The 57,671-nt window shown below is 46.9% G+C and carries 48 protein-coding genes (2 of these 48 cut by a window edge); 27 read left to right on the forward strand and 21 right to left on the reverse strand.

Annotated elements, in window-relative coordinates; genetic code table 11:
* Positions 1-853, reverse strand: partial view of a glycosyltransferase family 4 protein gene (locus NDI35_RS14790; protein WP_445313400.1) — the 5' portion only. Its footprint begins 269 nt before the window's first position; only the first 853 of its 1,122 coding nucleotides appear in the window; the start codon lies at positions 851-853; its stop codon lies beyond the left edge, outside the window.
* A 46-nt stretch (positions 854-899) separates the two neighbouring features.
* On the opposite strand from NDI35_RS14790, the gene NDI35_RS14795 reads away from it, so the two are divergent.
* Positions 900-1,181, forward strand: coding sequence for a transposase (locus NDI35_RS14795; protein ID WP_445313401.1), 282 nt, complete (start codon positions 900-902; stop codon positions 1,179-1,181).
* A gap of 800 nt (positions 1,182-1,981) precedes the next feature.
* On the opposite strand, the gene NDI35_RS14800 is transcribed toward NDI35_RS14795, so the two are convergent.
* The 3 genes from NDI35_RS14800 to NDI35_RS14810 form a co-directional block, all read right to left on the reverse strand.
* The gene (locus NDI35_RS14800) at positions 1,982-3,109 is read right to left on the reverse strand and encodes a type II secretion system F family protein (protein WP_445313402.1); all 1,128 of its coding nucleotides are present in this window, start codon (positions 3,107-3,109) and stop codon (positions 1,982-1,984) included.
* 94 nt (positions 3,110-3,203) lie between these two features.
* Entirely contained in the window at positions 3,204-4,301 is a 1,098-nt protein-coding gene (locus NDI35_RS14805; protein ID WP_333076451.1) for a type IV pilus twitching motility protein PilT, read from the reverse strand.
* Positions 4,302-4,376: 75 nt separating this feature from the next.
* A complete protein-coding gene (locus NDI35_RS14810) occupies positions 4,377-6,383 on the reverse strand; it encodes a GspE/PulE family protein (RefSeq protein ID WP_445313403.1) in 2,007 nt (668 codons plus the stop codon).
* 1,292 nt (positions 6,384-7,675) lie between these two features.
* Here NDI35_RS14810 and grpE point away from each other — a divergent pair.
* From grpE to NDI35_RS14850, 8 genes are all read left to right on the forward strand, one after another.
* On the forward strand, positions 7,676-8,470 hold the full coding sequence (gene grpE, locus NDI35_RS14815; protein ID WP_445313404.1) for a nucleotide exchange factor GrpE: 795 nt from the start codon (positions 7,676-7,678) through the stop codon (positions 8,468-8,470).
* A gap of 293 nt (positions 8,471-8,763) precedes the next feature.
* Entirely contained in the window at positions 8,764-10,929 is a 2,166-nt protein-coding gene (dnaK, locus tag NDI35_RS14820; RefSeq protein ID WP_445313405.1) for a molecular chaperone DnaK, read from the forward strand.
* Positions 10,930-11,061: 132 nt separating this feature from the next.
* Positions 11,062-12,189, forward strand: coding sequence for a molecular chaperone DnaJ (dnaJ, locus tag NDI35_RS14825; RefSeq protein ID WP_333179976.1), 1,128 nt, complete (start codon positions 11,062-11,064; stop codon positions 12,187-12,189).
* 291 nt (positions 12,190-12,480) lie between these two features.
* Entirely contained in the window at positions 12,481-12,771 is a 291-nt protein-coding gene (locus NDI35_RS14830; RefSeq protein WP_333372702.1) for a sulfurtransferase TusA family protein, read from the forward strand.
* Complete coding sequence (rsgA, locus tag NDI35_RS14835) at positions 12,768-14,018, forward strand: ribosome small subunit-dependent GTPase A (protein ID WP_445313406.1); 1,251 nt, start codon at positions 12,768-12,770, stop codon at positions 14,016-14,018. Before NDI35_RS14830 ends, rsgA begins: the two co-directional genes overlap by 4 nt.
* A 241-nt stretch (positions 14,019-14,259) precedes the next feature.
* Positions 14,260-15,045: a MotA/TolQ/ExbB proton channel family protein gene (locus tag NDI35_RS14840; RefSeq protein ID WP_445313407.1), complete on the forward strand. Its 786-nt coding sequence runs from the start codon at positions 14,260-14,262 to the stop codon at positions 15,043-15,045.
* A gap of 15 nt (positions 15,046-15,060) precedes the next feature.
* Positions 15,061-15,783, forward strand: coding sequence for an ExbD/TolR family protein (locus NDI35_RS14845; RefSeq protein WP_445313408.1), 723 nt, complete (start codon positions 15,061-15,063; stop codon positions 15,781-15,783).
* A 507-nt stretch (positions 15,784-16,290) separates the two neighbouring features.
* Positions 16,291-16,488: an NblA/ycf18 family protein gene (locus tag NDI35_RS14850; protein ID WP_006635253.1), complete on the forward strand. Its 198-nt coding sequence runs from the start codon at positions 16,291-16,293 to the stop codon at positions 16,486-16,488.
* Between the two features lie 433 nt (positions 16,489-16,921).
* Here the strand turns inward: NDI35_RS14850 and NDI35_RS14855 are convergent, their stop codons facing one another.
* The 6 genes from NDI35_RS14855 to NDI35_RS14880 all read right to left on the reverse strand — a co-directional run bounded on the left by NDI35_RS14855 (position 16,922) and on the right by NDI35_RS14880 (position 24,181).
* Positions 16,922-17,371 carry a hypothetical protein gene (locus NDI35_RS14855; protein ID WP_242722026.1) on the reverse strand — a complete coding sequence of 150 codons (450 nt, stop codon included), beginning with the start codon at positions 17,369-17,371 and terminating at the stop codon, positions 16,922-16,924.
* Positions 17,372-17,451: 80 nt separating this feature from the next.
* Positions 17,452-18,654, reverse strand: a complete 1,203-nt coding sequence (locus tag NDI35_RS14860; protein WP_445313409.1) for an anhydro-N-acetylmuramic acid kinase — start codon at positions 18,652-18,654, stop codon at positions 17,452-17,454.
* Positions 18,655-18,722: 68 nt separating this feature from the next.
* Positions 18,723-19,454: a PP2C family protein-serine/threonine phosphatase gene (locus tag NDI35_RS14865; protein ID WP_445313410.1), complete on the reverse strand. Its 732-nt coding sequence runs from the start codon at positions 19,452-19,454 to the stop codon at positions 18,723-18,725.
* Positions 19,455-19,868: 414 nt separating this feature from the next.
* Positions 19,869-21,635 carry an ABC1 kinase family protein gene (locus tag NDI35_RS14870; protein WP_333138046.1) on the reverse strand — a complete coding sequence of 589 codons (1,767 nt, stop codon included), beginning with the start codon at positions 21,633-21,635 and terminating at the stop codon, positions 19,869-19,871.
* Positions 21,636-21,746: 111 nt separating this feature from the next.
* Positions 21,747-22,079, reverse strand: coding sequence for a DUF6825 family protein (locus tag NDI35_RS14875; protein ID WP_190660406.1), 333 nt, complete (start codon positions 22,077-22,079; stop codon positions 21,747-21,749).
* A 533-nt stretch (positions 22,080-22,612) separates the two neighbouring features.
* The gene (locus tag NDI35_RS14880) at positions 22,613-24,181 is read right to left on the reverse strand and encodes a serine/threonine protein kinase (protein ID WP_445313411.1); all 1,569 of its coding nucleotides are present in this window, start codon (positions 24,179-24,181) and stop codon (positions 22,613-22,615) included.
* A gap of 513 nt (positions 24,182-24,694) precedes the next feature.
* Between NDI35_RS14880 and NDI35_RS14885 the strand changes: the two genes are divergently transcribed.
* On the forward strand, positions 24,695-25,996 hold the full coding sequence (locus NDI35_RS14885) for an IS1634 family transposase (protein WP_445313412.1): 1,302 nt from the start codon (positions 24,695-24,697) through the stop codon (positions 25,994-25,996).
* Between the two features lie 36 nt (positions 25,997-26,032).
* Entirely contained in the window at positions 26,033-26,428 is a 396-nt protein-coding gene (locus tag NDI35_RS14890) for a hypothetical protein (RefSeq protein ID WP_445313413.1), read from the forward strand.
* 113 nt (positions 26,429-26,541) lie between these two features.
* On the opposite strand, the gene NDI35_RS14895 is transcribed toward NDI35_RS14890, so the two are convergent.
* Positions 26,542-27,141 (reverse strand): S8 family serine peptidase, encoded by a 600-nt coding sequence (locus NDI35_RS14895; protein ID WP_445313414.1) that lies wholly within the window; start codon positions 27,139-27,141, stop codon positions 26,542-26,544.
* 669 nt (positions 27,142-27,810) lie between these two features.
* Here NDI35_RS14895 and NDI35_RS14900 point away from each other — a divergent pair.
* Positions 27,811-30,621: a chloride channel protein gene (locus NDI35_RS14900; protein ID WP_445313415.1), complete on the forward strand. Its 2,811-nt coding sequence runs from the start codon at positions 27,811-27,813 to the stop codon at positions 30,619-30,621.
* Positions 30,622-31,211: 590 nt separating this feature from the next.
* Here the strand turns inward: NDI35_RS14900 and NDI35_RS14905 are convergent.
* The 3 genes from NDI35_RS14905 to NDI35_RS14915 form a co-directional block, all read right to left on the reverse strand.
* Positions 31,212-31,886 (reverse strand): ShlB/FhaC/HecB family hemolysin secretion/activation protein, encoded by a 675-nt coding sequence (locus tag NDI35_RS14905; protein WP_445313416.1) that lies wholly within the window; start codon positions 31,884-31,886, stop codon positions 31,212-31,214.
* A gap of 129 nt (positions 31,887-32,015) precedes the next feature.
* Positions 32,016-32,306 carry a hypothetical protein gene (locus tag NDI35_RS14910; protein ID WP_445313417.1) on the reverse strand — a complete coding sequence of 97 codons (291 nt, stop codon included), beginning with the start codon at positions 32,304-32,306 and terminating at the stop codon, positions 32,016-32,018.
* Between the two features lie 510 nt (positions 32,307-32,816).
* A complete protein-coding gene (locus tag NDI35_RS14915; RefSeq protein ID WP_006635936.1) occupies positions 32,817-33,602 on the reverse strand; it encodes a PspA/IM30 family protein in 786 nt (261 codons plus the stop codon).
* A 70-nt stretch (positions 33,603-33,672) separates the two neighbouring features.
* On the opposite strand from NDI35_RS14915, the gene NDI35_RS14920 reads away from it, so the two are divergent.
* Positions 33,673-33,849, forward strand: a complete 177-nt coding sequence (locus NDI35_RS14920) for a hypothetical protein (protein WP_333069845.1) — start codon at positions 33,673-33,675, stop codon at positions 33,847-33,849.
* A 54-nt stretch (positions 33,850-33,903) separates the two neighbouring features.
* Here NDI35_RS14920 and NDI35_RS14925 read toward each other — a convergent pair whose 3' ends face one another.
* Positions 33,904-34,608 (reverse strand): PspA/IM30 family protein, encoded by a 705-nt coding sequence (locus NDI35_RS14925; RefSeq protein ID WP_333085036.1) that lies wholly within the window; start codon positions 34,606-34,608, stop codon positions 33,904-33,906.
* Between the two features lie 144 nt (positions 34,609-34,752).
* The gene (locus NDI35_RS14930) at positions 34,753-35,973 is read right to left on the reverse strand and encodes an SPOR domain-containing protein (protein WP_445313418.1); all 1,221 of its coding nucleotides are present in this window, start codon (positions 35,971-35,973) and stop codon (positions 34,753-34,755) included.
* A 499-nt stretch (positions 35,974-36,472) separates the two neighbouring features.
* Between NDI35_RS14930 and NDI35_RS14935 the strand changes: the two genes are divergently transcribed.
* Entirely contained in the window at positions 36,473-36,763 is a 291-nt protein-coding gene (locus tag NDI35_RS14935; protein ID WP_445313419.1) for a hypothetical protein, read from the forward strand.
* Between the two features lie 230 nt (positions 36,764-36,993).
* On the opposite strand, the gene menB is transcribed toward NDI35_RS14935, so the two are convergent.
* Complete coding sequence (menB, locus tag NDI35_RS14940; RefSeq protein ID WP_445313420.1) at positions 36,994-37,827, reverse strand: 1,4-dihydroxy-2-naphthoyl-CoA synthase; 834 nt, start codon at positions 37,825-37,827, stop codon at positions 36,994-36,996.
* Positions 37,828-38,134: 307 nt separating this feature from the next.
* Positions 38,135-38,731 carry a TerB family tellurite resistance protein gene (locus tag NDI35_RS14945; RefSeq protein WP_445313421.1) on the reverse strand — a complete coding sequence of 199 codons (597 nt, stop codon included), beginning with the start codon at positions 38,729-38,731 and terminating at the stop codon, positions 38,135-38,137.
* Between the two features lie 75 nt (positions 38,732-38,806).
* On the opposite strand from NDI35_RS14945, the gene tadA reads away from it, so the two are divergent.
* From tadA to NDI35_RS14960, 3 genes are all read left to right on the forward strand, one after another.
* On the forward strand, positions 38,807-39,307 hold the full coding sequence (gene tadA / locus NDI35_RS14950) for a tRNA adenosine(34) deaminase TadA (RefSeq protein ID WP_445313422.1): 501 nt from the start codon (positions 38,807-38,809) through the stop codon (positions 39,305-39,307).
* Between the two features lie 283 nt (positions 39,308-39,590).
* Positions 39,591-40,319 (forward strand): lysophospholipid acyltransferase family protein, encoded by a 729-nt coding sequence (locus tag NDI35_RS14955; protein WP_445313423.1) that lies wholly within the window; start codon positions 39,591-39,593, stop codon positions 40,317-40,319.
* A 187-nt stretch (positions 40,320-40,506) separates the two neighbouring features.
* Positions 40,507-40,875 (forward strand): hypothetical protein, encoded by a 369-nt coding sequence (locus NDI35_RS14960; protein WP_445313424.1) that lies wholly within the window; start codon positions 40,507-40,509, stop codon positions 40,873-40,875.
* A 181-nt stretch (positions 40,876-41,056) separates the two neighbouring features.
* On the opposite strand, the gene NDI35_RS14965 is transcribed toward NDI35_RS14960, so the two are convergent.
* From NDI35_RS14965 to NDI35_RS14975, 3 genes are all read right to left on the reverse strand, one after another.
* Positions 41,057-41,821: an ABC transporter ATP-binding protein gene (locus NDI35_RS14965; protein ID WP_333085043.1), complete on the reverse strand. Its 765-nt coding sequence runs from the start codon at positions 41,819-41,821 to the stop codon at positions 41,057-41,059.
* Positions 41,822-42,145: 324 nt separating this feature from the next.
* Positions 42,146-42,847 (reverse strand): Uma2 family endonuclease, encoded by a 702-nt coding sequence (locus NDI35_RS14970; RefSeq protein ID WP_445313425.1) that lies wholly within the window; start codon positions 42,845-42,847, stop codon positions 42,146-42,148.
* Positions 42,848-42,929: 82 nt separating this feature from the next.
* Complete coding sequence (locus NDI35_RS14975) at positions 42,930-46,118, reverse strand: NACHT domain-containing protein (protein ID WP_445313426.1); 3,189 nt, start codon at positions 46,116-46,118, stop codon at positions 42,930-42,932.
* Between the two features lie 521 nt (positions 46,119-46,639).
* Between NDI35_RS14975 and gor the strand changes: the two genes are divergently transcribed.
* The 10 genes from gor to NDI35_RS15025 all read left to right on the forward strand — a co-directional run.
* Positions 46,640-47,983, forward strand: coding sequence for a glutathione-disulfide reductase (gor, locus tag NDI35_RS14980; RefSeq protein ID WP_445313427.1), 1,344 nt, complete (start codon positions 46,640-46,642; stop codon positions 47,981-47,983).
* A gap of 99 nt (positions 47,984-48,082) precedes the next feature.
* Entirely contained in the window at positions 48,083-48,619 is a 537-nt protein-coding gene (locus NDI35_RS14985) for an opioid growth factor receptor-related protein (RefSeq protein WP_445313428.1), read from the forward strand.
* A gap of 55 nt (positions 48,620-48,674) precedes the next feature.
* Complete coding sequence (locus NDI35_RS14990) at positions 48,675-49,637, forward strand: AAA family ATPase (protein ID WP_445313429.1); 963 nt, start codon at positions 48,675-48,677, stop codon at positions 49,635-49,637.
* A gap of 3 nt (positions 49,638-49,640) precedes the next feature.
* The gene (locus NDI35_RS14995; protein ID WP_445313430.1) at positions 49,641-50,993 is read left to right on the forward strand and encodes a DUF58 domain-containing protein; all 1,353 of its coding nucleotides are present in this window, start codon (positions 49,641-49,643) and stop codon (positions 50,991-50,993) included.
* Positions 50,990-53,041, forward strand: coding sequence for a transglutaminase-like domain-containing protein (locus NDI35_RS15000; RefSeq protein ID WP_445313431.1), 2,052 nt, complete (start codon positions 50,990-50,992; stop codon positions 53,039-53,041). Before NDI35_RS14995 ends, NDI35_RS15000 begins: the two co-directional genes overlap by 4 nt.
* 728 nt (positions 53,042-53,769) lie before the next feature.
* A complete protein-coding gene (locus tag NDI35_RS15005) occupies positions 53,770-54,360 on the forward strand; it encodes a sigma-70 family RNA polymerase sigma factor (protein WP_445313432.1) in 591 nt (196 codons plus the stop codon).
* Positions 54,357-54,803 carry a hypothetical protein gene (locus tag NDI35_RS15010; protein ID WP_445313433.1) on the forward strand — a complete coding sequence of 149 codons (447 nt, stop codon included), beginning with the start codon at positions 54,357-54,359 and terminating at the stop codon, positions 54,801-54,803. Before NDI35_RS15005 ends, NDI35_RS15010 begins: the two co-directional genes overlap by 4 nt.
* A gap of 19 nt (positions 54,804-54,822) precedes the next feature.
* The gene (locus NDI35_RS15015) at positions 54,823-55,308 is read left to right on the forward strand and encodes a Spy/CpxP family protein refolding chaperone (RefSeq protein WP_445313434.1); all 486 of its coding nucleotides are present in this window, start codon (positions 54,823-54,825) and stop codon (positions 55,306-55,308) included.
* Positions 55,309-55,813: 505 nt separating this feature from the next.
* Complete coding sequence (locus tag NDI35_RS15020) at positions 55,814-57,472, forward strand: ABC transporter substrate-binding protein (protein ID WP_445313435.1); 1,659 nt, start codon at positions 55,814-55,816, stop codon at positions 57,470-57,472.
* Positions 57,473-57,537: 65 nt separating this feature from the next.
* On the forward strand, positions 57,538-57,671 hold the 5' portion of the coding sequence (locus NDI35_RS15025; protein ID WP_445313436.1) for an AAA family ATPase. It continues 418 nt past the right edge of the window; only the first 134 of its 552 coding nucleotides appear in the window; it begins with the start codon at positions 57,538-57,540; its stop codon lies off the right edge, out of view.

A 57,671-nucleotide genomic window follows, 5' to 3' on the forward strand; every position in this document is an offset into this window, starting at 1 on the left:
GGCCGCCGTACATAGTCATAGCAACGGGCAAACCTGCAGCAAAGGCATCCAAAATTTTAATCGCAAAACCCTCCCCGCGAAACGGAGCTAAAAAAGCATCGGCTGACAAGTATAAATCAGCTAGTTCTGCTTTATTACAAAATTTAGGGATTATCAGAATTTTGGCTTTTAACTTGCCGAGCTGCTTTTCGATATGGGCGAGATGTTTCACTATAACATCAGGATTTTTTCCTCCATCTTTTATTATTAACTTTACGTTAGAATCATCTTTAAACTCTTCCCAAAAAGCTTGAATTGCCAGATCCGTGCCAAATCTATACATATCAAAAGAATTGGTCATGTGTAGAATATGTTTTACATCTTTTGGTTGTTTTGGGGATCTGGGAAAATAGAGTTGCGAGATTAAAGGATTGAAACCTAGAGGCATGACTGAGACGTTGGCCGCCGGACATCCCGCTTTTATTAAAACGTTTTTAGAGTATTGGCTGACGGCTAGTTTGTGGGATGAAGTGTTAACAGCATCGTAAATCCAGTAATCATAATCATCATGGTTTTGGGCGAATTCGTAATTGATAGCAAAAAGTTCTAAGTTGAGATGTCCGTTGAGTTCTTTTAAAAAATAAGGTTTCCAATAATGAGACCATTTGATCTGAAATAAATCTGAGGGTGCAGTGTTCATCCACTTCGCTAGCAGGTCGTTTTCTTCTGCTGTCAAATTGCGGCTGAGATGAGATGCTATTGTTGAAGGTTCAACCGAAATAGGAATTCCCATTTGGTGTAAAGTTTTCGCCAGGGATAGCGTAATATCAGCGAAGGAGTTAAAGTGTTGAAAACCAACGTTAAAGTGAACCATATTTATTGGTTATTAGTCAGGGTAATCGCATCTAATTTGGTATAAATTGTACTTGACAAATGACAGAAAATGCACCCGCCAGAGGCAGGGCTGCGGCGGAGACGCGATCGGCGACCAACCAGCAGTTAAACAGGGAATGAACAAAGGCAGGTATCCCTCACTCAGGCAGATGGAAAAAGGCTGCCGTGAAATCTACCGGCAACGGAACATTGTTGAACTTGCTATCAACCGACTCAAACAATGGAGTCCGATCGCTATTCGATATGATAAGCTGGCTGCCAATTATACAGCCATGATTACGATCGCCTGCATTCTGTCGTGGTTATAGTTTGAAAACACGCCCTAGGCAAGATCACGTGATGGAGATAAGTCAACTAGGTGGAACCCCAGCGAGCGTGCTTAGCTGGCTATCAGTATCACACTAAATTTTCATTCCTTAGTTTAGGAGCTGCCATTGAATGATGCTGTCAAATATTTGAAAAATTTCCCTTGCCATTATACCTTAATTAATGCGATTACCCTGTAATATCTCTGAGTATTTTTTTATTTTTTCTCTTCTGGGGTCGTTCAAATTGGCACGATATTCTAAAAAACTGGCATTTAATATATTCACCCAAGGCAATGAATCTGTTTGTTTTGTTGGTGATTTAAAGTTTGAGTAAAACCTTTTGCCCTTGATAGCACTCATAAACTACAATAACTACATTGAAATTTATTCGGATTTAACTCTAGCATATTTTGGGTTCAAATTAAGATGCGTTTACCCTGGAGCGTAAGACCAGGATTAGGCAGCAGTTAAATCTGTCTGCCCTACTTGACTTTTGTGACATTTTCGTAAGTTATCAACCATGGGAAGATCCTGGTGATGAAGATTGGGAAGCTCTGCCTCCCAATAGTTTTCTCCTTTTAATCGAGGATGTGCCTCCTCCAAAGGCATTCCCAGGCAGAGCCTGGGAACGATTGGAATAGTCATTGGTCATGCGTTAATTGCTAAGCTGTTGCGGCATTTAAATTGTCTGTCAAAAAACAATCAAACAATGAGTGGGGTGGGCCTCCGCCGGCAGAGAATATGCAATTTAAATGCGTAGCAGCTTACTAACTAATAACTAATAACTAATTACCCCTTTTTTACAGCTTCTCAAACACGGAGAACATCGGCAGATACATCGACAGCAAAATCGAACCTACGATACCACCGACGAAAACAATCATCAGAGGTTCTAGCATACTGGTAAGTCCTTTTACTGCTTCTTCCACTTCCGTTTCGTAGAAAGCGCCCACTTTCATCAGCATCTTGTCAAGTTCCCCTGTCTCCTCGCCAATTGCCATCATTTGAATAGCCAAAGACGGAAAAACAGCTTGTTCTTGCAAAGCAATACTGATCATGCCGCCACTTTGAATTTCCTGCCTGGCATATTCGATCGCATTAGATATCGCCTGATTCCCAGCCACATCTCGCACAATTTCCAAAGAATTGAGAATCGGCACGCCCGATCGCGTCAGCGACCCAAATATCACGCAAAACCGAGCCACCGCCGATTTTTCGATCAAATCTCCAAACACCGGCAATTTCAGCGCAATCTTATCAATTTGTAGGTGACCTACTGGAGTTTTGTAGTACATATCGAAGGCAATTTTGAGCGCTATAATTACCCCAATAACTGTTATCTGTTGGATCGGAGGCCAAGCCGTACAAAATTTACTAATTCCCAACATAATCAGCGTAAAAGTTGGCAAATCTGCACCAATATCCTCAAAGATTTTAGCGAAAACTGGTAGCAAGAATATGGTCATTGCGAAAAAAACCGCGACCGCGATGCCCAACACAGTCTTCGGATAAGACATCGCCGAATTAATTTCGGCTTCCGTCTTGTGATTTTTTTCCATCATCACGGCTAGACGGTCTAGAGTTTCATCTAGCACCCCCCCGACTTCTCCCGCCGCCACCATGCTGATAAACAGTTGGTCAAAAACATCAGGAAACTTAGCCATCGCCTCTGCCAAGTTTATCCCCTCCTGCACGTCAGCATTCATGCTCCTGAGCGCTCGTTTCAGCTTAGCATTAGAACACTGCTCGTGCAGCACGGAAAGGCATCTCACGATCGCCACCCCTGCATTAAACATAGCCGCAAACTGACGAGCAAAAATAGCCATATCCTTAACAGTAAGACTGGTAAGGTTATACTCGATTTGCTCCTGAATCTTACTGAAATCAAAGCCACCTTTCGGTTTTTCGCGGATAACGTTGGTAGCCACAGCTCACCTCTGAAAATTTATTAAAAGTTATGACTCATCAGTCATCAGTCATTAATTCAGCCTGCGAACTCCTGACTAATGACTGCAGACTGAATTAATGAGCTTTTACCGGGGCGCCACCAACAGGTGCCGGGCCGATCAAGCGCTCGAGTTCGTCAGCCTTAGAAGCCTTTGCCATTGCCGATTCCCAAGTGACTTTACCGCTCTTGTAAAGTTCAGCGAGGGCCATTTCCATCGTCCTCATACCCAATTTTGCCCCCATTTGGATTTGGGAGTAAATCATGGGAGTTTTGCCCTCCCGGATCAAGTTAGCCATAGCTGGAGTATTTACCATGATTTCCATAGCGCAGCAGCGGCCGCCCCCAACTTTTATTACCAAATTTTGGCTGCAAATTCCCACCAAAGAGTTAGACACCTGGGCGCGAACTTGGGGTTGTTGAATGGGCGGGAACACGTCCAAAATCCGATCGATCGTTGCAGCCGCCGAATTAGTGTGCAGCGTTCCCATCACCATGTGACCGGTTTCTGCCGCCGAAATTGCCAGACCGATCGTTTCTAAGTCCCGCATTTCCCCCACAAGAATTACATCAGGATCTTCGCGCAAAGCAGCTTTCAGCGCATTAGCAAAGCTCTTAGTATCTTCGCCTTTTTGGCGCTGGTGAAACAAACTCTTGATATTAGGAAACACATATTCGATCGGATCTTCAACTGTTAGAATATGTTCCGCCCGCGTCCGGTTGACCAGATCCAACAACGCCGCCATCGTAGTAGTTTTCCCGGAACCCGTTTGTCCCGTCACCAACAGCATACCCCTGGGTCTTTCCGTCAGATCCCGCAAAATTTGCGGCACGCCTAAAGCATCTGCGTTAGGGATCTTAGAAGCCAGAGCCCGCATACAAGCAGCCCAAGCACCCCGCTCCCGGTAGACATTGACCCGAAACCGAGCCAATCCCCGAACGCCGTAAGCGCAGTCGAGTTCCCACTCCATTTCCAACTGCTTGCGCTGCATATTGTTGAGCATTTGGAAAATTAGGATCTGCACTTCCTCAGCAGACAGAATGTCGCCGTATTGAGTCTGAGGAGTTAGTTTACCGCTGACTCGGAAGAATATAGGCGCGCCCGCTTGGATGTGTATGTCCGAACCCCCTTGCTCTACCAGGGACTCCAGTACGTCTTCAATCATCAGACCCATAGATACCTCTCCTCGATCAAATTGATAGTTATTGACCAATCTAGCTCAGTTAACAGTCAACAGTTAACTGCTGAATCAATCCACAAAGCGTGGCGTCAAGCAGTACGGACAATCCAGCATCTCCGGCTTCAATTCCGCCCGACAACTTTTGCAGGTAAGTCCCTGCTTGCGTTTGGCTTTCAGTTCAGCCTCCAGGCCCGAGTCAGTAAACGTCACCCGCTCGACTTCTTCAAAAGTAGTCGCGCCTTCCCGCACTAACTGCAAGCTGTAAGCCAACAACGTTTTCATCCCTTCTTCTACTGCTGCTTCCTTAATTTGCTCTGTGGGAGCTCCTTGAGTGATCAGAGTTTGAAGCCGCTCAGTATTTTTCAGGAACTCGTAAACCCCTACCCGTCCTTTGTAGCCTAGGCCGGCGCACTTGGTACAAAGTTGCTCGCGTTCTGCCAGTTCCTTCCTTTCCTCCACCGGTACAGTGTTGGCTTTGTAAACAGTTAGATCAATTTCTTGAGAAGCCGACAGACCGTACTTGCCGAGTTCTGCGGCAGTAGGCTGGTAAGGAATGCAGCATTTGTCGCAAACGCGCCGCATCAGACGCTGAGCCAACACGCCCAACAGAGCTGCCGAAACCATGAACGGTTCTACGCCCATTTCGGCCAAACGCGCGACCGCCCCGGCCGCGTCGTTCGTGTGCAGCGTCGTCAGCACCAAGTGTCCCGTCAAAGCAGCTTCCAGAGCGGTTTTTGCCGTTTCCTTGTCCCGCGTTTCCCCCACCAGCATCACGTCAGGGTCTTGCCGCAAAAATGCCCGCAGAATGTTGGAAAAAGTCAAGTCTTTTTCCCGAATTACTTGACATTGGGTAATTCCTGGCAAAGCATATTCGATCGGGTCTTCCGCTGTACTGATATTAACCCCCGGATCGTTCCGTTCCGCCAGAATCGAGTAGAGAGTAGTTGACTTGCCCGAACCCGTCGGCCCCGTCACCAAAATCAGTCCGAAGGGACGGCTAGCACTCTCTCGGACTAAAGCCAGAGTTTCCTGATCGGAGATTAACAAACCCAAGCCCAACTGAGTGCTGGAACTGTCCAAAATCCGCAGCACGATTTTTTCGCCGTACCGCGAAGGTAAGCTGTTCACCCGGAAATCGACCGTGCGTCCCTCAAATACCCGGCGGATGCGGCCGTCTTGAGCTTGTCGGCGTTCGGCAATATCCAGGTTGGCAATAATCTTGAAACGAGCGGTAATCGATGCGACTACCTGCTTGGGAAACCGGAAATACTCTTGCAGCACCCCGTCTTTCCGCATCCGAATCCGCATGAACTCTTCTTGAGGTTCTACGTGGATGTCGGACACCTTTTCCGACAGAGCTTTAGCCAAAATGATATTGACCGCCTTAATTACCGGAGCGGCCTCAGCATCGTCCAAGGTGTTAGCTAGGTCTTCTTGGTCGGCACTCTCCTCTTCTAGCGAGAGTTCGCCAAAATCTCCCTCCCCTAAATCCATCTTTCTCTGCTTTTCGGCTGCTGCCATTTTGGCTGCTACCTTAACTTGGTCCTCTTGATAGGCAGAAGTTATGTCCTGATAGTCGTCTGGCGTAATCACCCGTCGCTGCAAAGCCAAGCCATGAGGCTGTAAAATCCGCCGCAAATCTTCTATAGCGTTGAGGTTGTCGGGATCTACCATTGCCACTAAAACCGCCGCCGGCTCAGTTTCAGTCTTTGCTACGGGTAAAAACCGACCTTGGTGACAAATGTCGAGCGAAATCTTCAACGTCTCGAGCATAAGTCCCAGTTGCTCGTTAGACATTTCGCTCATCTCCGGGTCAAATGCTTCAACCCCGTAGACTATCTTCCGTTCAAACATCTGCTGCTTCTTGTAAAGTCGCAGCAATTCTGGGGGTAACGGCTGCCCGGTAAGTGCTTCTAATACCTCCGTCAAACGCTTGCCCGACTTCTGGCTTTCAATTTGAGCTTGCTTGACTTGCTCGCCGTTGACGTAACCCGACAGAATCATCTTGGTGAGAGCCGGAGGAAATTGGCTCACAGAAACTATGGATGTGGAGCGAAGCGGGGATGTGCTAGTCATAAAAAACACTCAATAGGTGGGAAACTCAGTCACAAAGAGTGCTGAGAGGAAAACCAAGGCGGGGTTTTAACCCCCGTATTCTTTGCTTATGGATCAGCTATCATTTTCTTGCTCAATCCCTATCTCTCAAGTGTAAGCTCGAAGTCCCCTCTAAGCTTCGTCCACAAATTGACGAGATGTTGGAGGGATTTGCCGGTGCTTGCAATCAAATCTTGTTCGTTGAGTGCTAAGTTGCTTACTTACCTGATTAACTTGCGGGATACTCTCGTTATAGCGTCAGGGCAAATCATTTGGGGATTCCCCGTACCGGGAGAGAAAAGCGGGGCGGGGTGTGTCCCCTTCCTAGGCTAATTCTATTTTCCCAAATTGTTTGCTCAAATTACACCGCCCGTGGTGGCGCGGTTAGCTGTACTAAATTAAAGATGACCTATGTTCTGTGATGATAGCTTTTATGAAAGCCTCGATCGCCCTTGTGAAATATATTTTGATTAATTATCTGCGATCGGTCACTGCCCGATCGCCGGTTACATCAGTCCCCAGGGCAAATTTTGAGCTACTCTAGTTTGGGATCATTAAATATTACTTTAATTCTTCTTTGCTGTCTGAGCCTTTGTGACGTAAGCTTAACGGAGCAGAAATGTTGGAAATTAGCAAATTAGATATCAGTCTAATCTACAGATAATTACCTCGAACCGACCAGCTAATCTCTATCATTTTGCTGCCACAAATTCGCCCCTTCAAGCGACTTCGGCGGTGTTGAATCCGAAAAACCACAGCCCAAATTCGCATCAAGATTAACAACCTAGTAGCTGAGTGACACAAGCACACACCTAACTACTTAGTCACTTTACACAAATTCCTTTTTTTGCCTACTTGGGAAACTCAGCAAATGATAATAAATGCCAGCATCAGCTTGCAACTAAAACAGCCTGACCGATGATAACTTTAAGTCAGTATCGTTTTAAGTAAACCTTGAAACATCAAGCCTCCTAGGTGGGAAATATTGTAGTAGACTTAACAGCAAAATATACTTATAAAAATTGTTGTAAATGCGATCGCGGTAATTAAAAATGAGAAACCAACAAACGTTGGGTTGGCCCCATTATGGCAATAGTATACGTAAATACCTAAACGGGCCTTTGAATATTTTATGGAAAGCTTTGAGCAATGTCTCCATATCTGGCGAGATTCCCTCTTTTCAGATTGTGCCATACACAGTCAATTCGAGTCCTCTAGATTTACCGGGTTAACTGTATCTGCTAGAATTGATAGGGTTCTGTCGCGCAGCTTTTATGATTGACGAGGAAAAACAGCAAGATCAAGATCCTAACTCAACTGGGGAAACCACCCCAGAGGGTTCGCCAATGGCAAGCGAAACTCCGGCGGCATCAGGAAACTCGAACGAATCGGCGGATTGGGAGCTCGAACTTGCTCGAGCTTATCAAAGTGCTCAGGGCGATCGCACCCCAGCAAACGCATCGGGGCCTACCGTCACCGGCAGTTCAACCAACAGTCCGACTGCAGACGCGGCGGAGCCTTGGAAGAAGGAACTGGCGCAGGTAACCGAGGAAAAAGAGGCTTTAAAAACTCAGTTGCAAGTCGCATCCGCTCAACTAGAAGAACTGAAAAATCAAAATCTCCGCCTAGCAGCAGATTTTGAGAACTTCCGCAGGCGTACCCAAAAGGAAAAAGAAGAGCTAGATTTACAGGCAAGGTGTCTCACGATTAAACCCCTGTTGCCGGTAATTGACAATTTCGAGCGCGCTCGATCGCACATCAAGCCGCAAACCGATGGCGAAATGAACATTCACAAAAGCTACCAAAGCGTTTACAAGCAAATGGTAGACGGCCTCAAGCAAATCGGGGTTTCTCCGATGCGCCCCGAAGGTGAACAGTTTGACCCCAACCTCCACGAAGCTCTGCTGAGCGAGCCAACTGACGAACACGAGGAAGGAACAATTATCCAAGAACTAGAACGCGGCTACATTCTGGGCGATCGCGTCTTGCGGCACGCCAAAGTGAAAGTTGCAGCGGCTGGGCTATCTGTGGTAGCCTCAGATGAAAATCCCGATAGTTCGGAAGGTTAATCGGGATACAAGCTACTGCATTCCTCAAAGTCACTGACCCCCGAATAGAATTCGGGGGTTCCAAGGTGGCAGACTCACCAACTTATTAATTAAAGATGACTAAAAGCACGTCAGCGCTTTCTCCAAAAATTCTGAAAAATGTTTTTACCAGTCTTTGATATTGCTTTAGGACATCAAGTTTATTTCCTACAAATCTAGTCTGGTAATGCTTGTTTAAACAAGCTGAGTCGTTTTTCCTCCCCCAACCTGTAGTTGGAGGTTTCCAAACATCCCACAAAGTTTTATGAGGCGCTATGGGAAAAATTATTGGAATTGACTTAGGCACAACTAACAGTTGCGTAGCTGTGTTAGAAGGCGGTAAACCCGTCGTGATCGCCAATTCCGAGGGCGGCCGCACAACTCCGAGTATAGTAGGATTCGGCAAGGCGGGCGATCGCTTAGTAGGTCAACTAGCCAAGCGACAAGCTGTAACTAATGCTGTAAATACTGTCTACAGTATCAAACGATTTATCGGACGACGGTGGGACGACACGGAAGAAGAACGAGCGCGGACTCCCTATACCTGCATAAAAGGCAAAGACGATACCGTTAACGTCCAAATTCGGAACAAGGTTCACACTCCCCAGGAAATCTCGGCAATGGTACTCCAAAAGCTCAAGCAAGATGCTGAAGCTTATTTGGGACAAACTGTTACCCAAGCCGTGATTACAGTGCCAGCCTACTTCACAGACGCCCAACGGCAAGCTACTAAAGACGCAGGTACAATCGCGGGCCTAGAAGTCCTGCGGATCGTTAACGAACCGACGGCGGCAGCCCTTTCCTACGGGCTGGACAAGCAAAATATAGAACAGAAAATCTTGGTCTTTGACCTAGGTGGCGGTACTTTCGACGTTTCGATCCTGCAACTGGGAGACGGAATTTTTGAAGTCAACGCTACCTCCGGTAACAACCATCTCGGAGGAGATGACTTTGACGACTGCATAGTCCAGTGGCTCGTAGAAGCTTTCCGGACTCAAGAAGGCAGTGACCTCTCACAAGACAAAATGGCCTTGCAGCGCCTCCGAGAAGCTGCCGAAAAAGCGAAAATCGAACTATCAAACCGGGAATCCACCTCAATCAATCTGCCCTTCATCTCTTCTGACGAAAAAGGGCCGAAGCATTTGGAAATGGAACTCTCCAAAGCTCAGTTTGAAAAACTGGTGGCTCATTTGGTGCAAGCGACGATCGATCCGGTGACTCAAGCCCTCAAAGACGCAAGTTTGACCCCCAAAGACATAGACAGAATTATTTTAGTGGGAGGCTCAACCCGGATTCCGGCAGTTCAAAAGGCAATTAGCAAGTATTTTGGGGGCGTTTCTCCCGATAAATCGGTCAATCCCGACGAAGCTGTAGCCGTAGGCGCGGCAATTCAAGCCGGAGTGTTGGGTGGTGAAGTCAAAGACTTGCTGCTGCTCGATGTGACGCCGCTCTCCCTGGGACTGGAAACCTTGGGCGGGGTGTTCACCAAAGTAATCGAGCGCAATACAACTATTCCCACCAGTCGATCGCAAATGTACAGCACGGCGGCAGACGGGCAAACGTCGGTAGAAATTCACGTGCTCCAAGGCGAGCGGGCATTGGTTAAAGACAATAAAAGTCTCGGCAAGTTCCTGCTCAAAGGCATTCCCCCAGCCCCCCGCGGCGTACCTCAAATCGAAGTTACCTTTGAAATCGATGCCAACGGGATTCTCAAAGTCGCCGCTGAAGACAAGGGAACCGGAAAAGAACAAAGCATCCAAATTTCCAATACAGGGGGATTGAGCGAAACCGAAGTCGAGCGGATGCGACAAGAAGCCGAACTTTACGCCGACGAGGACATCAAGCGCGCTCTACTCGTCGAACTCAAAAATCAAGCTGACTCCCTCGTCTATAATTGTGGTGTAACTTTAAAAACCAACGCGCAACTGCTGAGTGACGAGCTCAAGGCCGAAGCGGAAACAGCCGCAGCAGCCTTGCGGGCAGCGATGACTAACCCCGACATCACAATCGAGGAACTCACCCCCGCAATCGAATCTTTCAAGCAACTGCTATACTCGCTGGGGACAGCAGTCTACGACCAAGCCCGCAGCGGGGTAGCCCCGTCAGGAGCTGTTGTTGAAAGCGAGATGATGTCAGAAGTAGAATCATCAGAACCAGAAGAGGTTAAAGCGGACGACGACAGCATTTTGCTGAAAGAAGAGTTGCTGGTGGCGCCGGAACCAAAGCCGGAACCAAAGCCGGAACCAAAGCCGGAACCAAAGCCGGAACCAAAGCTGGAATCAAAGCCGGAACCAAAGCTGGAATCAAAGCCGGAATCAAAGCCGGAACGACAGTCAAAACGACAGTCAAATCCACAGCCAAGTCCACAGCCAAGTCCACAGTCAAAACAAAAACAGAAGGTTCCCGAACCAGAAGTTGATGATATGAATCCTTTCCTTTAAAACTGAAAAGCTAAGAATTAAAAGTTAAAAATTAACAATGAGAATTTTTGATTTTTAATCTGTAATTTCAGGAAAGGTCGCCCGTTTCTTTTTCGTACACTTTTTGTTATTTACCTCCAGGCAAGCAGCTCTATGGCCGGTGATTACTATGAAATATTAGGCGTTTCTCGCAGCGCAGACAAAGAAGAAATTAAGCGTGCTTACCGCCGCCTAGCTCGCAAGTACCATCCAGATGTCAACAAAGAATCCGGTGCTGAGGAGCGGTTTAAAGAAATTAACCGCGCCTACGAGGTACTCTCAGAACCAGAAACTCGCGCCCGTTTCGACCGTTTCGGCGAAGCAGGAGTCAGCGGTGCAGGCGCACCTGGGTTCCAAGACTTTGGTGACAGCTTTGCCGATATTTTTGAAAGCTTCTTTCAGGGTTTTCAGGGAGGTGTCGGCCAACAACAGCAAGGTCGCAGGCGCAGCGGGCCGGTGCGCGGAGACGATTTGCGCCTGGATTTGCGACTGGATTTTCGGGAAGCAGTGTTTGGTGGCGAAAAAGAACTTCGCATCAAGCATTTAGAAACCTGCGAAACTTGCACCGGGACTGGCGCGAAACCGGGAACCCGACCACAAACCTGCTCGACTTGTACCGGCAGTGGTCAAGTCCGACGCGCTACCCGCACTCCTTTCGGCAGCTTTACTCAAGTTTCAGTTTGCCCCACTTGCAACGGCACCGGGCAAGTGATTGAGGATAAGTGCGAAACTTGCGGCGGCCGGGGTCAGAAAGAAGTGATGAAAAAGCTGAAAATCACAATTCCGGCTGGGGTTGACAACGGTACTCGCTTACGTGTTTCCAATGAAGGGGATGCCGGCAAACTGGGCGGGCCTCCCGGGGATCTTTACGTGTTCTTGGCGGTGAATGAAGACCCGCTATTTAAGCGCGACGGCACTAACGTTAGCTCGGAAGTTAAGATTAGTTATTTGCAAGCAATTTTAGGATGCCGGTTGGAAGTGGAAACTGTAGACGGGCCGACGGAATTGTTGATTCCTAGCGGAACTCAGGCAAATACTGTTCTGACTCTGGAGAAAAAAGGGGTGCCTCGGTTGGGAAATCCAGTCAGTCGTGGCGATCATTTGATTACGGTGTCTATTGACATTCCTACTAAGGTGACGGCTGAGGAACGGGAATTGCTGATGCAGCTTGCTAAGCTGAAGGGCGATCGTACCGGTAAAGGCGGTATAGAAGGATTTCTGGGCAATTTGTTTCAGAAATAAGCAATTTTTGACACCCATGGGTGTCAAATTTTCCTGTTTCAGGATTCCCAGGCAATTTGTTTCAGTATCGGTCAAAAATTTGTGTGCAATTGCTCACAAAAATCTCAGGTGGGACGCTTCCTGGGCATTGCGTCTCAGCAGCGCTCAAAAAAGTGAGCGCAATTGCGCTCACTTTTTTCAGAAAGAATAATAGTCTGTGTCCAATTGGACACAAAATTTTAGATTCTCCAGTTTCCAGGCAACTTGTTTTAAAAACTAAGGCTTTCAGGATTTGAGATTGCAAAAAGCATTATGAATTCAACATCGAAAATTGAAAATCCCAAATCCCCAGATGCCAAAATCGATCTGCGGGGTACTCCGTGTCCTCTGAATTTTGTCCGCACTAAACTGCGCTTGGAACAAATGGCACCGGGTGCTGTTTTGGAGGTGTGGCTGGATGCTGGGGAGCCGATCGAACAAGTACCTGATAGTCTCAAAATGGAAGGGTACCAGATTCTGGAAACGCAATTTGTCGCGGATCAGCCGGAGTCGGGCTTTTTTTCAATGAAAGTGCAGCGCCCAGAAGACAAGGAAGCAGGATGAGCCTCAATTCACCCTCGATCGTGGGTACTGTAATTGCTGTTCAGGCTAACTTCTACCAAGTGAGGTTAGATCCCGAAGTCTCCATTGATGGGAAAAATGCTCCCCTCGCTGATTCTCCGATTCTCCTGTGTACTCGCCGCACTCGACTGAAAAAAATTGGTCAACAGGTGATGGTGGGCGATCGCGTGGTGGTAGACGAACCGGACTGGACTGACCGCCGAGGTGCAATTTCTGAAGTCTTCCCGCGCCAAACAGAACTCAACCGCCCGCCTGTCGCTAATGCCGATCGCATTCTCCTTGTTTTTGCCCTTGCTGAACCAGACTTAGATCCGGCATCATTAACTCGGTTTTTAGTCAAGGCCGAATCTACAGGTTTAGAAGTGAGTTTGTGCCTGAACAAATGCGATTTGGTCACGCCCGATGAGTTGGAACAGTGGCGCGATCGGCTTTCCGGCTGGGGCTACGAACCAATGTTTATTAGTGTCCGCAGCGGTGCAGGAGTTCAGCAAGCCCCCGCTAATGCTCAAAATGAAATTTCTGGGTCAGAACCCTGTTTCCATGACTTAGTGGAAAAAATAGAGCCATCTCTGATGAGTTATGAGGATAACCCCCAAGTTCCAAATTTGGTCAAGCCGTTACATCCGTTAAACCCCGTACATAGCCCGTTGCCGAACTTGCTTCTAGACCACCTGCAAGGGAAAATAACGGTAATTTGTGGCCCTTCTGGGGTTGGCAAGTCCAGCTTGATCAACCAACTGATCCCGGCCCTGAACCTACGAGTGAACGCTGTTTCCGGCAAACTCGGTCGCGGGCGCCATACGACTCGCCACGTCGAACTATTTGAACTCCCCGGCGGCGGACTTTTGGCCGATACTCCGGGCTTTAATCAGCCGGCTCTCGAATGCGATCCGTCCGAGTTAGCTGCATATTTCCCAGAAGCGCGCCAGAGGCTGGCTTTGGGTAGCTGCCAGTTTAGCGACTGTTCGCACCGAGACGAGCCTAACTGTGTGGTGCGGGGAGGTTGGGAGCGCTATGAGTATTACTTGCAGTTTCTCGAAGAGGCGATCGTCCGCCAACAAGCTCTGCAAAACTCCAGCAGCGCCGAGGCGAGTTTGAAGCAGCAAACCAAGTCGGATGGTACGCAGCATTACGAACCGAAGCTGCAAACTAAAAAATATCGCCGCTCTTCCCGCCGCCTTCAACACCAGTCTCTCCAAGATATGTGTCAAGACTTAGAGGAATTGTGAGGAAGTCGCCGCCCATCGCCCGTAAGCACTAGACAACAGTACCAAGACTTACCCAGAAACCGGGTTTCCTCGACGAAAATACTTTGTTGCACCCCGATGCCCCCTTCGCAAAACCGGCTTTCTTTAGTGGCGAGTGCGTAAGTCCTGAGTACATTAATAGCTAAAATTAAATGGCCTTAGATTTGTTAAAAAAAGTAGAACAGAAGCAAAAGTTAGCGGGTACTGCAGGAGCAAAAATATTGTGAATATTCAAGAACTGTTTCAAAAAGGCGGCCCCGCCATGTGGCCCCTGTTGCTGTTATCGATTTTATCTTTGAGTACAATTATCGAGCGCTTGTGGTTTTGGGCAAGCCTCCTGAGCAAAGAAAAGCAGATAGTGAACCGCATTCTGGAAGCGGCTCGCAGCGATTGGGGGGCGGCTAACGAGATTGCCAGACAAGCTAACCGACAGCCGATCGGGCGATTTCTTTCTGCACCCCTGCGGCTCTACAATCCCGAACCAGATTTATTTCGACTCGCACTCGAAGCTGCAGCCGATGAAGAGTTGGCTTCGATGCGTCGCGGTGACAAAATCTTAGAAGCTACGATCGCTCTAGCCCCTTTGCTGGGCTTGCTGGGAACAGTTCTGGGCTTGATTAACTCGCTCAGTTCTATCCGTCTGGGCGACATCGGCACGGCGGCAACAACTGGCGTAACTTTGGGGATTAGCGAGGCGCTGATCACGACTGCTACTGGGATGGTAGTAGCAATTTTTACCTTGGTGTTTTATCGGATATTTCAAGCTTTTTTGTTCAACCAGGCAAAAATATTTCGCAAAGCTGGAAATGAACTGGAATTGCTGTACAGGCAATACTGGCCTGCAGCTAATGCTAAGGGTCGATTGCCCGGTGCAGAATACAGCAATTCTTCTTTTGGTGCAGATGGTTTGAACAGGCGTTCTCTCAATTCTCAAGATGAGCGAGAACGGAATCGGGAGCCAAAATTGAAAGGTTCCGATCCGGCGGAAGATTCACCTTCTAATAATTAGAACCAAGGAGAACTGATGAAGATTCACTTAGATACTCCTGCTGAAGAGGCTCGGATAGAACTGGTGCCTTTAATTGACGTGATCTTTTGCATTCTGACGTTTTTTCTGCTGGCGGCTTTGCAACTGACTCGCCAGCAAGCCATTAATGTCGATTTGCCTAAAGCGAAGACTGGACAAACGCAGATGCGAGAGATGCTGATTGTCAGCATTGACGATTTCGGGCAAACTTATATCGACCAATTGCCTGTTAATTACCAACAGCTCGATCGAGTTTTAAAGAGTTTCCAAAGTAAAAATCCTACGGGTTTGATGGTGCTGTACGCTCCTCAAAATGCGAGATATGCCAAAGTTGTGGAGGTTTTAGACAAATTGAGAGAGGTAGGGGGCGATCGAGTTGCCCTGGCAACTCTTCCTAGTTCGGCTCCCTCGCCGCTGCCGAATCCCTCGGTTCCCAATTCTGGCATTCCTGTGGCACCTGCGATCGGCAATTCCGGTCAACCTCTGCCTTCTCCTGTGCCTCCTGGGCAGCAACAGTTCAATCAGTTTCAATCTCCTCTCCCGGCTCCCGGCCAGCAGCAGTTCAATCCCAATCAGTTTCAATCTCCTCTCCCGGCTCCCCAGCAGCCTAGTAACTTTGGGGCAAATCAGGGCATTCCTCCTGTTTCGCCGACACCGGCTGCTCCCAATTTCAGACCCGGAATCGCCACTCCACCGCAGGATGGCGGGACCTCGAATTAGTTAGAAGGAAGAAGGAAGAAGGAAGAAGGAAGAAGGGAGAACAGAGAAATAGAAATTCTCCGGCTCTCCCCATCTCCCGGTCTCCTCATCTTCCAATCTCCTCATCTTCTAATCTCCCCATCTTCCACTCTCCTCCTCTCCTCATCTTCTAATCTCCGCCTCTCCCCGTCTCCTCATTGCGGAGAGAATCTCCGCCGGATTTGGTATAAACGGCTTCAATTCTTTTGGTTCGTACTGAGCCTTTTTTCTCTTGACAAGTAGATACACTTGTATATGCCTGCGGAAGGAACTTTTGCAGACATCTCGCCATCTCTATCCCTAAGTAAGGTATTTCTTAGGACAGATGGTAACTTTGTCAAATGATTGTTACCTTTTGTAATATAGACGAAAGCCAGATGGGCAATCGGGCATCCCGAAACCAACGGTCGATCGCTGAAACAACTTACAAATCTGGTTAATCCAGGTGTTCACTTTTAAGTCACCTTTACTTACAGAGGAGTCAAAGTCATGAGCCAACCAGCAGAATTGTCTTTGGAACAGCAATTTAGCCTGTGTTCCTTCAAAACACAGGTAAGTGACATGAGCCGTGAACAAGCTCAGGAGTTTTTGGTCAAGCTTTACGAGCAAATGATGCTACGAGAAACCATGTACCGCCATTTTCTGAAACACCACTGGGGTTTAGAACCTAACCCAGGCGTTGAGTAACCAAGAGTCGCAGTCGGCGACCTCCGTCTCTTACTCTCTTCCCTCAAGCGGAAAGGAGTTGGGGGTGATGGGGCGTCACTCGAAGGCAGAAGGTAGAAGACCTGTATAGAGACTTGAGGAAAATTTGACAATTCCTTTGTGGATTTCACTCGAATTGCGGAATCGAGCTAAGCAGTTTGTTGATCGACATCACCGCACACCGCAAATATAATTTATCGCGCCTAGACTCGAAAATTGGATAACTCTTAATAATAAGTGTTAATTTTTTAACGCATTAAAATTTTTAACAATTCAATATATTTGTCTTTATTTGCAGCGGATGAGGTTTGACAACAATGGCGCTAGTCGGACATCTGAGCGCGACCTCCGACTAGCTAAACCTTCAATTTTCACATCAAACCCTAGAACTCGCAAATCAGGACTCTAGAAAGAGTTATTCCCCTTGACGTTCGAGAGTTGCTTCCATTGTACTCGTCAAGTAATGACCAGACATGATACCGCTAGATTGGTAGTAGCGGTTGTCATCAACCCGGTGAAGGGTATCAAAACCCGTCCGCCGCTGGCGTTCGTCTCCCAATACCCAATAACGCTGGACGATCGACTGGGGAGCAATCCAACCTTCGCCCTCGACGCGGGCGAGTTCGCTGTGTTGGAGTACAAAAGTATACTGCCGTTCATCGCTGTTGAGGTGTCCTCGATACTGCAAAATAATCTCTTCGCGATCGCCTCCAGGAAATACGAGCTTTGTCACCATACTGAACCAATCTGTTCGGTTCCAGCTCACTAAAGTTTTGCCTTTAACCGTAATTGGCACGCCATTGCGCTCAATCCAGCTTCCTTCGAGCGTCCATTGGCCAGATTCCATTAAAAACGTGTGAGCCACAGTGCTGTTCCTATGCTTTTCCTGCTGGCTACAATGCTGGTGCAACAACGCACAGCCGTTGTCCCTCAGACTCTATGCTATCACGCCCAACTGTGCCAACAAGAGTTAATTTCTCCTAAAAGTACCGATGTCCGGGCACCAGTAACTTGAGGCAGATTGCCGGGAATGCCCCGAACCCGCCATGCGGCTAAAACCGCGAATGCGATCGCCTCTTTAAAATCTACATTCAAGCCTGCCTCAGAAGTAGTCACCACTTGCACTGGATGCAATTGAGATTGCAATCGGCGTTTTAAGTAGAGATTGTGGCTGCCGCCCCCGCATAGTAAAACTCGATCGGGCATAGCCGGTAAAAAAGTTTGGTAACTGTGAACGATCGAGGCAACAGTCAGTTCTGTCAGAGTAGCCAGCACGTCAGCAGGACTGAGGTTGTAACCTTGGGCCTCGACCAAACACCTGTCAAAATAGTCTACACCAAATAGCTCTCGCCCCGTTGATTTCGGCGGTGCTTGGCGGAAGAACTCTGATGCGAGCCAATCCTCGACTAAAGCTTGACAGGGAGTTCCCGATGCCGCCCAAGCTCCACCTTCGTCGATCGTCTTAGTGCCGCCTGAGAAGTGCTGCACTGCCAAATCTAACAGGGAATTCGCCGGCCCTGTATCCCAGCCCGATATGCCATCCCCAAGACTGAAAATCTCCGACTCGTCATTGTTTCCCCCTTTTCCTCTTGCCGGAAGATAGGTAACATTGCCAATTCCCCCCAGATTTTGGATGCAGAGGCTGATGTTGGGTTCCGCCAGCAGGCAGGCATCAACTATGGACACTAAGGGTGCTCCTTGACCCCCTGCAGCAATGTCTGCCGAGCGAAAGTTACTCACAGTAGTAATTCCTGTCAATTCCGCAATTAGCGCGCCCCGCCCGAGTTGCAAGCTGTAGCCCATTAACGCATCGGCGCTGTCTTTCTGGGCTTTCCCAGGAGGTCGGTGGTAGACGGTTTGACCGTGAGAGCCGATTAATTCGGCTTTATCATATTCTGCTTGAATTGTCAATGCTGCCGTGGCAAATTCTTGGGCGATGGCATCATCTAATTGGGCTAGTTCAGCCATTGACAAAGCTGAGCCACTGCAAACCGAGAGAATTTGCGATCGCAAATTAGCAGGATAAGGGAAAGTCTTGCCAGCCACCAATTGCACTTTCAAGTCTGTTTGGGAACCGACCACATCCACCAAAGCAGCATCAATGCCATCCACCGACGTGCCGCTGATCAAACCGATAACGCGGGTCATTCAATTTTAGATTTTAGATTTTAGATTTTTCGATTTTAGATAGCCGGGTGCGATCGGGCGATCGAATATTATTTGAGGTCAATCGTCACAATCACCACAGTAATATTATCGCGTCCCCCTTTCTCCTTAGCTGCTTGAATCAAAGCAGTTGCAGCGCCCTCGCAGGCGCGAATCGACTTCAGAGGCGAAGCAATCAATGGATCGGAAAGTTCTTCAGTCAAGCCATCGCTGCAGAGCAGCAAGCGATCCCCAGGCTGCACGTCCACCGGCAAAATATCTATCTCCCGCAAATCATCGCGGCCCAAACACTGGGACAAAACGTGACGCCAAGGATGAGTGCGAGCCTGGTCAGGAGTTAGAGCCTTTCTTTTCACAGCCTGAGCCACCCAAGTCTGGTCTTCAGTAATCTGCTCCAAACGAGAGCCGTGCAGTCGGTACAAGCGAGAGTCCCCGATATTAGCGCACCAGGGTCGGCCCTCATCCCTAAACATTAGAACCACCGCCGTAGTTCCCATATCAGCACGCTCCGGGTGGTCGAGCTGATCCGTCAAAATTGCTTGATTGGCAATTAAAAAAGCCTTTTCCAACAACAGCGGAGAATCCTCTGGCCCTTCCCAATGTTCGAGCAAATAAGATTGAATCGCCTGAGTCGCAATCCGGCTGGCTTCTTGACCTCCGGCGTGTCCTCCCATTCCATCGGCCACTATGAAAAATCGCCCGTCAGAGTCTATGTAGTACGAATCCTGATTTACGGAACGAACTAGCCCTGTGTCTGTCTTACCTGCGAAAGAGCGTTTCATAGATTGGGTGATTGGACTCATCGAACTTGAAAGCTTGATTTAATGGGGTGCGATTTTTTATTCCAAAACTTAAATCCCGAACGGACTTGAAATTCTGCAGCCCGCGATCGCGAGTTTTGGAAAAATTGCACTTCCTTGACCTCATATTGTAGATCGTATGATGGTAATCCCATCTTAAAATTTCGGTAAATCCAGTAAATTCAGCAGCACGTGCAAAAAAAACTCGATTTCTACCCAAAATTAGAGGTTTCGCTGGCCACAAATCTAGGCAGCAACTGGGCTTTTAGCCTTAAAGGGCGTAAATGTTGTAAATTTCAGCAATCTGTGGTCAGCCAGCCAAAACTTAACATTTGATGTCAAATTTTGGCTGGTGAGAAATCTCAAACCTGAAATTTCAAATCGCAAATTGCACAATTATGACATCCTGTCTAAACGATCGATCCGCTTGAACAAACGCAGCATAGCAAACCCTGCACCCGCCGCCAGCACGGCCACAGCGACAGCCGGCCAGACTTGATTGCTGACAAACAAAATTGTCGCCGACAAAGTAAAAGCACTCATCAGCAAAGCATAATTCGTGCCCATTTGAGCGCTGCTCATGCGACGGAGCAAGCGCTCTGTTTCTGCAGAACGGACGCGAATCCGCAAATCTCCCTGTTCGAGTTTATCAATAGTCTCCTCAATCCGGCGGGGCAAACCCAAAGCACTCGAACTCACCTGAGCCGCCTGACGGCCGATTTCGTTAAAAATGCTGCTACTTGTATCATGGCCATTTCCATTAGTCATAAGCTGCATGGCAAAAGGTTGTGCCACCTCCATAAAGTTGAACTCGGGATCTAAGCCTCGGCCCACCCCTTCGATGGTGGAAAAAGCGCGCATTACAAAAGTAAAAGTCGCTGGGAAGCGAAAAGGTTGGTTGTAGGCAATATCGTAAAGGTCGTCGGTAATCGCGCTCACAGACTGATTTTCAAAAGGCTTGTCCATGAAATTGTCCAGCATATACTGGATGCTGCGGCGCACCGGACTCATATCACCCGTAGGCACCAAAGCTCCCAAATTGATCAGAGAATCCATAATCCGCTGTCCATCCTTGGAAGCAATGCCGTAGAGCGTCTCCATCAGTCCTTCGCGGACGTTCGACTGGATTTGCCCCATCATGCCAAAATCGTAGAAAATCAGACAACCGTCAGCACTAACAGCGATGTTGCCGGGGTGTGGGTCAGCGTGGAAAAAGCCGTCGTTGAGCAACTGGCGCAAATAAGCTTTTGCCCCCAACTGAGCGATTAATTTACGATCGATACCGGCCGCTTCCAAAGCTTCGTAGTGGCTGATTTTTATCCCTGGCAGGTATTCCAAAGTCAGCACTCGCGGAGCCGCGTACCGCCAATAAACCCTCGGCACCCGCACCCAGTCACAGTTGCTAAAATTGCGGCGAAAAGTATCAGCATTGCGGCCTTCATGGAGATAGTCAATTTCCAGCCACAGAATGCGACAGCATTCCTCATAAATCCCCATCCAATCTCGGCCGCGGCCCCACTTAGGATGGTTTTGAAAGTAGCGGGCAATTCCCTTAAGAATTTGCAAATCGATCTCGAACAGTTTCCGCAGTCCCGGTCGCTGCACCTTGACCACCACTTCCGGGCCCGAATGCAGTTGAGCTTTGTGTACCTGACCCAGACTGGCAGCAGCCAGGGGCACTGGGTCAAAGCTGCGGTAGAGTTCTTGAACTGTCTTGCCCAAATCTTGCTCAACAATTACCTCTAACTGCTCGTAGCTGAAAGCAGGGACTTTATCTTGCAGCTTAGAAAGTTCCTCCACAAACTCTGCGGGGAACAAGTCGGCGCGGGTGGAAAATAACTGCCCAACTTTAATGAAAGTTGGCCCCAAATCCAAGAGTGTTTCTCGAACCCAGATAGCTTGAAAGCGGCGTCGGGCAACTTTTTTTTCTTCAGTCACGCCTCCCCAGTAGCTCCAATTTTTGCTGTCGAGCCAGAGGGAAGCCAGCCAGAGCAAGACAAAGGCCCAAATGTCGAAGAAGCGCCGCTTCCGGGAGTATTTTTCGCGATTCCAGCGATAAGCTTTACTTTTGTAGGATTTACTAGCAGTTTTTGGCTCATCGGCTTCGCCAGTGTGCTTGGGGGAGCGCTGGCGATTAACAGAGTCATCAAGGAGAGCAGACACTTGGGTTCCCAAATTGCTTATTTTATGTTGTTGCTTTGATTGGAAGTAGGAGCGCAGGAGCGCAAAGCAATGCGCTCACGTAGTAAATAATAGTTGTGGTCGAATCGATCGCTACGGCAAACTGCTGCGGTAGCGCTGCAATTCCGATCGCACCAGAGCCACTTCGGCGCGCAGCTCGTCAATAGTTGCTTGCAAATCTGCAGGATGGATGTCTTGAATGGTGGTGGTGCTTGCAGTGCCAGTTCTGGTCTGCATCGCCTCATCCGAAGCTCGATTTGCCCGTTCCACAACTCGATCTGTGAACTGCCGCAGGCGTTCTCTTTGTTCTGCGTCAAATTTGCCGAGTTCAGAGAAAGCGTTGGTTGCCGCGCTTTCTAATTGCTCGTACAGTGCTTCGGCAAGTGCTCTGCCTACAAAAAAAGCATGAACTGGGGGTTTACTCATAAAAAATCTCTGTGCGCTTCCGCAACAAATTATAACTTGCTTGTCCCCGATGATGCTTGCTCCCAAAGGAAGGAAGTTTGGGGGAATTGACACTCGCACCCCGAGTGTCGGGGATGGGATTGTTGAGAGTTAGAAGAGTCTAACGCGCCACGGCTTCGCACAAAAGCCTCGCTTACACTGGCTCAAATTCGAGGTTGGGGTTGCTTTGTACCACAATGTTTGCAGCTTGGCAGTATTAATACGCGACATCACACCACCTCAGCGTCGCGCACATATTCTAACATAATTTAAATCAAAATTTAAATCAAAATAGAAAACAGTCCTGCACTTTTTTTGCGGGCATTGGGATTGCAGAGGGAATAGGAAATATTCGATAAACTCAGACGGCGACTGTTGGGATTTTCAGATTCGACGGAAGTTTTTGGAAGATAGTCGTTGGCTAGGTAGGGCCTTATTATCTCCACTACTGAGCGGATATTTGCTGATTCATAAAACCAAGTATTTGTCCGCACTTTGAACCAACAAAAACCATACTAATTTGTCGCAGGTTCGGGAAAAGGCATCGTGGGATCGGCCACCGGAGGTGGTGAATCAGGTGCGATCGAACTATCTGAATTGTTGCCACTGCGGCTGGGTATCGCAGGCTCAGGCGATCGCTCGATGGGCGAGGCTATTACTGACGGCGGGGATTCCGACGGCGGCCAGGTTTCAGCGCTAGCACTCCCAGGGGCAGGCGAAGCGGGTGCGGCGGGCGGTTCTGCAGGCAGGGGCGCAACTTCTGGTACTGGTGCGGCTTCTGGTTGGGGAGCTGGCTCGATTTCGGTTTGAGGCTCTGGAATGGGGGACTCAGAAGGCTCCTCTGCGGGTTCGGGCGTCGGCGATGGCTCCGGTTCCGCTTCGGGTTCTGGGGCGGGAGTTTCCTGGCCTAGAGACTCAGAAGGTTCTGCGCTAGTTTCTGAGGGATCTATCTGTTCGGGAATGTTGCTGCTTTCTAAGGGGGGTTTGGGACGCTTGTTGAGTTCGATCGGGTAGAGAGGGGTGCTTTCGACAGACGGCTGTCCGAACATCGGCTCTGACAAATCGCGGGATTTGAGCAAATCTTCGAGAGATGGGAAGGACTCACTTTTGGGCCGATTACTGAGAGTCGTGCTGTTGTAGTGCGATGCTAGGTCAAAACCCATCCAGCCTGCAATTGCAGCCGTGACCACAAACGCCACAAAAGTCAACTGTGGCGGGGGAGGTGCGGGCAATTTTAGACTTTGCTTGCCTTTTCTTTTTACTGATACTCGCTCTGTTTCTTGCAGCATGGTGAGCCAATTTTCCACTGTTTGAGGGCGGTTGTGGGGGTCGATTTCGAGTCCCTGAAGGATGGCTCGCTCGATTCCTGGGCTGAGGTGGGGCTGAAATTGCCGTAACTCAGTCAAGGGAATGCGATCGCGCAGGGGTGCTGCTACGGGGGCCACGCCGGATAGTAAGTAGTAGAGGGTGGCTGCGATCGCGTAGATGTCAGTGGCCGGTGTACATTTACCGTCATAGAGGTATTGTTCGATCGGCGCGTACCCTGGGGAGAGCAAGTTAGTGTGGGTTTGTTTGGTGCCGGCGGTAAAGCCGCGGGCAATTCCGAAATCTATTAACATTACTACGTGAGAATCGGCTCGCCGGATAATATTTTCTGGCTTGATATCTCCGTGCAGCAATCCGCTGTGGTGAACTGTACTTACGGCTGAGGCTATTTGCCGAATATAGTGCAGGGCCTGGGCTTCTGGCAGCGGCTGATCGGTTTCGACTATTTGGGCGAGAGTTTTGCCCGGAATGTAGTCCATTGCAATAAAAGACTGTCCGGCTTCTTCAAAAAAGTCGATTACCCTGACTATGTTGGAATGCTGACACCGCGACAGGCGTTGGGCTTCGGCAATAAACTGCTGCTGAAATTGGGCAGAGTCTGGGTGTTGGCGCAGACTTTCGTTGAGGGTTTTGAGTACGACGGTTTGGTTTAAATGGGTGTGGATAGCTCGGTAAGTGATTCCGAACCCTCCTATGCCTAAAGTCGCGTTAATTTTGTATTTGCCCTGTTGCAGGACTGTTGCTGGCGCTAAGTTCATCTTTAGTTGATGCCGTTTCCCAAACTATGCTACCGCCTTTGGGTTATTTCGCAGAGTTAGGGGTGAGGTTGGATTGATCGGCGTCCTAGTTTGAGCTTTAGCTCTGCTATATCTTTTATCTTGGCATCCCCACGTCATTTTCTTTGTAGTAGGTATGGTGAAACTTAACGCTCCGGCTTTCCAACAATAAAAATCCCGCTCTTGTGGAACGGGAAAGCCATCAGGGTGCATCTATAGTATCTGACTCTAACTTATGGGGGGTACAACCCCTCATTGTTTTAGCAAGTCTTTAAAATTAGCCACTTTTTGTAAAGATTTAGGTTTTATGTTGACTTTTGATAAATCTTATGATTTATCTGAAGTTCACCCCGTAGAAGGGATGTTCAAATCTAGCAAACCCCTACGCTGCAAGTAAAATTCAGCTTTTTGCCCCCTTTCTTGTACCCATGTATCTTAAGCTCGTCTTAAGAGTTAATTATAGGTGTGGCATAATAGTAGCCATGTATATCGAACGTGTTCCCAACAGAAACTCTCCGCCAGCCGTACTGCGAAAGCGAGTCCTACCGCGAAGGTTCAAAAGTACGTAAACGCACCCTGGCAAACTTATCAAAACTACCAGACCATGCCGTAAATGGTCTGCAAGCCTTGTTGAAAGGTGGCGTGACGATCGCTAGTTTACCTGACTCTTTTAAAATCACTCGTTCTCGCCCACACGGTCATGTAGCGGCAGTATTGGGCAGCCTCAAAAATACTGGCTTGCACAATCTCATTAGCTCCGAAAAGAGTCGCAACCTTCGGTTGGTATTGGCGATGATAATTGCTAGAATAATTGACCCGCGATCGAAATTAGCCACCGCCAGAGGTTTCAACGAGGAAACTTGTTTCTCCAGTATTGGAAAAATTTTGGGAATCGATGGTGCCGATGAAGATGAGCTGTATCTGGCAATGGATTGGTTGTTAGCCAGACAAGAGTCGATCGAGAATAATTGGGCAGCCAAGCATTTAGCATCATCAACCTTGGTACTCTATGATGTATCGAGCAGCCCCAATGAAGGTAAAACTTGCCCCGTCGCCAGATACGGTTACAATCGGGATGGCAAGAGAGGTAAATTGCAAATAGTATTTGGATTAATCTGCGATGCAGAAGGTTGCCCGATCGCGATTGAAGTATTTGAGGGCAATACGGCAGACCCGACCACCCTCACCAATCAGATTGCCAAACTCAAAGAAAGATTTGGCATTGCCAAAATAATTTGGGTGGGTGATCGGGGTATCATCTCTTCAAGCACTATTCAAAAACACTTTCACAACAACGAAGAGCGCAGTTTTGATTGGATTAGTGCCCTGCGTGCGACCCAAATCCGCAGCCTGGTCGAGCAAGAGTCGATTCAACTTTCTTTATTCGACGAGAAAAACCTCGCTGAAATCTCATCAGATGACTATCCGGGAGAACGGTTAATTGCTTGCCGCAATCCCATGCTAGCAGCCGAGCGAGCCAAAACGAGAGAAGAATTGTTGCAAGCAACAGAAAAAGAACTATCCAAAATCGTTGCTGCGACAACGAGACAGAAGAAGCGTTTAACAGGGGCATCAAATATTGCCCTGAAAGTGGGCAATGTGGTGAATCGTTACAAAGTTGCCAAGCATTTCACGCTGGATATTCAAGAGAACAGCTTCAGTTATGAAAGAAACACGCAAAGCATTAACAGCGAAGCTGCCCTGGATGGGTTATATGTGATTCGGACTTCAGTTGAGTCTGCCGTTTTATCGCCAACAGAAACGGTGATAGCTTATAAAAGTTTATCTCAGGTCTAGCCGGCTTTTCGGAGTTTTAAGACGGTGGATTTAAAGGTGCGACCGATTTACCACCGCAACAGCGATCGAGTTAAGGCTCACGTATTTTTATGTATGTTAGCCTATTACGTAGAATGGCAGATGCGTTCTCTTTTGGCTCCGATGCTGTTTGATGAGGAGGATTGGGAGTTGGCTCACCAACAGCAAAAATCAGTGGTTAAAGCGGCGAAGAGCGATCGAACTTTAGCCAAGGCGAGAACCAAGCGAACAGCCAATAATTTACCAGTACATAGTTTCCAAACTTTATTAGCGGATTTAGGTACGATCGCCCATAATGAAATTGTCGGAAGCATTGAGGGTGCTAGTTGGGTTTTTGACAAGATTACTCAACCGACAATCGTGCAACAAAAAGCTTTGGATTTACTCGGCGTTTCTCTGATTTGTACCCAGTAAAATCAAAGTCAAAATCTTTCAAAGGTAAGCTGTACATACTTAGGAGCCTTTGTCAATGGGGGAACTTCAGCTTAAGTTGGCATTGCTCCCCCGCTGTTGTGGTTCTGCTGCTGTCAGATTTGGGTTAACATCTTCGCGGTCGTTTCCCCCGGCAAAGGCAAATACTGTGCCCAACCCCCGCTGCCGTTAATGACGGCGTTTTTGATGGGTGCAACCACATTCTTCGCCGGGACAAACCTATCCTTGGGGCCCCAGCTATTGTTGGAAACGTCGAAGTTAGCTTGTGCCTCTAACCTCCGAAGGGGACTTTCATTGGTATCGTTATATTTATAACCCGCGATCGTGGCTTCGTAAGCAATACCCACTGTACCGAGATTGTTTCTTCTACCTGCGATAATGCCAGCTACAGCCGTACCGTGAGAGTCTTCTTTCGTTACTGGAAAGGGGCCCCCTAAGCTGTCTGGCAGGGAAAGCGATTGATCGAAGTTGCCTGCAAAATCTTCGTGGTTCCCGTCGATGCCGTCATCAATGACACCTACTTTGACACCCTTGCCCGTATAGAACGGCCACAAAGGCACTACATTCAGGTCAATACCGGGAGTGCCTGGGGTGACATTCTTATTGGCTACTCCCTGTCCTTTGTTGAGCAGCCACCACTGCTCCTTGGCTAGCGTACCTTTTAAGTCGTCTGGTAATTTGGATTGAGTCGTCATAACAAGGCTCTCTTGATAATTTTCTTAACTGCTTCTGAAAGCGATTGGGTCTGAGGAGAAGGCGATCTCATCTGGTAGCATATGAGCTCGCCTTCTCCCCGCATCCCCCCTGAGATAGATTTTTTCATAGATCGGTGGCCTCGCTAAATTAAGTCCCAGGAATTAAAAATTACCTGTTACAGTTCACAAATATCCAACTGCATATAGAACCCAAGGGAGCGCGGCTTGACTTTCGCTATCTCTATTATTTCTGCAGGCGGCTGTTTATATAAGTCGCAAAAGTCGGATCTTCAACTCGCAAAAGTCTGATCTTCAACTCGCAAAAGTCGGATATTTTGCGATGAGGGTGGTTGAGGGTTGACTTTTGAGGATTGTTGTGTGACAGGAATTGAATTTGCCAAATGGGCGCTCGAATCCTCAGCAAAGTGAGTCTCAACAAAGCAGGGAAGTAGTTCTTCCGTACTTGTTATGGTAAATCGACTGCTATGAGCGAGCGACTGCTATGAGCCATCGCTGGCAATATCTCAAATGGGTTCTATAAACATATAGAATTAATCAGCGTTAATCTACATGAACCTCCGGTTAAAAATTAGTTATATTTTGCCAAGTCGAACGATTTTTCGCTAAAGTGCGATCGAGCAGACAATTATCAGGTCATCTACGCTATTTATGCCTTACATAACTATCCCTAAACAATTTAGGGAACCTTCCAGGGTCATCAAATCTCAACTTTTTTTACGGCCGAAACGCCTAGCCATTTTTGAAGCTTGTCTGATCGGCTTGGTGGCAGGACTGGCCGGTGTTTTGCTAAAGTCAGGAGTCGGATGGCTCGGCAGTTGGCGAGTTGCTACCTCGACAGTAATTCCAGCTTGGATATTACTGCCCAGCGTCGGTTTATGCGGGGGGTTGCTGACAGGTTTCTTGGTTGAGCGTTTTGCTCCCGAAACTGCCGGCAGCGGCATTCCTCACGTCAAAGCTGCTCTCGGCGGAGTCAATCTTTCCTTAGATTTGCGAGTAGCCGTCGCCAAACTTCTGACCACTATTTTAGCAGTTGGTTCCGGTTTAACTTTAGGCAGGCAAGGCCCTACTGTCCAAATAGGAGCATCTTTGGCCGGCTGGATAGGTCACTTGATGCCCACTTCCCCAGACTACCGCCGACAATTGATTGCTTGCGGTGCTGCTGCAGGATTGGCTGCGGGTTTCAATGCTCCCATTGCAGGAGTTTTGTTTGTAGTTGAAGAACTGCTGCACGACGTTTCGGGATTGACTTTAGGGACTGCAATTATCGCTTCATTTATCGGTGCAGTTGTCTCGCAGCTTTTGGGCGGCGATAGTTTAAGTTTGAACCTTCGCGCGTATCAAACCAGTTTTGATGCTCAGGAAATCCCCTTTTATATACTATTAGGAGTTTTAGCGGGATGGCTGGGAGCTTTGTTCACCAAAGGGATTATGGCTAGCTTGCAATTTAACAGGCGATCGCTCAAATTAGCTTTGCCTGTGCGAATGGCTCTAGCTGGTTTAATCTGCGGTTCAGTAATAGCTTTTCTTCCAGCAACTTTCCGCGATAATACGGGTTTACGGGAGTTTATGCTGACCGGTGAAGCAAGCGGCATAACGAGTTTAATTGCTTTTATAGCTCACTTTTTTCTGACAATTATTTCCGCTGCTTCTGGAGCTCCGGGAGGATTGTTTTCCCCTGCCCTAGTTATGGGTTCTGCACTCGGTCACATGGTGGGAATTGTGCAGGCAGATTCCCTGGGGGTAGGTTTGCCGGTAACTTACGCTTTGGCGGGAATGGGAGCGTTTTTTTGCGCGGTTTCTAGGGCGCCGATTACTGCGGTAGTGATTGTGTTTGAAATTACGGCGGATTTCAAATTAGTGCTGCCTTTGATGATTTGTTCTGTAGTTGCTTATTTGGTGGCGGAAAAGGTGGACAGTGGCTCTTTTTACGATCGCCTTTTGGAGTTTAACGGCATTCAACTGACAAAAGCAAAAGCTGCCAGCAATACTTTGAGCGACTTGCACGCAGATGACGTGATGCAGCGCCGAGTTGAAACTCTTTCGAGTCTGCTGACTTTCGATGAAGTGATGCAGGCTTTTTCGCGATCGCACCACCGAGGATTTCCAGTAGTTGAAGATGGCAAATTAGTCGGAATTGTCAGTCAAACCGATTTGGCAAATGCCAGAGAGCGCAATTTCTCCGGCAACTCCCTGCTCAAAGAATTTATGACTGTACAGCCGATCGCAGTCAAAGCAAGCGATACTTTAAGCGAGGTATTGTACAGGCTCAACAACTACAATATCAGCCGCTTGCCCGTCGTAGAAGGCCGGCGTTTGGTGGGAATTATTACCCGCAGCGACATTATCCGAGTTGAATCCGATCGCCTCAGCGGAGAAACAACCCAGGGCCCGCATCCAGAACCTTCCTATGTTGTCTATCAAACCAGGGCTCCGCAAGTCGGAAACGGCCGCTTATTAGTGCCGCTTTCAAACCCCCAAACAGCACCCGCTTTGCTGCGGCTGGCGGCGGCGATCGCGCGCGATCGCAATTACGAATTAGAATGCCTGCAAATCATCTTAGTACCGCGCAACAGTTCCCCTTCAGAAAGCGCAGTGCGGACAACCAAAAGCCGCCGCCTGCTACAACAAGCCGAACGAATAATTCGCAATTTGAAGTTGCCGATACACACCCAAATACGGGTAGCTCATGACGTTCCTCACGCGATTTTAGAGACAATAAAGGAGCGACATATCGATTTGATTTTGATGGGCTGGCAAGGCGAATTTTCCACAAAAGGACGCATTTTTGGCGATGTGGTCGATACCGTAATTCGGCAAGCAGGCTGCGAGGTGATTTTGGTTAAATGGAGCGAAAAACTATTAGCAACACGTAAGAAAAATGAGTTCTCCACCGTTTTTAGCGGGCGGAAATATGCGTCTATAGAATGGGAATTCAATACCGAAGGAGTTGATGGTGCAGATAATCCCACCTTGGCCGCCTCAGATTCCTCACCGACTCCTGAGACTGAATTGGCCCCGCCGAATTCAGAGATTCCAGGGCCAGAATTGGGACTGCACACGCTGATGGGTTTACACCGTTGGTTGGTGCCTATTCGCGGCGGTTACAAGCAAGCTGCGGCTTTGCGGCTGCTACCTGCTTTGGTGGCTGCGAGTGCTGTACCGGAGATTAAATTGTGTCAGGTTCATCAGCCTTCTGTTGCAGAACCCGATCGGGGAGAATTAAAGCAAGCGGCGGAGTTTATCAAGCGCAGGGTTAGCTGTTCGATAATAGCGACTTCGGTTTGCGCTAAATCGGTTTCTGATGCTTTAATTGATTTGGCTCAGAACGATCAGTGCGATGCGATCGTCCTGGGAGCGAGCCGTGAAGGGCTGCTGAAGCAGGTGATTCACGGGAACATCCCGGAAGCTGTGGCGCGTGGATGCGACTGTACAGTCATTTTAGTGCGATCGGCCTCTTAGCAAATTCATACCATTTTAGTCTTGTTTCCATACAGACCTCCTAAATAATTAGACTTTAAATAATTATGGGTTACAGCTAGATATTTTTCCTAACGCAGAGGCGTTTTCCTTGATTCCATTCCAATTCCATAAAGAAGTCTCCATGCCTTTTCCCGCTTGTGCTTCACAACCGCTAAATTCTCGCTTTCCTTTTATTTTTAACACTCAATTGCTTAGTAAGTGATGTATAATAATGCAAAGCAAAAAGCAGATTAATTCCAAAAAACACCAAAGTTAAAACAAATGTAAAAAAAGACGTAAATGACAGCCGGGAAGTCATCGTAAACATCGCCAAAATGATTGAGCAAAGCCCAAAACCGGCAGCAAAAGAACTTAAAAGCAGCAACCGTACCCTAGACATAGTTTTATTGAAAAATTATCAGTAAAATACACTTTTGGCAGCTACAGAGGAGTGCCAAATGATACTTATTACTATATAGCGGAATTGCTCAGTTCCGCCAAGGGCAAAACGACTGCTTTCCTAAAAAGGTTTGAATTATACAGAAAAATACAGCCCGCGCTCTTGTAAACTCCTGTTGCTCGACTTAATATCAATCCAAGGAATTCCCCAGCCTCCGCGAGCATTCCACCTTTCGCCGTACAGTCACCGCAGCCGCAATCCCGCTGACAGCAATGTATTCGCTTTCAAAACCGCGCTTCCCCTGGGATTCCAAACATTGCCAAAATCCACAAACGGCGTCACCTGCAAAACTCCTTATTTGTCGTCGCTGCGCTTGCATCGGATACCGCAACTCGGCTGAATCAAAAATCCCGCTATCGGCAAGCATTGCATCCTGACGGAAACCCCGCAAGATATCTGAGCCTCCTATACCGAATTGTTCGATCGCCAAAAGCTCTGTCCCAGCCAATGCCACATCCGATCGCACCTGCAGCAGCGTCTCAGGAGCCAACAACCGCATATACTGCAATTGACCCAGCCCAGTCAAAAATCGACTCTCAGGGCTGCTGCTGTTCACCGTAGCGCCAAATGCTGCCATTCCCTGACACAAGTGCGATCGCGCCGCCAAGACATCTCTCTCTCCCCTTTGAGTAAAATCCTGAAACAGCCTCAGCACCGCAACCGGATTTCTACCCCGATTATCTGCTTCCGGCGACAGTGGAAAATCCTTTCCCCGCAAAGATGTATCGCTTTCTCGACTGTAGGTACCGATATCGGGCGCGATTTCTCTTCTGGGATTTTGCACGATCGGCTCGCGGTAAATCACTGCCAACTACTTCAAATCGATCGACTTTTATCGTACCCGGAATCTTAGCAATTCTGCAGGCTGTGCCGGCGCCGCAACAGCAGGCGGCAAAAGCTGTGCGGCTGAAGGCAAGGGCTTTGGTGGCGCAGGTTATGGGAGAGGAGCCGGATTTGGCAGTCGCGGGTTAGGAATCGGAAATTCGTGTCTATTTTCTCCTCTGTTCGGCAATTGAGGGAGAGTTTCTGGAGCCTCACTTTGGGTCGATTGAGCGAATTCCGGGATGCTATTTTCTATCTCTTTACTGCCTCTATCTAATTCTGAACCCGAGTATAAATCACGAAGCCGATCGCGATCGTCTGCTGTTTCTTGATTTAGTTTGAATTGAGACGGTAAATTATCATGCAAAATTGGCGCTTGCACCCCTGAGTCGGTATCAACCATCGACTCACCAACACTTAGAGCGGATAGCAGTGCGGGGCAAATAGCTGCAATTGAAAAACCAAGTGCTAATGCCTTGAAAAACTTGATTTTACAAAAGCCTCTCGAAAATTGCACGGGCATGACAGATTAGCGATATTTGATAGTTATTTACACTTACGATCGGGCGCAGCCGACGCAATTGCAAGGAATAAAATTACTCTATCACTTTTGAAAGAGTTAATTTCTTAAGTCAATATAAAGATAGTTGACAGCACACTTATTTTGTGCATAAAACAATTACTGAAAAAACTCTTACCTCTCAAGCTAGCCCTCTTCCAAGGAATAAAATTACTCTATCACTTTTTAAACACTTCATTCCTTAAGTCAATATAAAGATGGTTGACAGAATTCATGTTTTGTGTAATAAAAAATTACTAAAAAAACTCCGACCTCCCAAGCTAGCCCTGTAGGTCGGCGGAGCATTCTATCAAACCTGCGATCTGAGAAATAGGTAAATTTTGATAGAGATTACTACATTTTATTGAGCTGCGATCGCAATTCTTCCAACTCAGCGTCAATCACCGGGCTCGACTCCGAGCTACTAGCTGCTGCAGTTTTACCCGCTGCCGGCAATTGACCTTGAGACACAGAACCCCCGGTCAGTTGAGCTTTCATCTGAGCCAACTCGTCGTCAACATCACCGCCGCTTTCGAGCAAGCGGAACTGTTCCTCTAAATTGCTGCCGCCGGCCGCCAATTCTGCCGAAGCCCCCGCGCGAGCTTCAATCTGCAAAACTTTTTCTTCCATGCGATCGAAAGCTGCCATTGAACTGCCAGTATTCAAGGTGCCAATGGTATTGTTGAGCTGTTCCTGAGCTTTAGCAGCGGATATTCTCGCTTTGAGCATATCCTTCTTAGTCTTAGCTTCGGAAATTTTGCTCTCCAAACCGATCAAGTTGCGCTTGAGACTTTCCACCTGAGCCGATTGCTGATCCAGACTGGCTTTCAGCGTAGCCGCCGTTTCAGCGTGAGACTTTTTGCGAACTAGCGCTTCCCGGGCCAAAGTCTCGTCTCCTTTTTGCAGGGCTAGCTGAGCGCGCTGCTGCCACTGGTTAGACTGAGATTCAGCTTGATTGTACTGAGTCTGGGTGCGCTTTTGAGTAGCGATCGCGCTGGCAACGGCCTGACGCAACTGCACCAAGTCTTCCTGCATATCCGTAACAGACTGTTCTAAAATCTTTTCCGGGTCTTCAGCTTTATTGACCAGATCGTTAAGATTGGCTTTGACGACTCGGCTAATGCGGTCAAATAATCCCATAATGCTATTTTTCCTGGGTGAGGTGTACGAAGTAGGCGGAAAGCAGGCTTGATAGCCCTAGCCCGCAGTTGTGAAATTCACTCTTGTCAGATTTTTAGTGCGATTTAGTTTTTGGCAATTTTTGCAGACAGATAAATCCAGTTTAAAGCGATCGAGTAATGTGATGCAGGCAAGCTTATTCATGCACCTATCTATTGAGTTTAACGTCGATCCGGGAATTCCCCAACAGGCTTCGAGCCATCTCTAGCTAGGCTGTTGAGAAGTTTTTGCTCGTCCCGACTCTTGTTCTGTTGCCTGGGGTTCAGGATGCGGGTGGCTCGCTCGACGGCAATTTGGGTGTATTGTTGCCCGGAAGCATTTGTGCTTTCATTGCCGCCAACTCGGTATCCACATCGTCGGCACCTTCGAGAGAGAGAAACTTCTTTTCTAAATCATTAGTTCCGAGTTCTGCGATTGCTTCGGAGCGAGCTTCTAGCTGCATGACTTTCTCTTCCATCCGTTCAAACGCGCTCAAAGCGCTGCCGGTACTGAGATTTCCCATCATTTCTTGCAGCCTTTCCGACGATGCGGCCGATCGAGCTCGGGCAATGTACATATCTTTTTTAGATTTTGCCTCGGAAATTTTACTTTCGAGCGTCCGCATATTTTCTTTAAGTTTAGTGACAACAGCCGATTGCTGATCCAGACTGGCTTTCATCGCCGTTGCCGTTTCTTGATAAGATTTCTTGCGTGTCAGAGCTTCCCGCGCCAAATTTTCCTCGCCTTTTTGCAAAGCTAGCTGCGCCCGCTGATGCCATTCTGCTGCTGTAGACTCAGCTTGGGAGCACTGGCGTTCAGTGCGTTTTTGAGCTGCAATCGCTCCTGCCACAGCTTGTCTGAGCTGCACTAAATCTTCCTGCATATCCATTACAGCCTGTTCCAGAATTTTTTCTGGGTCTTCTGCAGCCCCGACCAAACTGTTAATATTGGCTCGAATCACTCGCCATAGGCGATCGAATAATCCCATTTTGCCCGTCTCCCGATTTTATTAAATTTTAGATTTAGGACTGGGAATTGACAATTACAAAACCAATTTTGTGTTAGACAAAACATTCCTCATTGTCTAGCTTTGTCTAACAATTTAGTTAAAGTTTTTCACCCTTTACCTAATTTATGGCTGATAGTATTGTGGCTTCACCCCTTTTTCTTGGAGTTCTTTCGCCAAACGTTCTGCTGAGGCAGGATCGTTCAAAGCCCCCATTTGGATCTTGACACCCTTTGAGAAGTTCCGCACGTAGGCATCGGGAACTGCTGTTCTGGCTTGCTGCAGCGATTTTTCGCCTGTGTAATCGGTGACAACGTAATAAAAACCGTCGGCGGCCCGTGCAGGCCTTCCCAGCGGGGATGCGGCGGCTGGCGATGCGGCCGCTGGGGATACTGTCGCCGGCGATGTGGCTGCAGGCTGGGCTGGGGAAGGTGTTGGAGGCAGTGTCGGCAGTGACGGCACAGGCTGCGCGGCGCTGGGGCTGGGAGTGGGAAGCAAAGCCGTACTCAAATTGTTGAGTCCTTGTTCCCTGCCTCTGGGCGGGTTGCCGTCTTCTGTAGGAATCGGCACAGCCCCGCTAGGGCCCGGAGGCGCTGGCGGAGTTGGTGGGATTGATGCTTTTGGTGACGGGGAAGGAATCGGGCTGACTGTCGGCTGGACATTGCTGAGAGTGCTCAAATCTAGCTCGACAAATTCTTTGGATACCAGATTTGGAGCTTTCGGTAGTTCCTTGGTGCTGGTATCCGAGGTGGAAGTAGAGGCGGGACTGTCGGGAGAGGGTGAGGTGCGGAGCAAACGGTTCAGGCCGGCCATCTTAACTAGATTTGACGGGTACATGACTGCGTAGCCCAAAGCTGTGCACGACAGCAAAAACAGCAGCATCGAACTCAGTCCCAACGGAGTTAACAAACTGGCGGCTAAACTCCGTTCTACAGTAGGCTCAGCTTTTGACTCGTCCAAACTTTCGATCAGTTTTTCGCTTGATTCGAGATACTTGTTGGGTGCCAAGGCACTGCTAGATAATTTTGTGCCACCCCTGGTAGTTGCTAGCGGGGCATCGCCCTGAGTGCCGGCAAGGGATAGCGGCAGCGATAGGGGCTGCTGGGTTTCCTCCGCAGGAGACTGCGCCAAATTTTGGGCTAGCTGTTGCTCGGTTGTGGCTGTTTGCTTGCCGGTACGAACTGAGGGCGACACCCACTGTTCGGCGCGCCGCCTGTGCCTTCTGTATGTTGTCAGTTCTGCTTCTAGGTTTACATCTAGACTCCCCAGGACTGCTTGCAAAGCAGGCTTGATTGGGGTTGAAGAGGATTGATGATTTGGGGATTCAACCGAAGAACGCTTACTCATTAGCAAAACTCCTACCGCCTCTGAATTAATTTTAATGTTTTGATTGTAGAGATAAACAAGAAGCTTGAAAACTTGCCTATTTTATGATTAGCTACTTTTGGCGTCAATGCAACAGGGGCCCGATCGCCTGCGGTTATCTTTTCATTTTCATTTTAAGACTTAATTGTTGGTATGTCCCGGAGGCAGCTTACCGAAACTTTCAGCAGCTTTTTGTATCCTGAGCTACCCCTTATTTGTAACCTCTCATACTGGTTGCACATTTGTACTTTTTCTTGATCCCTGACGGCTTTATAAAGTTTTAACCTTTGTTTTCACCTATACAATGAGCAACGACAGAGCTAATTGTTTCTATATATAACGAGATTATAAATAAATTATAAAATTAAATTATGCTCCGGGGATCGCTACAAGCCAGACAGAATAAAGGCTGGGAGGCTCTAAGGCAGGCTAGCTCTGCAAGCGAGAATTAGAGATGAAAATGATTTCCCTAAGAACTTTTATGCAAACCTCCTTAACTTCAGCTTGTGGTCACTGCCGTCACTATACCCCTGAGGGCAGACGCGGGGGTGTTTGCGCTTTACTAGGCGGACCGGTTCAAAGTCACTGGAAAGCTTGTGCTTTAGCGGTTTCGCCTTTTAGGTCATCTTGGGAAAACATAGAAGAAATTGGACTGTGGCCAGAATCGACTCTGATGCTGCAGGATGCCACCGTCACTCTTTCCGAGCGCAATGCCTGCCAGCTTACAGGCACAACGTTAACCGAAAAATCGGCAGCACCAGTCTCGGTTTAGTTAGTCGGCAGCAGGATAGGTCATACCATTTTCGATTTTCGATTTTCGATTGGGGAATCACTGATCATTATCATGGTTTGGAGCTGACAAAGCAGTTTCATTCTTTTTGGGAACTGGTATCAATACTGACACTTTTGGACGATCGGGTGCATTTGGCTTTACTAACTCATAAAAATCAGCAGCATCTACTTTAATATGAGCGCATAAAAAAAACTGATTTTTCTATCCCGCTATGGCAGCCAAGGATATTGACTAAAATCAGGTTGCCGTTTTTCCAAAAAGGCTTGTTTGCCTTCGGCGCCTTCCTGCGTCATATAGTACAGCAAAGTGGCATTTCCCGCCAGTTCTTGCAAACCGGCTTGACCGTCGCAGTCGGCATTAAAAGCGGATTTCAAGCAGCGAATCGCGATCGGACTTTTTTCGAGAATTTCCGCAGCCCACTGAATCCCTTCTAGTTCTAGTTGTTCGACGGGCACGACGCAGTTGACTAAACCCATTTCTAGGGCTTGCTGCGCGCTGTACTGCCGACACAAAAACCAAATTTCTCTGGCTTTTTTCTGGCCGACAACTCTGGCGAGATAGCTAGCTCCGAAACCACCGTCGAAACTGCCGACTTTGGGGCCGGTCTGTCCGAAAATAGCATTGTCAGCAGCGATCGTCAAGTCGCAAATTAAGTGCAGAACGTGACCGCCTCCAATTGCGTAGCCTGCAACTAAAGCAATTACAACTTTGGGCATCGATCGAATCAACTTCTGCAAATCCAGCACGTTCAACCGGGGTATGCCACCTTCGTCTACATATCCCGCCGTACCCCGCACGCTTTGGTCGCCGCCGGCGCAAAAGGCGTATTTGCCGTCTGTATGAGGTCCCGCACCGGTAAACAGGACAACGCCGATTTTTGTGTCTTCGCGGGCATCAGTAAAGGCATCGCACAGTTCCAGCACGGTTTTGGGACGGAAAGCGTTCCGTTTGTGAGGTCGATTGATGGTAATTTTGGCGGTGCCGCCGCTTTTGTGATAGAGAATGTCTTCGTAGGTTTTGGCGGTTTGCCATTCAATTTGCATAATCAATCAATTTGAGATTTGAGATTGAGCTGAGTCAATCAAGGCAGCGACAAGTCGCTTTTAGATTTTAGAGGCATTCGGTTCAATGGGATACAAGGGTCGATCGACTCTTGCAAAAAAAAATAAAGCGGGACTTAGGGAGAAACCAGGTTTTTCAACAACATACGCCGTGCAGCGCTCTGGGTAGGGGTTAAACAACCCGGTTTTTGAGGGTAAGAGCGCCCAATTCCCATGTCAAATGGACACAGCGTCAAATCCTCGAACTTCTCTGACTACTTTTACTGTCCCAAAATTTATATGCGCTGGATTATTTGCGGAGTAAAATACTCAGCAAGTGCTTTGCTGCTTTGCCAAATACCGGATCGCGGGACTCGAATTCGCTGGGATCGAGTAAAGCTTGAACTTCGGCAAAAGCTTCTGAGTCGAGGGTTCCTTCTTTAGTAAATAAAGTGTCTAGGACTGCAATGTGTCTGGAGTCGAGACCGAGCCGATTTGCGATCGACTGTAAGTACATTTGCTCCCGCATATCGATGTGTCCGTCGGCCGCTGACATTTCGTAGCCGGAACCGATGAGCAACAGTTTTTCAGATTCTGAGAACAAAGCTGTCAGGGTTAGCAATTCCGTGGGGTTGAAGTAAACCTGCTGTTTGGATACTCCTTTGACAAGGCGCTGAATTAGTTCTACCCGATCGCGGTCGCCGCTGGCAAAGGCTTTGAGAGTCTTTTGCAGCCGTTCTTCTTCTTCAACTGCGATCGTCCTGTCAATAATCATCACTCCGCGCAGGATGCAAATCAGAGCAGTCAGAAACACTACCAAAGGAGTGATATCTTGTTCGCGCAGCTTTTGCCGGCTAATGCGGCACAACAGCTCAACAATTTCAGTGGTAATCGTAGTGGTGTCCATAATTAAAGACTCTCGATTAAGCTGTAATGTAACTTTATTTATCGATCTTAAGTTTTTCTGTTACTTAGGTATGACGTGAATTGTAAAGCTGAGCCGTTGTTTATTAGTGAGACTACTTATTTTATTCACAAACGCTGGATGGCTAGGGCTGTGGAACTGGCACAAGCAGCCGGTGATGCCGGTGAAGTACCCGTGGGTGCTGCAATTGTTGACGGTACTGGCAAATTGATTGCCGAAGCGCAAAATCGGCGAGAGCGAGACTGCGATCCGACTGCTCACGCTGAAATCTTGGCTTTGCGGGCTGCCGGCCAAGTTTTGCAAGACTGGCATCTTAACCAATGCACGCTCTACGTAACGCTGGAACCTTGCCCGATGTGCGCTGGTGCGATCGTCCAAGCTCGAATTCGTCTGCTGGTATACGGAGCAGATGACCCGAAAACTGGCACAATTCGGACTGCTGCTAATATTCCCGATAGCGCGCATTCGTGTCACCGCTTAGAGGTGCTCGGCGGTATTATGGAGTCTGTTTGCCGCGATCAGTTGCTTTCTTGGTTTGAAGCGCGCCGGAAAAATTAACAGGTAAAATTTTTTACTTTCTTCGGGGCGAGGTTTAATCAAAATTGACCCTTTAGCTGGAATAATAGATCCGTAATTGCCCGCTCAAGCTTTCGAGGCGGCCGACTGCTCTGCATTAGTGCTGTCCGGTTGGCTGAGGTTTTACCTGTTAGAGATTATCTCTTGCGGGCGCGATCGCTCGATCGGCACAAGGCCAATAGCAAAACTGTCCCGATCTAAAAACTAAAGATTTGGCCAAGACCTTACTTTAGACTTTAGATCTCGATAAAGCAGCTTAATTGCTATGCCCCACACCGCCACGATCGCCGTTGAGTCCAGTAAATCATCTCTAGTGAAGCCAATGCCTGCCAAGGTAGCATCTAATACCTCTCGCGTTTCTCCTTGGTTAACCTCCTTGCTCTATCCGCTAGGTCACTATGTTGTCCTACCGTTTCATTTTGGCAAGATTGAGATAACCGGACAGGAGCACTTGCCCAAAGACGGGCCTGTCATCTTAGCCCCTACGCACCGCTCCCGGTGGGATGCCCTGATGATGCCCTATTCAACGGGACAGAAGGTGACTGGACGCGATTTGCGGTTTATGGTAACTGCTGATGAGGTCAAAGGACTGCAAGGTTGGTTCATCAGACATTTGGGGGGGTTTGCTGTGGATCTCAAGCATCCGGCAATTGGCAGTCTCCGTTATGGGGTGGAACTACTCCTCGACAAGGAAATGTTGGTGATTTTTCCCGAAGGCGGCATTTTTCAGGATGGCGAAGTTCATCCGATTAAGCCGGGATTGGCGCGTTTGGCAATTCAAGCAGAGTTGAGCAAACCGGGTTTGGGGGTAAAAATTGTACCGATGAGTATCCGCTATCGCCCGCGCATTCCTCAATGGGGTGCTCAGGTAAAAATTGCGATCGGTTCTCCGATTTCCGTGGCGGATTATGCCAATGGTGGCGGTGGTAAAAAAGAAGCACGATTGTTGACAGCCGATCTCGAAATGGCTCTTAAAAAGCTTGATGAAAGTTGAGAAGAAGGAAGAAGGAAGAAGGAAGAAGGAAGAAGGAAGAAGGAAGTTCGGCAACGGATTCTATAACGGATGTAACGGATGTCAGGAAGAAGGAAGAAGGAATTATGATATAATGTTTAGTGGTGCTGTCGAGAGATAGAGCACTTATTTCGCTGCTTTGTTATGTCTGTATTAAGTGTGAGCATTAATGGATTGTGCTTTGAACTTTAAGCCTGGTCAAATTGTCAGTTTAGAATGTGGAGATGCGTGCCTGCATTCCGAGGTAATCCAAGTGGTTGAGGCACGTCAAGTTTGTTGGGTGCGCCCTTTGATGTTAGTTGTATCGGTGTCGGCGAAGGATTCACCGGCAGAATACACTTTATCCGATTTGCGGGATGGTGCTGATTTGCTTTGGCCGCTGAGCTTGTTTCGCGCGGCTTTAGATACTGAGGTAATTTCACTGTTGACTGAGTTGCACTCTCTGGACTCTGAGAAAAAGGATGGTGCGATCGCATCTCGGCAACTTAGAGATTTTGTCGATCGAGTTTGGGAAGCTTTTCCGAGTGCTTTTCATTAAGCAGATATTGGGTGTTTTGTCTATTAGTCCGCCAGGGGTTGAAAACCCCTGTCTAATAGCTAAAGTCCTCTTGCATAGGACTGATACCCTCTTGATTCTTCAGTCCGCGCAGGCGGACTTCGTTTGTCTAGAAGCGATTTCAATCGCCCAATTTTCTTTTCGCTTTTCGCCGACTCTTATACTAAAATACAGCGTGTGAAAGCTCTTCGGGGTTGAGATTATTGTGGATAACTTTACCGTCGCGGAACCAGACAACGCGGCGAGTTTGACGCGCTACTTCGGGTTCGTGCGTTACCATAACAACAGTCATGCCATTTTCATTGAATTCTGTAAAAATATCCATTACTTCTTGAGTAGTTTTTGTATCCAATGCACCTGTAGGTTCGTCAGCCAGCAACAACACGGGACGGTTGACAATAGCCCTGGCGATCGCAACCCGCTGCTGCTGTCCTCCTGATAGTTGATTCGGTCTGTTTTGCAGGCGACTTTCCAGGCCTACTTTTGTTAAAGCATCTACTCCCCGTTCGCGTCTTTCTGCTGCAGGAATGCCGGCATAAACCATCGGTAACATGACATTTTCTAAGGCTGTCAATTGAGGCAACAGGTGAAATTGTTGGAAGACAAAACCTAATTTTAAATTGCGAATTCCGGCTAATTCTCCTTCGGGCATTTGGGCGACATCTACGCCGTCTAAGTAGTAACTGCCGCTCGTAGGTCGATCGAGACAGCCGATAATATTCATAGCTGTAGATTTGCCGGAACCCGATGCGCCCATAATCGAGCAATATTCTCCTTGTCTTACGGTCAAGCTGACGCCGTTTAAGGCGCGAACTTCCAGGTCGCCAATCCCGTAAACTTTTGTTACCTCTTCCAGACCCACAACAACGGGCTTTGAGAGGACTTGCGGGTCGAGGTCTTGGTATGTATCGGTTTGTAGTTCAGGCATTTTTTTTTCTGTGCGATCGACACAACTAACTACTAAGTTAACACTTCTTATCGGTTTTGGCGGCTGGAAGGGCGATCGTTTGGACGCTAATTTCAGTATCAGGCGTCATTGCAAATGCAGCGGATTGGAGTCAACCAATCTCGAAGAATGGAGATTGCTTGGCGACTTTAAACAAGTCGGACAAGTTGTAATTATGGGACTTACACAAGGGTGGTGAGAAACCGGGTTTTTTCACGAAAATCATTCCCTACAGCGCGCATAAACCATAAAAAACCCGGTTTCTGTGGTCTTGATGCGTAAGCCCTAAATTAAACAATTTGTCGCTTAAATGCTTTCAGGATCGATGTTCAATTCGCGCAGTTTTGCTGCCAAACGTTCGGCCCTTTGAGCTTCTTGTTCAGCCCTTTGAGCTTCTTGTTCGGCCCTTTGAGCTTCCTGTTCGGCACGCTGGCGGTTTAATTCCCCCTGTTCCTCCAATTCCGCATAGGAAAGAAACCTTTGTCCATCGGGTCGATATATTTCTAATCCAGCTTCGCCCAACTCAAATCGTACTCCCAATCTCGGACTTACCCAGCCCTCAATCGGCTCAATTAATTCTAAGTTTCCTTCAATTCTTTGCCAACCGCTCAAATCGTTGTTTTCGGGATCGTAAAGGTAATATTCATCGACTCCATAGCGATTGTAAAATGAAAGTTTTTTGTACATTTTGGTTTGTCTGTCGTTGTGAGAGCGAATCTCAAACGCAACTTGGGGAGCAATATTATCTTCGTTAAATTGCAGGTAGGAACGTCGATCGCCCTTTGGTCTGCCAAATATTACCATAACATCCGGTGCTTGAGAAATATCTGGTCTACCTTCAACTGGATACCACAGTAAATCGGCTGCTACAAACACGTTTGGGTCGTTTTTAAACAGCGATTCGCAACCTTCTTTGATTTTGACAATTAATTTGTATTGAATTGTGCTATCTGCCATTGGTTGACCGTCGCTGCATGGATAAATAATTTCTTCGGTCGTGACTTGCATAGTGGTTGTCTCCGAGAACTATTTGATATTAATTCAACTATTTTTGAACTAGCATAATTTGTGAATACTTTTTTTGTTTAGATTACAGATTCTCTAATTCGGTCAACTTTTCCAATGAAAACAGGGAGAGTTGTGCACCTGGAGGATCATCTGATTGAGCGCATTCTCTGAGGATATGTAATGTTTCGGGGTCATCTTTCCACCCCCGTACTAATTCTTGGAATGCTGCACGTCGCACATCCGAATTATGGTCAGATTGAGCGCATTCTTTGAGGATAGGTAATGTTTCCGGGTCATCTTTCCACCCCCGTACTAATTCTTGGAATGCTGCACGTCGCACATCCGAATTATGGTCAGATTGAGCGCGTTGTTTGAGGATAGGTAATGTTTCCGGGTCATCTTTCCACCCCCGTGCTAATTCTAGGACTGCTGCACGTCGCACAACCGAATCATGGTCTGATTGAGCCAGTTGTTTGAGCCAAGGTAAGGTTTTGGGGTCATCTTTCCACCCCCGTGCTAATTCTAGGACTGCTGCACGTCGCACAACCGAATTATGGCCTGATTGAGCCAATTGTTTGAGCCAAGGTAAGGTTTTGGGGTCATCTTTCCACCCCCGGGCTAATTCTAGGACTGCTGAAGAGCGCACATCCCAATTATCGTCAGATTGAGCGCGTTGTTTGAGGATAGGTAAGGTTTCGGGGTCATCTTTCCACCCCCGTGCTAATTCTTGGACTGCTGCACGTCGCACATCCCATTTATGGTCAGATTGAGCGCGTTGTTTGAGCCAAGGTAAGGTTTCGGGGTCATCTTTCCACCCCCGTACTAATTCTTGGAATGCTGCACGTCGCACAGCCGAATTATGGTCAGATTGAGCGCATTGTTTGAGCCAAGGTAAGGTTTCGGGGTCATCTTTCCACCCCCGTGCTAATTCTTGGACTGCTGCATATCCCACATCCCAATTATGGTCTGATTGAGTGCGTTGTTTGAGCCAAGGTAAGGTTTCCGGGTCATCTTTCCAAGTAAAGGCGATCGCACTTACTGCTTGAGTGCGAATTTCCTTCACTAGACGTGCCTTGTCTCCATCGCGCTTATAATGGTACTTGAAGTTGTACTTGGTTAACTCTTTTAAGCGTTCAAGCAATTGACTCTCCACCGAAGCAATCTCTTTTCTATCCCTCACCTCATTCACACACTTCGCCGCCAAAAACAGATTGCTGAACTTTTGAGCTACCCCATGCTGTTCAATCAAAAACTCAATCAATTTCCCTGTAAAATTTCCAGCAATCAATCCCGCAATCAAGCACAAAACTTCCTGCCAAGATTCATCATCCCAGTGCTTGCCAAAAACTTCTGTTTTCAACTCATCTAAACAAAGTTGGCGCGTTTTTTCAAATCGATATACAACCTCCGACGCACAGAAATATTCCAAAAAACTTCGATGGACAAATCCGTAACTATCCGCACCCAAATAACATAAAATAAAGTTGCGAGTTCGCAGTTGGTTAATTATCAACTTTGCCCGCTCTTTCGGTCGATCGAAATCTTTATTCTTCAGATATGCTGTCAGGATCTCCTCCAAATCTTCCGCACTAATAATATTGCCAGCCAACCCTTCAGGTGCTGCTTGCATTTTGTAAGCGACTCGCCGCAGCATTTCTTGCTTATCTTTAGCATGAATCGTTTTCGGATCGAGCCTGCTATCCTCTACTAAAGACCTTTCCACATCCCATTGATACAGCAATACCCGCGAAGCTTGATTGTAAAGTTCCGCCCTGTCTCTCGGCAATTCTTGTCCGCGATTTAAAATCGCCATAATCGTCAACAATAAGGGATTACCCGCTAAATCTCGAATCGTTGATGAATACGCTAATGCTCTTTTCATGCGATCGCGAATTCGCACTTTTCCCACAGCATCAGTAAAAGTTAATTCGTGCCAGCGGCGAAGAAAATCCTGAATTTGTTCCGCGTTCAAATCTTGGAGAATAAAGTGATAAAACCCTGCATCTTGCAACCGTTGAGGTTTGTAACCAATAATCCGAGACGTGACAATCACTCGCACGCGCGGATACTCATTAGTAAACCGATGAATCGCCGTAATTACATCTTCTCGTTTCCCCGGATCGAAAATTTCATCTAACCCGTCGAACATCACCACAGCGTCGCCTGTTTTAAGCTGTTCCTGCAATTGATGCTGATTCAAGTGACAAATTGAACCCGGACTTTGATGGAAAAATTCCAGGAAGTTCTTGCAATCTCCTGATTCCACGCTGCGAATGTAAGTCCGCAATTCTATTAGCAGCGGAATCGGCAGAGATGTCACGCTATTTAAGGGCGAGCGCGCCCAGTTTAATGCTAAATATTGTAACAGAGTAGACTTGCCAGAACCCGGATCGCCTAAAATCACAATGTAGGGATACTTTTGCTTGTCATTGATAACATCTAGCACGGATACGATGGGCTGAGAAAAATAACCGCGCCGATATTTCTCTAAGTTTTCTAGATCGATCGCCTCTAATTGATTGCTGTCTTGCAGCCGCCGTTGATGTTCTTTAGGAATTTCGTAAGCTTGGGGCAGAAATGATTCGTAAATTGATCGCACATCTTGGAAAATAAAGATTTCCCAAACCTTCAGCTTTTCGCGATAATCGTAGGTATTGGGATCGACGCTGCTTAAATTGAGATTGCTGTAACGCTCGCACAGAGCTTCTTGATATTGCCTCAAGTCAAATTCGGGGATAATCCCGGCCGTTTCTTGAGTATTTTTCTGAATGCTATCCAGATTTTGAGCATTCAAGATATCGCGCAAGTCTTTTGAGTCAAAGAGAATTTCTTGAACTTCTGCGAGATACTGATTGGCGATGGTTTGCCACTTAAATCTTAGCGGCAAAGAAGTTAAATTTAGTTGAGTCCAGGTTTGTTCGAGAAGTTTTGCATCGAGAGATTTGCGATCGCTCTCAAAAGCCTTGCCCACAATTTCCTTAACAGACTTGTTATTGATAAACTGTTTAACATCTTTAATATACAGCTTTCTTTGCTCTGGGGAAAGTCCGCCAATTTTCAACTGCTGTTCCACCAACTCCAAAAACTTTTTGATCGCTTTGCCCGCTGCGACTTTTCGTGGGTCTTTTTCGCTAAATATGACGTTTTTCACGGAATAAAAAACATCTTTAGCAAACTCCTTCGCGCCATCTACTGCCAACTCTTCTAAGATGGGTTTGACGAGAATGCCGACTCCTTGCGTCACTCCCCAGAGTACCAGCCAATCAATCATACAGCTAGCCCTAGAATAAATTTATGTTTATAATATAGCAATTATCAAGGATTTATGAAATTATCAAAAACTGTAGGGTAATCTCCCGTGAGTGGCCCGATAGGTTAGGGTAGTATCAGTTTTCTGTCGCGGCGCTGCGATTAGCCCCGATCACCCCTGCTTCTTGCCCTCTACTGACCCTTGAAAATTGGGAAGAGCATCAAAGTTGCGCTTTTTTAGAGGGATTTACAGGAGTTCGACTCGGCTATAACGAGCGATCGACAATTAGGTCTTTCCTTCTTGGTAGCGCTCTCAAAAGAGTAAAATTTTTATATTTTTTTGTCGTTCGCTTGTGTTATACTCTAATAATGGGAGTGTGAGCAATTTTATATAAACGCACAGATTCCTATTATTTAATAATACCTGGTCCAGGGCAAAAAGTAAAGTAGTTGACCCCAAAAAAAACAAAAAATTTTTGAGATATCATTAAGAAAAGTAAAGCGTAAAATTGGTAAGTTGGCGATAAAAAGGTACAGACAATTATGACATACGACTACGACTTGTTTGTGATAGGTGCGGGTTCCGGCGGATTGGCGAGTTCCAAGCGAGCAGCATCCTACGGCGCAAAAGTGGCGATCGCCGAAAATGACTTAGTAGGCGGAACCTGCGTAATTCGCGGCTGTGTCCCCAAAAAACTCATGGTGTACGCCTCAACATTTTCCCACCTTTACGAAGATGCGGTGGGCTACGGTTGGAGTCCAGTAGAAAGCAGCTTTGATTGGGAAAAACTCGTCACCACGGTAGACGCAGAAGTGCGGCGGCTGAGCAAATTGCACATCAGCTTCCTCGAAAAAGCCGGAGTCGAATTAATCTCAGGATACGCCAAATTTGTTGACCCCCACACCGTCGAAGTTGGCGACAAAAAATTTACCGCAGCTAAAATCTTAATAGCAGTCGGCGGAGAAGCTCGAAGAGTGCCAATTCCCGGCATCGAACACGCGATAACCTCCCGCGAAATCTTCCTGCAAAAAGAGCAGCCAAAACGGTTAGCCATTTGGGGAGGAGGCTACATCGGCGTCGAATTTGCTTGCATTATGAACGGGTTGGGAAGCAAAGTAACTCAAATCATCCGCAGCGAGTTAATTTTGAACGAGTTCGACACAGAAATTCGCACCAACGTGCAAGAAGGAATGATCAAGCACGGAATAGACATTTTGACAGAAAGCTCGATCAACCACATAGAGAAAACCCCAGAAGGCTTACAATTAACTTTGTCGGGAAAATCCGAAGGAACGATCATAGTAGACGCGCTGTTGTGCGCTACCGGGCGCTTGCCGAATTTGGAAAAATTGGCTTTAGAAAATGCGGGAGTAGAAATCGATAACTGTGCGATCGCTGTTACCAAAGACAGCCGCACCAGCCAGCCCCACATTTTTGCTGTCGGAGATTGCACCAACCGCATCAATTTAACGCCAATTGCGATCGCCGAAGGACGCGCTTTTGCAGATACTGAATTTGGCCACAATCCCAGAGCAATCAATTACGAAAATGTCCCGTCAGCGGTATTTTCCCAGCCGGAAGCGGGTACAGTTGGCTTAACAGAAAGCCAAGCTAGGGCTAAATTTGGCGATTCAATTAAGTGCTACACAGCCAAGTTTCGGCCGATGTTTCACGCCTTGACAGGTGCAGATGAGAAAACTTTTGTCAAGTTAATCGTTGAGACTAATACTGACAGAGTTTTGGGCGTGCACATGGTTGGGAAAGACGCGGGCGAGATTATTCAAGGAATGGCGATCGCGGTTAATATGGGAGCTACGAAGAAAGACTTCGACGCGACTATTGGCATTCACCCATCGACTGCTGAAGAGTTTGTGACTCTGCGGTAAAGCCGGGGAAGCAGCCAGGGGTTTAAACCCCTGGCTAATAGCTAAAGTCGGTTAAAACCGACTCAAGAGAATCTTTTTGATGTTTTGTATAGCAGATTAATGAGTAACTCAACCAAACAAAACAAAATTTTAGCATTCTATCTCGGTCAGCAGCCTGATTCACAAGGTCGGGCGATCGAGGATATTTGGTCGTGGGATTACCAGAAGCTGGAATCCGTGCACAATTACATTCAATGGCTGTTTCCGCTGAGAGAAAAGAGTCGCTTTAATTCCAGTGCTCCTACTTTAAATGATGAGGTGATTCAAGCTTTTAGAACAAGTGAAGAGTTGAGAAGTCGCTTAGTCAAATCTCTAAAAGTCCTGCTGGCATTTTACGGGCTGGAATGCCGCGAAGGGGAAAACGCAGAAATTGTAATTGCAAAATCTGAGGAATATTTGTCAAGAAAAAGAGAGTGGATTGAACAATTTAATCACAACTACCTGCGGCTGACTAGGATTCTCACAAGTTTGACAGAGTTGGGATTGAAGAATTATGCTTTGGCTCTTTTCAGGTGTTTGGATGAGATATATAATGAAAATCAAAAAAGTATTGGTTTAAAAACTTATACATATTGGCAAAATGCTGTAAATAGTTAAATCGAGCGAAGCCAATCAGCGGGACAGTAACCGAACGCTACGAACACAATAAATAATGGATAAAGCAATTACAGAAAATCACGCTCAGTCGGGCAGAGAAATTTATCAAAGGATTTCCAACAACATTCAAAAAGTGGTGAAAGGGCAATCAGCAGCAATCAGGAAATTGCTGTCAGCCTTTGTGAGTGGCGGGCACGTCCTCCTAGAAGATTATCCCGGTACAGGTAAAACTACCCTAGCTAAAGCCCTAGCCTTATCTGTCGATGTCACCTTTAAACGCATTCAATTTACACCTGACCTTTTGCCATCCGATATCTTGGGCATATCCATGCTCGACCCCAATCAACGCACGTTCCATTTCCACGAAGGGCCTATTTTTGCTAATATTGTCTTGGCTGACGAAATCAATCGTTCATCACCGCGAACCCAATCAGCCCTCCTAGAAGCAATGGCAGAATTTCAAGTCAGCATTGACGGAAATTTACGCAAACTTAAAGACCCATTTTTTGTCATTGCTACTCAAAATCCAGTAGAATCTCGTGGCACTTATCCACTTCCTGAAGCCCAAATGGATCGCTTTGCAGTTCAATTTAGTCTAGGATACATCTCGCCAGAAGACGAAGTTAACCTGCTCGGAGACCAAATCCATCAACATCCTATTGATACACTTCAAACCTGCGTTAATTTAGAGGATTTAATTAGCTTAAAACAGCAGGTAAAGCAAATTAGAATTAGTGAAGAATTGAAACGTTACCTCGTAGATATCGTGAATGCAACTCGCTCAGCCGAAGGCGTACAACTAGGGGCGAGTCCCAGAGCTTCCATAGCTTTAATGAAAGTTGCTCAAGCATTAGCTTTGTTCGATGGCTATGAGTTTGTTACCCCAGAACATATTCAAGAACAGGCGGTATCAGTCATCGCTCATCGCCTAGTAATGGAACCTCAAGCGCGTTTTTCTGGTAGAATGGCCCCAGGTGTGGTGGAAGAAATTATCAAATCTATTCCTGTACCCGCCTAACAAATGAAACGTTTTTTCTACGCTATTTTTCGCTTCGGTGCGCGTGTAAATCGCTCGCGAAAAAAGCGATTGACCAACAATGGGTTAGCAGTGCTTAGCTGCACGCTTTTAGCGGGAATTTTAGGATTAGATACTAATCAGACTGTGACTTATCAAATTTTTACTTTCCTGTTGTCAATTATAGGAATAGCCATAATTTTTAGTAAATTTTTTCGCTTCCGCTTCAATGCAGTACGGTTCTTACCAAAGTTTGCAACTGTTGGAGTCACTTTAAAATACCGTATACTCCTTCATAACAAAACTAGCCACAGTCAAAATAACCTGAAATTGTGGGAAAATTTTGCCGACACCTACCCAAGCTTTCAAGAATTTATAGAAACACCTGAACCCGGTGAAGAACAGCGCACTTCATTGGATAAATACTTCGGCTATTATCGTTGGCTGTGGCTGATTGATAGAAAACAATGCGCCACAGCTAAAGCCATAGAATTGCCTCCTATTCCACCCAATAGCAAAACAGAAGTGGTAGGTGAAATTACGCCGTCCTGCAGAGGTGTTATCCGCCTCAGTGGTCTAACAGTTACTAGGTCAGATCCTTTTGGGATTTGGAATGCTTGTAAAACAATTTCCTTGCCCCAATCTATGTTAATTTTACCCAAACTATATCATTTACCACCTATTCAGCTTCCTGGCTCAAGAAGATATCAATCAGGTGGCGTAACATTAGCTTCATCCGTAGGAGATTCCGAGGAATTTAGGTCTCTGCGGGATTATCGACCGGGAGATCCGCTACGCAAAATTCACTGGAAAAGTTGGGCAAAAGCAGGTAAGCCAATGGTCAAAGAAGAACAGGATGAATTTTTTGTGAGGCACGCCCTAATTTTGGATACATTTCAAAGTGTAAAATATAGTGAAATTTTAGAAGAGGCAATTTCAATTGCTGCTTCATTATCCTATGAAGTTCAGACTCAAGAATCCTTATTGGATTTGATGTTCGTCGTTCAAGAAGCTTATTGTTTTACCTTTGGCAGAGGGCTAAACTCTACTGATAAAATGCTAGAAATTCTCGCCTCCGTAGGTGCCTGTCAGGATAAAGATTTTGACTCGCTCACCTCAGTTTTGATGGAAAAAATCTCTCTCATAAGCGGTTGTATTTGTATATTTTTGTGTTGGGACGAACCTCGAAAAAGATTAGTAAATTATCTGAGAAGTCGCGGTATCCATACATTAGCTTTAATTTTAACAGCGCGAGACGCTCAATTAGATAGCTTAAATTTAGAGTTGATTAAAGATGACTTAACAAGCTGTCATATTTTAAAGCTAGGTCAAATACAAGAGGAGTTAATGAAATTATGAAAATGCCAGTGTTTCTTTTGGGTGTTAGTGTAATTTTTTGGGGCTGGCAGACGGGACTCTGGTTTTTTGCTTTGCCAATTGCTCTGATTTTAGAGGCAGCTAACTGGTTGCCTTATCGGTGGGATTTTTCAGCTAGTGATTTTAGGCGCATTGCTAATTTTTGCCTGATTTTATTGTGCGGTTTGCTGGTTTATCTCCTGGTTGCCAACCGATCTATTTACTTGATATATAATTTGTTGCAGTGGCTTCCTGGTGTATTTTTTCCACTGGTAGCTGCTCAGGTATATTCTGTCAAGGAAAGTCTGGATATACGCCTAATGTTTTTGTGGCTAAACAAAGCAACAAAAAAAGCACCACTTAACCCCTTGATGGTGAATCTAAATTATCCATATTTTATCTGTTGTCTGCTATCCGCTAGTACGGCGAACAGTAGAGATATCTCTTTTTATGCTGGGATATTTGCCTTAACCGCTATTGCTTTGTGGTCTGTGAGACCGAAAAATGTTTCATTTATTCTCTGGCTTGGTCTGATGTTAATTGCTGGCAGTATAGGATTTATAGGACAGATGGGCCTGCACCAACTTCACCTAGCAGTAGAACAGCAAGCAATCTCATGGCTTAGTCAGGGGAACTCTCAAGAAACAGATTTTTTGAAAAAACAAACGAACATCGGGTCAGTGGGATTATTAAAACAGTCAAATGAAATTATTTTTAGAGTGGCTTCTGAAGCTAAACAGCCTCCCCCTCGACTGCTAAGAGAAGCCACTTATAATCGCTACAACTCTTCACTTTGGCTCGCCTTAAATCCTAACTTTGTTCCCGTACAACCAAAGATTAATGGCACAACTTGGGATTTAGGCGACCAACTACCGAATCCCTCAACGATTACTATTTCGGCTACACTCCCAGGCAACCAAGGTTTATTAAAGCTGCCAGATGGAACTTTTAAAATTGACGCATTGCCTGTCAGTCAGATGGAAAAGAATAAATATGGCACAACTAAAGTGGTGGGAAAAGTTGATATGCTGGCTTATCGAAGCTACTTTAATAATAATTTTTCTGTAGATAGCCAGCCTACAGAAGACGACCTGCAAATACCAAAATCCGAAATGGCGGCACTGAATAAAATCCTCGGTCAAATGGATACTCAAGGAAAGTCGCCACCAGAAATATTAGATAAAATAGAGTGGTTTTTCATGAAAAATTTCGTGTATTCACTGAAGCTTAGGGGCAAAGATAATGATGCTACGCCTCTATCAACATTTTTACTGAACACTCGCTCTGGACATTGTGAATATTTTGCTACTGCTGCGACACTTCTCCTGAGAAAACTCGGTATTCCAGCCCGTTATGCTGTTGGATATTCGGTTCACGAATTTAGTCCTTTGGAGAACCAATATATTGTAAGAAGTCGCCATGCTCATGCTTGGACTTTGGCTTATATCGCGGGAAAATGGCAAGCTTTTGATGCTACGCCTTCTGATTGGGAAAGCATGGAGGATGCTGCTGCTCCCCGATGGGCATTTATCTCTGATTTATGGTCGCTATTGAGTTACAAAATTTTGCTGGGGTTGCGATATTTATCAGGTAGCAATGGATTGAAGTATGGGGGAGTCATCCTGCTGGCATTAATATTTTTTTGGAGGTGTAATCCTAATTTTAAGAAAACTGTACGCCTTTTCTCTAAGAAACAAAGATGGCTAAAAGCTATTTATAACAAAGATTCGTTGAGTCCGAAATCGGAATTTTATTTAATCGAACAGGCGTTAAATGAGTCTGGACTGATTCGCCCTCCTTCCGAGTCTTTAAAAAATTGGATCGAGAGGTTAAAAAAAGAAAAACCGGAATTATCTTGTCTCGAAGAGTTAGCATTGTTGATTGAGATTCATTATTGCGACCGCTTCGATCCAGAAGGAATTAAAGACGCCCAAAAAGCTGAATTGAAATTGGCAATTAAATCCTGGATCGAGCAATATCGCAGGCAGGCGATCGCCTCAAACTCTCAGGTTAATAAAAGCGGTAAGTCTACTATAGCTTTTCTCAGGTAGATAATGTACAGATTTAGATTTTAAATTGGGGGATTGAGGATTTTTTAATTGCTTCGTAAATTCCCCAACTATTTAATTATTTAATCTAAACTTGTACGTTTATTAATTGAGAACCCCTATATATACCTTTTCTAAATCACTTGTACAAGACCGTCGGTTATTAGACAAGTCACAATTGCTTTATGCCTACTTAAGAGAACAGCCCTATCAGGGTACTTATACAATTAATCTACCCTCCGACCAAGGCATTGGTCGAACAGCAAGAGTGGAAACTAACTCATAATCCACTTGTGTGTATGCGGTAGCCTTAAAAAGGGGGACGAAAGAGAAGATTGTTGTCCCCCCGCAACGATTCGGGGAGCGGGTTTTAATCGTTAGACAGAAGACTCGCACTACATTTGAGGTTAAGTTGACACCAATGGGCATTGTCATGTCCCTACCCGCTGAGCAAATTTTTACTGGTTTTACTTGTTACTAGGCGCTTAGGGAAAGTAACGCTTCTGGGGCGAGTCAAAGGGTCTATTTTCTCAACCAAGGCTCGGACTCTGGATCTGGGTTCCCAGGCTTTACACCTCGGAACCCGTTAATTACAGGAAAAATCAGGACACGGCAGTGCCGTTTCCCTACCTGCCACCTCGTCGAAAAAAAATTTTAAATCCTTTGAACCTTTTTTGCGCTCGCCCTGTCTAAACACTTCAGATAACGAACTGGTGGGGGAGACTTCACAGGTGTTAGCTGTGTCAGCCAATGTTTTAACCGATGACTGTTCCGACTCGGACTTAGTTGCTGAGTGTCTAAAGGGCGATCGCACTTGCTTTCGCTACCTTTACCAACGCTACCAACACAAAGTCAGGTCAACCCTTTACCAACTCTGCGGCCCGTCACTTCTTGACGATTTAGCACAAGAAGTATTCCTGCGAGTATGGAAAGGATTGCCCAAACTCAAGCACCAGGAAAACTTTTCTACTTGGCTTTATCGAATCACTTGGAATGTGGCTTCCGACCAAAGACAAGCATTTGCTAAACAGCATTCTTTTGACTCCCAGCTCCAAAATCAAGAAGTAATGAATGGGGTTATTCTCAAAGATAACACATCGGACTTGATGCAGTTGCACTATCAAGATTTAGTGCAGCGGGGACTGGAGCAATTGAGCTTTGAACACCGCAGCGTTTTGGTGCTGCACGACTTAGAAGACATCCCGCAAAAAGAAGTAGCCCAAATTTTGGGACTGCCTGCAGGAACCGTCAAATCTCGCGTGTTTTATGCCCGAAATGCTGTGCGGCAATTTTTGCAAAAAGAAGGTGTCAGCGAGCTATGAATAACCCAAGCAGCGACCAAGAGTTAGTTAATTTCTTGAAGCGACATCGCCCCAATATTCCTGAAGCTGTACCAGATTTAGAGCAAAAAATTCTAACAGCAATCGAAAGTAATCAGGCGAGTGTTTTCCATGAAACCCACCGCCAAAAAACGCAAGCCTGTGCCTCAGCTAAGTCTGATGACAGGTTAAAAATATCCTCTGTTTCTAAGTGGGCTTTATCGTCTGCGATTGCTGCTAGCCTGCTAGTTTTTTGGTCGGGCTACCGTCCGTTCGAGACTGCACAATTGCCAGATAAGGAAACAGCTCAGTTAGAATCATTTTTAGTTACTAACTGGGAGGGCGTACTGCATGATTCTCCCCAAGAAAATATGACCGATCGCTCACCAACAGACTGGTTGACTTTCAGCCAGGGTGCTGACAGTGAACCGCCAACAAATAAGTAATATCAAAGAGGCAATTTTCATGTCAATTCGTCGTATTTCTGCCCTAGCCATTTTAATGCTGACTCTCGGCAGCACAGCCGCAGCAATAGCAGTTCCCAATCCCATAGAACCGGAAACAATTGCACAAAACCAGCGTCCCAATCGACCAGGTGGCAGGGAAGGTGGGATGTTCGAGAAGCTTAATTTAAGCGCAGACCAAAAGCAGCAAATGCAGGCAGTGCGCGATCGCTACAAAGACCAAGTTTCCCAGCGGATGCAAGCAGTGCGCCAAGCCAGACAAGAATTGGACACGATGATGTCCGGCACGGCAAATGCCAGCGAAATCCGTGAAAAACACCGTCAAATAATGGGATTGAGACAGCAGTTTGAAGAGGTGCAATTTGAAATTACACTTGCAATGCGAGAAGTGCTCACTGCCGAACAGCGGAGCCAATTAGCTCAAATGATGCAACAGCGCCGGCAAACTGTTAAAAACAGGATGCAAAACGGTCAAAAACCGCAGTAATTGACGAGTAGTTTTGAGTGAATCGCAGGGTGCTTACGCACTCTGCGATTTATTAGTTTAAGCTCCCAGATTGGGAGCATCTCAATGAAAGCAGCTAAGCTAGAAATTGGAGTTTTGAGGCAGGAGGCAGAAGGAAAGAGAAAGAAGAAAGGAGCCATAAGAAGTGTTTTTACCAATATGAGATGCTCCCCCCAGATTCATGGACTAAATCTCAAATCTCAAATCTCAAATTTCAAACCTACAATCGAATGACCCCTCTAGCTGGGGCGCCAACGTTAGCTTTCGTGCTGGTTGCGTCGCCTAATGTAAAGGTGTGGGTTGAGATTTTTCCCTCCGGCATGATATCATCAGGCTGCTATATTGGGTTTGTTAGTTGAGATTAGCTTTTAATATAGAATTTACTAAATGAACTGCCGAGAAGGCAGAAACTACAGAGGCGAGAGAAAGAGCCAATTAGAAATTTATTGATATGAGTACAATTTTCTATTAAACCGGAGCTATTGAGATGAGATTGTTAAAATACTGGCGTTTAGTTTTATTAAGTCTAGTTTTTGGGATGGCTGTAATTTTATCAAATTGCAGCACCACCTCAAACACGGTTAGCAATAATTCTCCAACTCCGACAACTCCTGCTGCGGTTCCGGCTGGGGCTTTAGTTTACGGTGCGGGTGGGCCGCCTGTCAATCTGGAACCGGGAAATATTACTGATGGCAATTCGGTGATTGTTATCGACCAAATTTACAATCGCTTGACTGATTTTAAACCGGGAACTGTGGAACTTGAGCCGAGTCTCGCTACTGAATGGTCAAGTTCTAAAGATGGCAAAACTTGGACTTTTAAGTTGCGTTCGGGGGTCAAGTTTCACGACGGTACGGATTTTGACGCGGAAGCTGTAAAGTTTAATGTGGATCGCTGGTGGGATACGAACAATCCTAACGGTTATCGAGAATCTGGCAAAACTTATCCAATTTGGAAGAATTTTTTTGGTGGTTTTAAGGGAGATAAAAATTCCCTGGTAAAAGATGTGGCAGTTGTTGATAAGTCTACGATTAAGTTTGTTTTAAATCAACCTTTTGCTGCTTTTCCCTCGGCGATTGGGTCTGCTTATTTCGGGATGGCGAGTCCGGCGGCGGTGAAAAAAGCGGGTGCTAAATACGGCACTCCGGGGTCGCTGGCGGTGGGTACGGGGCCTTTTGTGTTTCAGGAATGGCGATCGGGCGATCGCATTGTTTTGGAGAAAAATCCGAATTATTGGAAAACTGGCACGCCAAAAGTCAATCAATTGGTATTTCGCTTTGTTGACGACCCGGCGGCGAGACTGGCTCAGTTGCGAGCAGGACAACTTGATTTTACTGTAGATTTAACGCCGGATCAACTGAAAGAAGTTCAGGGAGATCCTAATTTAGAAACAGTTGTGCGACCTTCTTTTAATGTCGGTTATTTAGGGTTAAATCCGACTTACGAACCTTTGTCAAAACCAGAAGTCAGGCGGGCGATCGCCCAAACAATTAACAAGCCAGCAATAGTCCAAGCTTTCTGGGGAGAACTCGGAAAACATGATTCGCAATTTATCCCCCCTGCGCTGAATTGGGCGGCGTCTGATAAAGTTAAAGATTATGAATTTAACCCGCAGCAAGCTAAAGCAATGCTCGCGAAAGCCGGTTATCCGAACGGTTTTGATTTGGATTTGTGGTATATGCCCGTCAGCCGTCCCTATTTTCCCACGCCGAAGCCGATCGCTGAGGCTTTTGCGGCGGATTTGAGCGCGATCGGGATTCGGGTAAAATTGCTGACAAAGGATTGGTCTGCTTATTTAGCCGATCGCCTCAAACCTCCTGGGTTTCAAGCTTTTATGATGGGTTGGAGTGGAGATTATGGCGATCCAGACAATTTTTATTATCCTCACTTCGGGCCGGGTTCCACGGGGGATTTGGGAAATTGGAAAAATCCGAAAGTTCTGGAACTTTTGGATCGGGGGAGGGCGAGTGGCCATAAAGCAGCTAGGGCGAAAATTTATGCGGAAGTAAGCGAGATTTTGCATGGGGAAGCTGTGCGTTTGCCGATCGTACATTCGCAGCCACTTTTAGGGAAACGCAAGAATATTCAAGGTTGGATTCCGAGTCCTTTGGGGTCGGAGTCTTTTGAGGAAATAAGCAAAAATTGAGAGTTTAGAGCGAGACACCTCTCCTGGGTTCTCATACTTTACATGAATTTACCTTAACAAACACTATGGAGAGCAATCAGCAACCTGCAAATCATCAGCCACAAATTATTTTGATTACCGGGAACATGGCTGCCGGAAAATCAAGTGTGGCCCAATCACTTGCCGAACGCTTGCCCAAAAGTGTCCACCTTCGCGGCGA

Source organism: Microcoleus vaginatus FACHB-2002, assembly GCF_040004035.1.
In the GTDB taxonomy this organism is placed as follows: domain Bacteria; phylum Cyanobacteriota; class Cyanobacteriia; order Cyanobacteriales; family Microcoleaceae; genus Microcoleus; species Microcoleus vaginatus_C.

What these genes read in the sequence shown, in the direction of transcription:
- NDI35_RS14805 (WP_333076451.1), bottom strand. Translation starts at nt 4,301, where the DNA reads ATGGGTCTGATGATTGAAGACGTACTGGAGTCCCTGGTAGAGCAAGGG.
- NDI35_RS14810 (WP_445313403.1), bottom strand. Translation starts at nt 6,383, where the DNA reads ATGACTAGCACATCCCCGCTTCGCTCCACATCCATAGTTTCTGTGAGC.
- grpE (WP_445313404.1), top strand. Translation starts at nt 7,676, where the DNA reads ATGATTGACGAGGAAAAACAGCAAGATCAAGATCCTAACTCAACTGGG.
- dnaK (WP_445313405.1), top strand. Translation starts at nt 8,764, where the DNA reads ATGGGAAAAATTATTGGAATTGACTTAGGCACAACTAACAGTTGCGTA.
- dnaJ (WP_333179976.1), top strand. Translation starts at nt 11,062, where the DNA reads ATGGCCGGTGATTACTATGAAATATTAGGCGTTTCTCGCAGCGCAGAC.
- NDI35_RS14830 (WP_333372702.1), top strand. Translation starts at nt 12,481, where the DNA reads ATGAATTCAACATCGAAAATTGAAAATCCCAAATCCCCAGATGCCAAA.
- rsgA (WP_445313406.1), top strand. Translation starts at nt 12,768, where the DNA reads ATGAGCCTCAATTCACCCTCGATCGTGGGTACTGTAATTGCTGTTCAG.
- NDI35_RS14845 (WP_445313408.1), top strand. Translation starts at nt 15,061, where the DNA reads ATGAAGATTCACTTAGATACTCCTGCTGAAGAGGCTCGGATAGAACTG.
- NDI35_RS14850 (WP_006635253.1), top strand. Translation starts at nt 16,291, where the DNA reads ATGAGCCAACCAGCAGAATTGTCTTTGGAACAGCAATTTAGCCTGTGT.
- NDI35_RS14860 (WP_445313409.1), bottom strand. Translation starts at nt 18,654, where the DNA reads ATGACCCGCGTTATCGGTTTGATCAGCGGCACGTCGGTGGATGGCATT.
- NDI35_RS14865 (WP_445313410.1), bottom strand. Translation starts at nt 19,454, where the DNA reads ATGAAACGCTCTTTCGCAGGTAAGACAGACACAGGGCTAGTTCGTTCC.
- NDI35_RS14875 (WP_190660406.1), bottom strand. Translation starts at nt 22,079, where the DNA reads ATGAGTAAACCCCCAGTTCATGCTTTTTTTGTAGGCAGAGCACTTGCC.
- NDI35_RS14880 (WP_445313411.1), bottom strand. Translation starts at nt 24,181, where the DNA reads ATGAACTTAGCGCCAGCAACAGTCCTGCAACAGGGCAAATACAAAATT.
- NDI35_RS14895 (WP_445313414.1), bottom strand. Translation starts at nt 27,141, where the DNA reads ATGACGACTCAATCCAAATTACCAGACGACTTAAAAGGTACGCTAGCC.
- NDI35_RS14900 (WP_445313415.1), top strand. Translation starts at nt 27,811, where the DNA reads ATGCCTTACATAACTATCCCTAAACAATTTAGGGAACCTTCCAGGGTC.
- NDI35_RS14910 (WP_445313417.1), bottom strand. Translation starts at nt 32,306, where the DNA reads ATGGTTGATACCGACTCAGGGGTGCAAGCGCCAATTTTGCATGATAAT.
- NDI35_RS14915 (WP_006635936.1), bottom strand. Translation starts at nt 33,602, where the DNA reads ATGGGATTATTTGACCGCATTAGCCGAGTCGTCAAAGCCAATCTTAAC.
- NDI35_RS14925 (WP_333085036.1), bottom strand. Translation starts at nt 34,608, where the DNA reads ATGGGATTATTCGATCGCCTATGGCGAGTGATTCGAGCCAATATTAAC.
- NDI35_RS14930 (WP_445313418.1), bottom strand. Translation starts at nt 35,973, where the DNA reads ATGAGTAAGCGTTCTTCGGTTGAATCCCCAAATCATCAATCCTCTTCA.
- NDI35_RS14935 (WP_445313419.1), top strand. Translation starts at nt 36,473, where the DNA reads ATGCAAACCTCCTTAACTTCAGCTTGTGGTCACTGCCGTCACTATACC.
- menB (WP_445313420.1), bottom strand. Translation starts at nt 37,827, where the DNA reads ATGCAAATTGAATGGCAAACCGCCAAAACCTACGAAGACATTCTCTAT.
- NDI35_RS14945 (WP_445313421.1), bottom strand. Translation starts at nt 38,731, where the DNA reads ATGGACACCACTACGATTACCACTGAAATTGTTGAGCTGTTGTGCCGC.
- NDI35_RS14955 (WP_445313423.1), top strand. Translation starts at nt 39,591, where the DNA reads ATGCCCCACACCGCCACGATCGCCGTTGAGTCCAGTAAATCATCTCTA.
- NDI35_RS14960 (WP_445313424.1), top strand. Translation starts at nt 40,507, where the DNA reads ATGGATTGTGCTTTGAACTTTAAGCCTGGTCAAATTGTCAGTTTAGAA.
- NDI35_RS14965 (WP_333085043.1), bottom strand. Translation starts at nt 41,821, where the DNA reads ATGCCTGAACTACAAACCGATACATACCAAGACCTCGACCCGCAAGTC.
- NDI35_RS14970 (WP_445313425.1), bottom strand. Translation starts at nt 42,847, where the DNA reads ATGCAAGTCACGACCGAAGAAATTATTTATCCATGCAGCGACGGTCAA.
- NDI35_RS14975 (WP_445313426.1), bottom strand. Translation starts at nt 46,118, where the DNA reads ATGATTGATTGGCTGGTACTCTGGGGAGTGACGCAAGGAGTCGGCATT.
- gor (WP_445313427.1), top strand. Translation starts at nt 46,640, where the DNA reads ATGACATACGACTACGACTTGTTTGTGATAGGTGCGGGTTCCGGCGGA.
- NDI35_RS14985 (WP_445313428.1), top strand. Translation starts at nt 48,083, where the DNA reads ATGAGTAACTCAACCAAACAAAACAAAATTTTAGCATTCTATCTCGGT.
- NDI35_RS14990 (WP_445313429.1), top strand. Translation starts at nt 48,675, where the DNA reads ATGGATAAAGCAATTACAGAAAATCACGCTCAGTCGGGCAGAGAAATT.
- NDI35_RS14995 (WP_445313430.1), top strand. Translation starts at nt 49,641, where the DNA reads ATGAAACGTTTTTTCTACGCTATTTTTCGCTTCGGTGCGCGTGTAAAT.
- NDI35_RS15000 (WP_445313431.1), top strand. Translation starts at nt 50,990, where the DNA reads ATGAAAATGCCAGTGTTTCTTTTGGGTGTTAGTGTAATTTTTTGGGGC.
- NDI35_RS15010 (WP_445313433.1), top strand. Translation starts at nt 54,357, where the DNA reads ATGAATAACCCAAGCAGCGACCAAGAGTTAGTTAATTTCTTGAAGCGA.
- NDI35_RS15015 (WP_445313434.1), top strand. Translation starts at nt 54,823, where the DNA reads ATGTCAATTCGTCGTATTTCTGCCCTAGCCATTTTAATGCTGACTCTC.
- NDI35_RS15020 (WP_445313435.1), top strand. Translation starts at nt 55,814, where the DNA reads ATGAGATTGTTAAAATACTGGCGTTTAGTTTTATTAAGTCTAGTTTTT.